Here is a 56,576-nt window from a genome sequence, read left to right as displayed (position 1 = left end):
CAGGCCAGAAAATCAGCGAAGAGCTCGGATGCTCAAGGACCGCCGTTTGGAAGCATATCGAAGATCTGAGAAAATCGGGATATGAACTTGAAGCGGTCCGAAAGCTCGGCTATAAAATGATAAAAAAACCTGACAAAATCACCGAAGATGAAATCAGGCTCGGGTTAAAAACGAAAAAAATGGGACAGACCATCCATTTTCACGATGTCGTCTCATCAACTCAAAAAATCGCCCATGAGCTAGCAAACAACGGTGCGCCGGAAGGAATGATCATCGTTGCCGACAAGCAGACTGAAGGAAGGGGAAGAATGGCGAGAACATGGCATTCCCCAGAAGGAAACGGCATTTGGATGAGCATCATTTTAAGACCTGAAATGCCCGTGCAAAAAACGCCGCAGCTGACGCTTTTAGCCGCAGTCGCGATCGTTCAGGCAGTCGAAGAGCAAACCGGCATCGCAGCTGAAATCAAATGGCCGAACGATATTTTGATCAACCGCAAAAAAGTCGTCGGGATCTTAACCGAACTGCAGGCGGAAGCCGATCAGGTCCATTCTGTCATCGTCGGAATGGGGATCAACGTCAATCAGCTTGCTGGCGACTTTCCGGAAGAATTAAAAGAAACAGCGACAAGCCTTCGTCTCGCAAGCGGTGAAAAAATCGACAGAGCCGCTTTGATTCAAACGATAATGGCGACATTTGAAAAAAGGTATGAAGACTATCTCGCCTACGGTTTCGAGCCGATCAAGCTTTTATGGGAGAGCTACGCTTTGAGCCTGAACCGTGAATTGACGGCCAGGACGCTGAACGGAACGTTTCACGGCAAAGCGCTGGGAATAGACGAAGAAGGCGTCTTGATCCTGGAAACGAGTGACGGCATCAAAAAAATATACTCCGCCGATATCGATATAAATCCGTCATAGTTGGAAGGATCCATGCGTTTTTGGTATACTTCGGATGGGCAGTATCCTGTAGGAACTGCACCTGGAAAACATGCAACTGATAAAAAACAGTCTGCCTTGATCCAAAAAGGACTGGGACAGAGGGATGATTCTTGCCGAACACGGACGATTCGAAATCCTTCTTCTTGCCGGAAGGTTTTTTTGCTGTCCGAAAAGATGCTCATGCAAGCACGGCAGCTCATCTCCTCTGAAAAAGAGGAGGAGAAAACATGAAGACAAAGATTGATTTTCTAAAAATGAAACAAGAGGGAGAGCCGATCGTCATGCTGACGGCCTACGATTACCCGGCGGCAAAGCTTGCCGAACAGGCCGGCGTCGATATGATTCTTGTCGGCGATTCGCTCGGCATGGTTGTGCTCGGCCTTGATTCGACCGTATCTGTGACGGTCGCTGATATGATCCACCATACAAAAGCCGTAAAACGCGGGGCAAAAGATACGTTTGTGGTGACGGATATGCCGTTTATGTCTTATCACTGCTCTTTGGAAAGCGCTCTGAATAATGCCGCGGCGATCGTTCAGGAAAGCGGAGCCGATGCTTTGAAGCTTGAAGGCGGCGACGGTGTATTTGAGACGATCACGGCTTTAACACGCGGCGGAATACCTGTTGTCAGCCACTTAGGCTTGACTCCTCAATCCGTCGGTGTCTTGGGAGGCTATAAAGTTCAGGGGAAAGATGAAGAAAGCGCCCGCAAGCTGATTGAAGACAGCAGGCGCTGTGAAGAAGCAGGCGCAATTGCGCTCGTTCTCGAATGCGTCCCGGCAGCGCTCGCTGAACAGATTTCAAAGGAGCTCACGATTCCTGTCATCGGCATTGGAGCAGGCCCTGGTACAGACGGACAAGTTCTCGTTTACCACGATGTTGTCGGACACGGAGTGAGCCGGACGCCTAAATTTGTAAAACAGTATGTGCAAATCGATCAGCCGCTTGAACAAGCGCTTCGAGGATATGTTGAGGATGTCAGAAGCCGCGTGTTTCCTGAAGATGCTCATTCATTCCGTATCGATCAGCAAGTTCTTGAAGGATTATACGGAGGGAAATAAGCATGATTCAGATCCATACAGCAAAAGATATACAAAATGCAACGAAAAATTATCGCAAAGAAGGCAAAACGATCGGTTTTGTGCCGACAATGGGCTTCCTTCATGAAGGCCATATGTCGCTTGTGGAAAAAGCGCGAAAAGACAATGATATTGTCGTGATGAGCATTTTTGTCAATCCTATGCAGTTCGGTCCGGGTGAAGACTATGAAGCGTACCCGAGAGATATCGAAAGGGACCGGCAGCTTGCGGCTGACGGAGGAGTGGACATCTTGTTCACTCCTGAGCCTGAAGAAATGTACGGTCAGGAGCCGACGGTTACCGCAAGCGTGAAAAAGCGGACGGACGTCCTTTGCGGCCGTTCAAGGGAAGGTCATTTCGACGGTGTCGCAACAGTGCTCACAAAGCTGTTCAATCTCACCTTTCCGACAAGGGTTTATTTTGGCATGAAAGATGCGCAGCAGGTTGCCGTTGTCGACGGGCTGATCAACGACTTTTTCATGGATATTGAGCTGATCCCGGTTGAAACAAAACGGGAAGAAGACGGGCTTGCCAAAAGCTCAAGAAATGTCAACCTGCGAGCAGAAGAACGGCAGGAAGCACCCGCTCTCTATCAAGCCCTTCAGCGCGGCGCCGAGCTGATCCGTGATGGAGAGAGGGATGCGGAAGCTGTTAAGCGAGAGGTTCGGAGCATTCTTGAAAAAACGAGCGGTGTCATCGATTATGCGGATATTTATTCATATCCCGATCTGGAGATCAGGGAGCCATTGACTGGAAAAGTCATCATAGCGGTTGCCGTTCAGTTTTCCAAAGCCCGCTTAATTGATAATATCATCGTCGATATCCCGGCAGATCAAAAGGAGGATTTATGATGTACCGTACGTTAATGAGCGCAAAACTTCACAGAGCGAGAGTGACGGAAGCCAATTTGAACTACGTCGGCAGCGTGACAATTGATGAAGATTTGCTGGATGCCGTCGGAATGATGGCAAATGAAAAAGTGCAAATTGTGAATAATAATAACGGGGCCCGGCTGGAAACGTACATCATTCCCGGTGAAAGGGGGAGCGGCGTCGTTTGTTTAAACGGAGCTGCCGCCCGCCTTGTTCAAGTGGGAGATGTCGTCATCATCGTTTCTTATGCCATGATGTCTGAAGAGGAAGCAAAGACCCATAAGCCGAAGGTTGCCGTTTTGAACGAGAGAAACGAAATCGAGGAAATGCTGGGTCAGGAGCCCGCCCGTACCATTCTGTAGCCCCCTTGCCTTTAGGGGGCTTTCATATCGTTTAGAAAGAGTAGAAGGCGAAGCTTTTTCCCCGCATCTTTCTAAAACGTGTTACACTTTTGTCGAAGGTATCGAAATTGAGGTGTCCATTGAATGAACAATCAACGATATGTGGTCATTGATGTGGAAACGACAGGGAATTCGCCGAAAAAAGGCGACAGAATCATTCAAATTGCAGCGGTTGTGATTGAAAATGGACAAATGACCGAACGTTTCTCCAAATATGTGAATCCCAATCAGCCGATTCCCGCTTTTATCGAGCAGCTGACGGGAATTTCGAATGAAATGGTTGAAAATGAAGAGCCATTTTCGGCGATTGCCGAAGATATTTTTGAGCTGCTTCAAGACAGCTGTTTTATCGCTCATAACATTCATTTTGATCTTGCTTTTGTAAAGTATGAGCTGCAGCAGGCCGGTTTTGGCGAGCTTGAATGCAGCGTTCTCGATACGGTGGAGCTTTCGAGAATCGTTTTTCCGGGTTTTGACGGCTATAAATTGACTGAGCTGAGCGAAGAGCTTCAGATTCGCCATGAAAACCCGCACAGGGCTGACAGCGATGCGGAAGTGACCGCTTTGATCTTTTTACATATGATGGACAGACTGAAAAGGCTGCCGATTTCGGTTTTGAAATCAATCAGACGTCTATCCTGGCATTTGATCAGTGACGCGCAGGAGCTTTTTGACGGCTTGATCGCTGAAAAAGGTGCCGATGCCGAACTTGATGCCGGCTTTATGAAGGTTGGTTCCTTTGTGATCAGGACCCCTGAAGACGAGGATGAAGAGGCCGGTCATAAGAGCCGGGTCCCGCAGACAGAGCCGCTTATTTGGGAAAAAGACGGCGGACTTTCTTCATTGGACGACCGGTTTGACAAGAGAGAAGGACAGACGAAAATGATGCAGGAGGTCTGGACCGCTTTTCAAAATCATGAGCATGCTCTGATCGAAGCTGCCACTGGAATCGGAAAAACGCTCGGATATCTCGTGCCGGCTGCAATCCGCGCCAAGCAAACAGGCAAGCCGGTCGTGATCAGCACATATACGACATTGCTTCAGCAACAGATGATCAACCGTGATATCCCGCTTTTGGAAAAGATTTTTCCTTTCCCGGTCAAAGCCGCGGTTTTAAAGGGCCGCTCTCATTATTTATCCATTCGCAAGTTCAAGCATATTTTACAGGAAGATGATGACAATTATGATAGCGTCCTTGCAAAAGCGCAAATTCTCGTCTGGCTGACAGATACAGAAACGGGCGATTTATCGGAAATTAATCTTCCGTCAGGCGGAAAGCTTCTGTGGGACAGACTGGCATATGATTCGCATTCATATGCAGAAAACAGCACCCTAAGGAAACTGTGTTTTTATGAGAGAGCCAAAGCGCGGGCGCAGAAGGCTGATATGATCATTACCAATCATGCGCTTCTGTTGACTGACGAAGCCAATCAGCGAATTCATACCGGTGATGCCGATACGTTTGTTATTGATGAAGCCCATCACTTTGAACGCGCAGCGGGCGAGCAGTATGGGGCAAGAGCAGACTATGTCTTTCTCCATAAAAGGTTGATGCGGCTCGGCACCCTCAAACAAAGGGGGATTTTAAAAAAAGCCGAACGCCTCTACCGGTCAGCAGGCATTTCACCAGAATCTTTTTTCCAAATGGACGAATGGCTCGCTCAGCTTCTTGAAGAAAGCGATCTGTTCTTTACGGCTGTTCATTCTTTTGTCAAGCGGAGGAAACCAAGAAACGATCTCAACCGTCTCTTATATAAGATCGGCGAAATCGGTGAAAGCAGGGCATGGAACAGGCTTGAAGAAAGCGCGAGAAGACTGTGTTCCTTGCTGTATGACATGCACCGGCTGTTTTCGGATCAAAAGAAAAGCCTCGCTGAAAAACAGGCTTCCTTCACCAGCCGCCAGGCGTTTTTGTTAGAGGAATACGATTCATGCATGGACGACCTTGAAGAATATCGAAAGACGCTCGCCCGCTTGATGTTTGACCCTGTCGAAGATGAGGTCGTCTGGATTGAAATTGACGCGAAGGGCGCAAAAAACGCCGCGGCCATTTACGCTCAGCCGCTTGATACAAGCGAAATTCTGGCCGACCGGTTTTTCACCGAGAAAAAAAGCGTTGTGCTCACATCGGGGACGCTTGTCGTCGAGAACTCATTTGACTATATGATCAAAAAGCTCGGTTTAAGCGATTTCTATCCGAGGACCTTGCAAATCGAGGCGCCTTTTTCTTATGATAAGCATATGAACATCATGATTCCGACGGATGTCAGCCCGATTCAAAACGATCCTGAAGACTATATTCAAGATGTCTCGCGTTATGTCAAGGCGCTTGCAAAACAGAAAAATGCCAAAGTGCTCGTCCTGTTTACGTCTCATGATATGCTGCGAGACGTCTACCATGCAATAAAACACGAGGAAGACTTTCCTTGTCCGCTCCTTGCGCAGGGGATTTCCGGAGGAAGCCCCGTCAAGGTCATGAAATTGTTTAGATCGTATCCCCATGCGGTTCTTCTCGGAACGAACCATTTTTGGGAGGGCGTTGACTTTCCGGGTGACGAGCTGACGACGCTTGTCATCGCAAGGCTGCCGTTCAGGCCGCCTGACCACCCTGTTGAATCAGCCAAGTGCGACCGGGCGAAGAGAAGGGGAGAAAGCCCGTTTCAAGCGGTATCTCTGCCGGAAGCTGTCCTGGCATTCAGGCAGGGGATCGGCAGGCTGCTCCGCTCGGAGAAAGACAGCGGAACGGTCGTGATTCTCGACCGCCGCATCCGAACCGCTTCCTACGGCACGGTGTTTATGAAGGCTCTGCCCCCTGCAAAAGTCATGGAGCCTGCATTCCTTGAGCTTGAAGCCTACATAGCCGGGAAAAACGGCTAAAAGCCGCATAAAGCGGCTCTTAAATGGTGTGGATTAAGGTTTTATTTTTTAGGCTGTTTATTTAAACGGTTATCCCGTTGTAACAACTAGTATGGCTTTAGGCACAAAGAGTATGAATTACAATTATTGTTTCGTTCGGAGGTATTTGAAAAATGGAAAACAAAATCGAAATTTTATCTACCGTAAGCGTCGAGCATTCAGAAGACCTGTATAAAATCGTCGACCTTTTGAACCGCACGCTCAAACGCGATGATCTCATGTTCGGCCTCGCTCTCGATGAAGAAGATCAAAAACAGGCCATTTTTACGATTTATCGTACTTAGGAGCAGAAAATGGGCAAAAAAACATTAATTTTCATACTGATATTTGGTATTATCTTTTTAACAGCACTTCTTGCGGGAGCGAATGTCTACCGTACGGCAATGGATCAGAAAGAAAGCGGCCACGAGCAGGCTGCCGAAACAGCCAAGCAGGAAGCAGGCTTAAAACAAGTTGACAGCGTGGAGACGTTTGTCGGCAAAGAAAAGCAGTACATTGTCACAGGGACGGACAAAAAAGGCGGCAAAATGTATGTTTGGGTGCCTGCTGACAAAAAGCAGAAAACGATTTACAAAAAAGCGGCAGACGGCATTACCGGCCGCCAGGCTTCAAAAGCGGTTCAGGATGAAGGCCTTGTGTCTGAGCTTAAAGAGGTGCACCTTGCAAGGGAAGGCAATGTTCTATTGTGGGAAGTTACATACTTAAATAAAGATGGGCAGTACAGTTTAAGCTATGTGGACTTTATAAACGGAAAAATTCACAAAAATATTACGCCTTAGACGAAACAGGGGGAAATCGAGTTGAATCTAGCTAAAAGAGTATCAGCGTTAACACCATCTGCAACATTGGCAATCACTGCAAAAGCAAAAGATTTAAAAGCGGCAGGGCACGACGTCATCGGTCTTGGGGCGGGTGAACCGGATTTTAATACGCCTGAGCACATCATTGAGGCTGCTGTCCGTTCGATGAATGAAGGACATACCAAATACACGCCTTCCGGAGGTCTTGCGGCGCTGAAAGACAGCATCCGCGAAAAATTCAAGCGCGATCAGGGAATCGAGTACCGCCAATCTGAAGTTATCGTGTGCACAGGTGCAAAGCATGCTCTTTACACCCTATTTCAAGTGCTCCTCGACGAAGGGGACGAAGTGATTATTCCGACTCCGTACTGGGTCAGCTATCCTGAACAAGTCAAGCTTGCAGGCGGCAAACCGGTATTTGTGGAAGGCCTTGAGGAAAACAGCTTCAAAATTTCTCCGGAGCAGCTTGAAAAAGCCGTCACGGAAAAAACGAAGGCTGTGATCATCAATTCCCCAAGCAATCCGACAGGCATGATGTATACGGAAGAAGAGCTCAAAGCGCTCGGTGAAGTATGCCTTCGCCGCAACATTCTAATCGTATCTGATGAAATATATGAAAAGCTGATTTACAGCGGAAAAAAACATGTATCCATTGCACAGCTTTCTCCAGAACTTAAAAATCAAACCGTAATCATCAACGGGGTTTCCAAGTCACACAGCATGACCGGCTGGAGAATCGGGTATGCGGCAGGCAGCGAACCGATCATTAAGGCGATGACGAACCTTGCCAGCCACAGCACGTCAAATCCGACATCTGTCGCACAATACGGAGCCATTGCCGCTTACAATGGACCAAACGAGCCTGTTGAAGAGATGAGAAAAGCTTTTGAAGACCGGCTGAACAAGGTGTATGAACTGCTTGTTGACATTCCGGGATTGACATGCCTGAAGCCTGAAGGGGCCTTCTACTTGTTCCCGAATGCAAAAAAAGCGGCAGAATCGTGCGGCTTTTCAAGCGTTGATGAATTCGCTGAAGCGCTTTTGGAAGAAGAAAAGGTTGCGATCGTTCCCGGTTCAGGGTTCGGCGCACCGGACAACATCCGTCTGTCGTATGCGACATCCCTGTCACTTTTGGAAGAAGCGGTCGAACGGATTCGCCGCTTTGTCGTGAATCGCAGCCGCTAGAAGCAGAAAGCGTCCGCAGCTGGACGCTTTTTGCATGCACGCAAGCTGCATTGACCTGATCGAATCAAAAAAGGTATAATATACGTTATGGACGTCAGAAAGAATGAGGGCTTGACCGAATTCTTTCGTGTTTTGGAGGGAAACGATAGTGAAAACAACAATAAACCAAGTGTACAAGCATGTTGGTGAAGAAGTAACAATCGGCGCTTGGATCGCCAACAAACGCTCAAGCGGCAAAATTGCGTTTTTGCAGCTTAGAGACGGGACAGGCTTTATCCAAGGAGTCGTCGTCAAAGCGGAAGTGGACGAAGAAACATTTCAAGCCGCTAAATCTGTCACACAGGAAACATCGCTATATGTAAAAGGCGTCGTCAAAGAAGACGAGCGTTCGCCACTCGGCTACGAGCTTGCTGTCACATCGCTTGAAGTCATCCATGAAGCAACAGATTATCCGATTACACCAAAAGAACACGGAACAGAATTTTTGATGGATCACAGACATTTGTGGCTCCGTTCAAAACGGCAGCACGCAACGATGAAAATCCGCAATGAAATCATTCGCGCTACATACGAATTTTTCAATAAGGAAGGCTTTGTTAAAGTCGATCCTCCGATTTTGACGGGAAGCGCACCTGAAGGAACGACAGAGCTTTTTGCGACAAAGTATTTTGACGAAGATGCCTACCTTTCGCAAAGCGGCCAGCTTTACATGGAAGCTGCTGCAATGGCTTTAGGAAAAGTCTTTTCATTCGGGCCGACTTTCAGAGCCGAGAAATCAAAAACAAAGCGCCATCTGATTGAATTCTGGATGATCGAACCGGAAATGGCGTTTGTCGAATTCAATGAAAATCTTGAAGTTCAAGAGAACTATGTCTCTTTTATCGTTCAAAGCGTGCTTGAAAACTGCAAAATTGAACTGAATACGCTCGGCAGAGACACTTCCAAACTGGAGCTTATCAAAGCGCCTTTTCCAAGAATCACGTATGATGAAGCGATTCAGTTCTTAAAAGAGAAAGGCTTTGACGATATTGAATGGGGCGATGATTTTGGCGCTCCTCACGAAACGGCGATTGCCGAAAGCTATGACAAGCCGGTATTTATTACACACTATCCGACATCATTAAAGCCGTTTTATATGCAGCCTGCCCCTGACAGGGAAGATGTCGTATTGTGCGCTGACTTGATTGCGCCTGAAGGCTACGGTGAGATTATCGGCGGATCTGAACGGATCCATGATCTTGAGCTTCTCGAAGCACGCCTGAAAGAGCACGGTTTAGAATCGGATGCTTATCAATGGTATGCAGAGCTGAGAAAATACGGATCAGTTCCGCATTCAGGATTCGGACTCGGACTCGAACGGACGGTTGCCTGGATCTGCGGCTCTCCGCACGTCCGCGAAACGATTCCGTTCCCAAGACTATTAAATCGCTTATATCCTTAAGAAAAAAGTCTCCTGATTCCAGGAGACTTTTTCACAGTCATCCATGATATACTGGAAGGTAAGAGGTGTATCGAATGAAAAAACAGCACTTTATTAAGATGCAGGAGATGGGATCTGTCACCATTCCGAATCTGCTTTTTTTAAACTATCGGGAGCTTGGCTTAAACGAGACAGAATTCATGCTGCTCTTAAACATTAAAATGCATGTTGAGAGAGGTTCATTTTTTCCGACCCCGGAGGAATTAAGCAAGACGATGTCGATTGAAACCGAACAATGTATGAACATGCTGAGAATGTTCATTCAAAAAGGCTTCATCTATATAGAAGAATGCGAAGACCAGAACGGCATTAAGTTTGAAAAGTATTCGCTCGAACCTCTCTGGGGCAAGCTGTTTGAGCATCTTGAAATGGACGAGCAGAAGCAACTCGCCGAACAGAATGAAGGCGAAGAGAAGAGCCTTTATACGATCTTTGAAGAAGAATTTGCGCGGCCGCTGTCTCCGCTGGAATGCGAGACGCTCAGCATCTGGCTTGACCAGGATCATCACGATGCACAGCTGATCAAACAAGCTCTCAAAGAAGCCGTCATATCAGGAAAACTAAATTTCCGCTACATTGACCGGATTTTGTTTGAGTGGAAGAAAAACGGCATTTCAACAGTCGAACAAGCCGCAAACTACAGCCAAAGATTCAGGCGGAAGACCGCTCCGCGGCAAAGTGAGCAAAAGGAGTATACAAGACAGGTTCCTTTTTACAATTGGCTTGAACAATAAAGTGAAAGGTGAAGACATGCTGACAAAAAAACAGATCGAGTTTTGTTTAGAAACAATCGGTGAAATGTTTCCGGATGCTGAATGCGAATTAGTCCATGACAATCCGTTTGAACTTGTCATCGCCGTCGCTTTATCGGCCCAGTGCACAGACGCGCTTGTCAATAAAGTGACGAAAACGCTTTTCAAAAAATATAAAAAGCCTGAAGATTATCTTGCCGTTCCGCTTGAAGAGCTGCAGCAAGATATCAAATCGATCGGCTTATACCGGAACAAAGCCAAAAATATTCAAAAGCTCTGCAAAATGCTGCTGGAAGAATACGGCGGTGAAGTGCCGAAAGACCGGGATGAGCTGGTGAAACTTCCGGGCGTCGGGAGAAAAACCGCCAATGTCGTCGTTTCCGTTGCATTCGGTGTTCCTGCCATTGCCGTCGACACCCATGTGGAAAGGGTTTCAAAAAGGCTCGGCATTTGCAGATGGAAGGATTCGGTAGCGGAAGTCGAAAAGACGCTGATGAAAAAAGTGCCTGAATCAGAGTGGTCCGTTACTCATCACCGACTGATCTTTTTCGGACGCTATCACTGCAAGGCGCAAAGGCCGAAATGTGAAGAATGCCCGTTGTTTTCTCTGTGCAGGGAAGGGCAAAAACGATATAAAAAAGGGCTGGTGAAGCTGCCGTGACAAGCGTTTCACTGTTGGACGAATACGAAAAAACGCTGCGGAAGAGAAGACTGGAATCCGGCGAAAGGCTTGACGTTCTTTCGGAAAATCCGCTCTGCTATGATTTTTTTCAGGACATAGAAGAGAACAAGCCGTGGGAGAATGCTGAAGAATGGGTCCCGCTTCTGTTTGCGGTTTGGGAGCGTACAAAAGAAAAGCTTCTGCCCGTCTTTAAAACGAGAAAGTCAAGGTGCAGCCAGGATGATATGCTGAACGGGGTGTGCTGCTTGATCGCAAGCCTCCACTGGACGATGGGGGAGCCCGTCAAAAGTCTCAACTGGGAGATCATCACCCGTAAGGATTTTGGAGCCAAGCCGATGAACTGGACGGAACGCCTCGAGTTTATCCTCCAGAAACCAACGCAGTATCATTGTTTTATTCAGCTTGACGAATTGTTTACGGAAATGAAAAAGCAATTTTATAAATATATTGCCATCAATCATAAAAAAGCCACTCACTAAACTGTGAGTGGCTTTTTAGATTAATGGGTGCCGGTTGATTGACCGTTGGAATTTGTTTGTTGATCATCTGTGTTGCTGTCTTGATCCGGGTTTTTGTTTTTGTCTTTATTCTGATCTTTGTTTTGATCATCGGCGTCATCATCTTTTCTGCCGTCTGTATTTCCCGGATTTTGATTGTTTTGATCCGTATTGCCTGAATTTTGATCATCCGGCTGATTTGAGTTGCCGTTATTTTGTTTGTCTTTGTCCTGATCATCATCAGCATCAGCATCCTGCTTCTTCTCGTCATCCTCGTCTTTCTTTTCATCGTCCGCTTTTGACTCATCATCTTCAGCCGCGTTGACTTTAAGCGTCACAGAAGCAGGGTCGCTTTCGCCATCTTCAGTAACGGCCGTGACTTGGAATCTGTAGACGGATCCTTCTTTTGTATTCGGTATGACGGCTTCTTTAGCGCTGCTGCTTTGAATTTCGCTGTATCCGCCTCCGTCAACAGATTGTTTGACTTTAAAGGATACATCACCGTCTCCGGAATATGACCATGAAAGCTTGATGCTCTTTGATGCTTCATCATATTCTGCGCTCAAACCTGTCGGCTTGTCGGCATCTTCTTTTTCCTCATATTTTTTCGAAACGGTCGTCGGCTGTGTGCCTTTTACAAAGTACTCAGTGACTTTTTTATCGCTAGGCGTGTTGCTGCTGGCGAGCACCGGCGGGTTCGAGCCTTTTAAAACGGTCGCTTCAACGACGCTGTCAGGCTTTTCAAATGAGCCGCTGCCGTTGTCCACCTTGGCAATCAGTTTTTTGAACAGGAGCTTAGCGACTTGCTGTTCGTTTACGCTCAGCGAATTAAAGCCTTCTTTACCGGTCCAGACCGCTGCCGTATATTGCGGCGTATAGCCGACGAACCATGAATCCCTTGCTCCGTTTCGACTTATGCCGTGTTTTCTAATGTCGTCCTCGGTAAAGTTCGTCGTACCCGTTTTACCTGCTACAGTAACGCCATTGACTTGTGCGGCTGTTCCTGTTCCTCGCTGAACAGCGCTTTTCAGCATATCCGTTATCATAAATGCGGTATAATCGCTCATGGCTGCCTTTGATTCAGGCGTCAAATCAAGCTTTGTGCCGTCATTGAATTCCACCGCTGTAACGGTATGCGGCTCATTGTAGTAGCCGTTGTTGCCGAAGGCGCTGTACGCTCCGGCCATTTGCAGAGGCGACACACCGTTTCCGAAGCCGCCGATTGCGTAAGCTTCCACTAAATCATCTGAATTTATGTTAAGACCAAGGTTGCCTGCGAATTTTACAATATTGTCTTTTCCGGCTGCCTGGAATGCTTTCAAAGCTGGAACGTTTCGAGAATCGACAAGTGCCTCTCTCATCGATATCCAGCCTCTGTGTTTTCTGTCATAGTTGTTAATCGGATCTCCGGTTGAATATGTGTATGCTTCATCTTTAATCTGTTCATACGTCGACCATTTCTTGTTCTCAATGACAGGGCCGTAGTCAAGGATCGGCTTAATCGTTGAACCAGGCTGACGTTTCGTATCTACTGCATAGTTAAAGTCGCCTGCTTTCCGGTCGCGTCCGCCGCCGAGCGCGCGGATTTCTCCGGTCTTCGTATCAAGCAGGGTGAGGCCGGCCTGCATTTTTTCAGTATACTGGATCGAATCGCCGTCCATCAGCTCATCCACATAATCCTGGGCGTCTGTATCAATCGTCGTGTAAATTTTCAGTCCGTCCGTTCCCGGAGTGACGTTCGCTTTTTCTTTCACTTCAGCGACGGCCTGCTCGATAAACGCGCTGTATTTGTTGGACGTTGATTTTGCGTACTCCTTCGGAGAGACAAGGCCTTTTGTGACGGCTACTTTTTTCGCTTTGTTGTACTCTGCGTCAGAGATAAAGCCGTGTTTATTCATCAGGCTCAGCACGACGTTGCGCCGTTTCTCGGCTTTTTCCGGATGTTTGATCGGGTTGTAGTTATTCGGGCTTTGCGGCATGCCGGCAAGCGTTGCGGCCTGCTCGACCGTTAAGTCGTTTAGATCTGTAACCCCGTAGAACTGCTCAGCCGCTTTTCCGACACCGTAGGCCTGCGGAGAGAAGTAAATCCGGTTTAAATACATTTCAAGAATTTCGTCTTTTGAGTATTTTCTTTCGAGCTGGAACGACAGCCAGACTTCCTGGACTTTCCGTTTCAGCGTTTTTTCATGTGACAGAAGGGAGTTTTTGACGACCTGCTGTGTGATCGTACTTCCGCCTTCAGAACCGAATCCGCCTTCGAAGTTTGCCAGAAGCGCTCCTCCGATCCGGATCGGATCGACGCCGTGGTGGTCATAGAAACGCGCGTCTTCCGTTGCAAGAAATGCGTTTTTGACGGAATCCGGTATATCTTTAATCGACACGTACGTCCGCTTTTCCGAACCGATTTCGGCGATTTCTTTTCCGTTTTTGTCATAGACGGTGGAAGAGTACGGTGTTTTCAGTTTTGCTTCATCAAGGGACGGGGAGTCCGCTACCATCACCGCAAAAGTGACGCCCCCGGCAATCAAGCCGATAACACCGATGATTAAAATAGATAAAAGAATTTTCTTAAACAATCCTGCTTTTTTCTTTTTCTTGGGTTTAGAATGAGTATTAGACCTGCTTTTGCCCTGCTGGGCTTTTCGCCGTTCCTGGCGGCTGTTAAATTGATCTGACATAACATCTCAACCTTTCGTAGTTAAACCTTTCCGCTCACATGACTTTAAAATCATAATTTATGATGGCGAAAAATACAACTGATCAATAATCTTAATATAATCAATTCTTGGCGAGTATCCAAGTGAAATAGGGTGAGCGGCTTCCTGAAGCTCGTCTTTTCGGATCGATTTTCTGCCGTTTTGTTTTTTCCGCTCCCAGAAATAAAATAATTTTTCTGCTTCCAAAAAATAAATTTCTTCAAAAGCGGATATGATAACAAAACAAATGCCGTCTTGCGCCACAACCTGCTTCATATGCTCGATCTGATGATCGTGGAAATTCTGAAGCGGGAAGGAGGTCCGGCTCTTCGTTTCTTTCGCTTCAAAATCGATGTAGCGGCCTTTATAAACCCCATTATAATCAGTAGTTGACGACTGCTTGAAATATGCTTCCTTGATCACCGCAGCGCTTCGCTTCGGATAATCGACCTGAACAATCTGTACAGGAGTCGGTTTTTTATGGATGACCGCAATCGAATGAGATTGATAATACATATTCGTTTCATTCAGGTCATCTTCGAGGGTCATGCCGCGATTGGAATACGACGGCTTCTTTTGCAAGGATGAGGCAGCTGTTTTCGGCTGATACGATTTGCCGTTCGGGTAACGAATCACTTTCTTCATCCTCCTTTTACAAAAAATCTGGATACTAACGGAAGTGGCTGATCTTGCACAACACTTTTTCCGCGGCGGAGCTGACGAGCCGCATTCAAGAGCTGACCGCAAAACTGAACAAGGACAATATCTCACGGACAAATGCCTACAAACGCTACTTTGACCGCCATCCTGAAATCAAGTGGTCGCTTTTGGCTTCATTTGTTTCCAGGAATGCCGGCTGGTCGATGACCGATTTAAAAGGACGTTTATTCGAGCTCGGACTTACGGCTTTTCAGCAAAAATGGCTGTTTTTAACGTATGAAAGAGCGAACTGGCTGATTTTTTCGGACGCCTATCCGCAGCTCCTGTTATACCATTGGTCCAAGCAGCTTGGCCAGCCGCTGTTTCATTTGCTCTCCTCATTTGGTGTGTCTTCATTTATGAAAACGGAGTGGGAGCGGTTCTGGCATGAGCGCGATCAAAAGCGGCTCATGTACGCTCTCATTATAAATGAACAAAACACTATCCAAACTCCTATTATACAAAATCCTTTGTTTAAAAAGAATGTTTTTCAGACGATTCCTTTTCAGCTATGTGAATGGTTTCACTTCAACACAGTGATTTTTCCGACGGTAGAAGGCGTTTTTTACGGTGTGTCTGTCAAACGCTTCACTAGTTTAAAGGAAAGGATCAAGCTCGGCAAGCAATTAAGCGAGCTGCTGTTTTCGCCTGAGCTTTTCCCCGGTTTTTTTCACTTTACATCATGTGTTCCGCATACCGGGTCGCGCTTTGATATGGAACGCTGGGCAGGGGTTAAAATCAGAACCTCGCCGTTTTTGAGAACGTGTTATCCCGTTGTTGCCCATTCATTAGACGGATTAAAATCCGATTGGTTTCGCGGAGGAAAGAGAGAGGCAATGTTCAAAGATGAAAAACTGCCGAAAACGATCGAAATCACCGATTGGTATTTTCAAAAAAGAAGGCAGCTGCAGGCATTGTTTTCGCTGGAGCATTGGCTGAATAAGAGGTAAAACAAAAAAGCAAGGGTTCTCCTTGCTTTTTAAGTGGACGGGCGGTTAGGTCCGCCTAATTTTTTATCCAGTGTGTCTGTTTGTTTAGCATCAGGTTTTGTTTTCGCAGGTGTTTTCTTTTTGTTGTTTTCCACAGCGGGCACCTCCTTACCTTTTTAGATTTTGCAAAAAAGCGCTGATCATACCATTTTTCGCAAGATCACTTGTCGAAAGCGGCGCGTTTGGCTGGAAAATGAGTTTCTTTGGCGGTTTGCTTCTAGTTTTGTCAGCTGCGGAGGAGAGGGGGCGCATAGGGGAGAATGCATAGAAGGCGATCAAAAAGGAGGGAAGCAAATGAACGGATTTGCAAGCAAAGACTCGGTCCTTCAAATGCTTTTGGAAACGGAATCAGACATGTCGTCTGCTGAGAAGGCTTTGACAGAAGCAGTACGCCGGGCGGAGTATGAAAATCGGGCTGGCTGGAACGAACGGCTCGATCTGATTGAAAAAGAACTGGCAGAGCTCTTGGCTTGTTTAAACAGCACGTTAATGGGAGTGGAGCCAAGAGGAGAGACGGCATAAGCCGGATTCGTTGTAACGGTCGTCTTCCTTTGGTACGATAAACCCGAGGTGAAAAAATTGGATACACAATCTCTTCTTGTACAGACACGGGAATTAATCCGCCTTGTAAAAGAAGCGGAAGAACGATACAGTAAGGGAAAAGAGGAAGGGACGGAATACGATTTTTTCGAGGTTGTCAAACCTTCTGTCGAGAGACTCGAACAAACAGTGAAAAGCTGGCTGGCGGAAAGCCTGCCTTATATCAAGGCCAATCGGCCAAAATACATTTATGAAGAACAGCTCAGCTCGGTGGAGGAAAATGCAAATGAAATTTTCATGCAGTCCTATTTTTGCAAAATCCATAAAAAACGCTTTAAAGATCTGACGGAATCCGTCCTCTATACGCTGAAAAACGTAGAAGACGATATATTAAAAGAAGACCGGGATTAGACCCGGTCTTCTTTTTTATGAGGGCTGTTTGTTTAGCTGGCGTCCGTATTCATATCATAAGCAGGGTGCTGTGCGCCATTCGCTTCAAGAACTTTCATACTTGTGCGAAATTCGTTTAATGTCAGATGTCCCTGGATATACAAAAACTTGGCGAAATCCATCAGTTTGTTCATGCAGTCTGTCTCATACTGTTTCATCTCGGCAAAACAATTTCTTAAGTATGATACGTTCATATGGTGCATCCCCTCTCCTTTATATTAATAATATCGTACCATAACAATTCGACTTTTTTCTGTTTTTCAAATATTAAAATTTTCGACACTTTTTGACAAACTTGTGACAGAACCTTTGGAACGGGAAATGCTTTTATATCATACACATATAAAAAAGGGCTTTAGGAGGAGAGGAAAGATGGAAGAGAGGAGAACCGCCGTATATCCTTATTCCGGCCCCGGTGCTTATGTTCAAGCGGATCAGCAAAACCATCATGCCTATCATCCCGTTCAGCCGTACTACAGCCAGGAAACCGTCCCGTACGCTCATCCAGCTCAGCGGCCGCAGGCATATCAGCCGATCGAGCAGAATGTGGACCCGTTTTCAGTCTATCATCAGCCTGTTCAGCAGCAAATGCAGCCGCCGCTTCCGCCGTTTCAGGCATTTCCTTATCAGCATCCATATCCCTCGCCGCGGCCGAATCTCCACCAGCCATCACAGTTTCAAAGCTTTCTGTCGCAATTCAAAAAAAAGAACGGGCAGTTTGATTTCAGCAAAATGATGGACACCGCGGGCCAGATGGTGAGCACGGTCAACCAGGTCGGAGCGCTGGCCAAAGGGTTTATGGGATTCTTCAAATAAAAAAAGCATGGATGAAGGTCATTCATGCTTTTTTTGCTCCGGAAATGAGACCGTGAGGATATTTCGGTTCCACGACGTCTTCATTGTTTCTTCGCGGACGGGATATGGGAGCAGAACGGTTCTGGACAGGCTTGTAAATGATGAAGAACCGCCGTTTTCTTTTTTCTCCTTCAAGGCGACATGAAGATACCTCGATTTCGCTTCAATCATGATATCTCCGTTTTGAAACGATTCAGGAACGGCGATGTCGACGTGAAGCACCTCATTCTCCTCTCTGATGTTCATGGAAATGGTGGAATTCTGAAGCTGGTCTGATATCAGTTTTTGAAATGAATTTAAAATATCGTGGAAAGGTGAATTGTAAAATAACTGTTCAACCGCTTCTTGAATTTCGTCTTTCTTGCTGAGCGAGTGATTGTCGTTTTCCTTGAAATCCATTCTTCATCACCCCGGTTTTTTATTTTCAGCTTATGCAGGGGCTCTTGGTATGGTTATTCATTGATGGGAATTTGAAAGTGTGGTTAAATAGTGGGGAATCCAAAGATTTGATATTTAACCTGTTCCTCTTTTAATAGCCATCATAAAGAGGCGTTTTGAAAGGAGTCCAACTGTATTGCTGAAAAAATTATTCGGTATTGGTCAGAAACAAAATGAAGTGAAAGAAGAAACCGTTTTTTCACCGGTTGACGGACAAGTTTTGGAACTTTCAAAAGTCCCTGACCCCGTTTTCTCCCAAAAGATGATGGGTGACGGAATGGCTGTCGAGCCTTCCGGAGGCGAGATCGTATCACCTGTCGACGGGGAAGTGATCCAGCTGTTCCACACAAAACATGCCATCGGCATCCGTTCACTGTCCGGCGTGGAACTCTTGATTCATATCGGTCTGGAAACCGTAGCGATGGAAGGCGTTGGTTTTACAGCCCATGTCAAAGAAGGAGACAAAGTAAAAGTCGGCGATCCTTTAATAACGTGCGATTTGGAACTGATCAAGGAAAAAGCGAGCAGCACCATTACGCCGATCGTTATTATGAACGGCGATGTGTTGGAGCGCGTCACAAAACATGAAGAGGCAAAGGCGAAAAAAAGCGAGACAAAGCTCATGGAGCTTAAAGTTAAGTAACAGCAAAAAAGCAGAGAGCGATTCTCTGCTTTTTCCTTTTTCATTTTCTCAGGAAATCACCTCTTTCAGAACGAACGGACATTCGCTAAAATAGAAGGGAGAGGTGACAGCGTTGTTTCAAAAACGAAATTTGACAGATATGATTCAGCTTCTGAAAGAAGACCAAGCTTTCAGTAAGCAAATTGTTCATTGGCATACAATTGAGGAAAAAGAGGCGGATTACCGCGATTTTCCTGAAGGTTTAGATAAAAAAATCGTCCATGCTTTACAGCAGAGAGGGATAGAAAAGCTGTATTCCCATCAGGCTGACGCGTTTCTGCACAGCGCCGCCGGCAAAAACGTGACGCTTGTGACGCCCACGGCATCTGGGAAGACGCTTTGCTACAATCTGCCCGTCATTCAGCGGATCACAGAAGACCAGGATGCACGCAGCTTATATCTTTTTCCGACAAAGGCATTGTCGCAGGACCAAAAAAGCGAACTGAACGAATTAATCGATGAAATCGGTGCGTCGATCAACTGTTATACATATGACGGAGATACGTCGCCTTCGATCAGACAGAAAGTCAGAAAAGCAGGACATATCGTCATTACAAACCCGGATATGCTGCATTCGGCGATCTTGCCCCATCATACAAAATGGGTGTCATTGTTTGAAAATCTGAAATATATCGTCATCGATGAGCTTCACGTATACAGGGGAGTCTTTGGCAGCCATGTAGCCAATGTCATCAGAAGGCTGATGCGGATCGCTGAATTTTATGGAAGCAAGCCGCAGTTTATCTGTACATCCGCGACGATCGCCAATCCATTGGAGCTCGCTGAAACGCTCACAGGGCAGCCGATGCATCTGATTTCAAACAATGGCGCCCCGTCGGGAAGAAAGCATTTTTTATTTTACAACCCGCCGATGGTCAACCGTTCGCTTAACATCAGGAAAAGCGCGACCCTTGAAGTGAGAAAGCTCGCATCCGAATTTTTGAAAAACGGCATTCAGACAATTGTGTTTGCAAGAAGCAGAGTCCGGGTTGAAATTATATTGACATACTTGCAGGAAGTGATGAAACCGATTGTCGGCCCTAATTCGATTCAGGGGTACAGGGGCGGCTATCTGCCGAACGAGCGGCGCGTCATTGAAAAAGGCCTTCGCAGCGGGGACATTAAGGGCGTTGTCAGCACGAATGCGCTTGAGCTGGGCGTTGATATCGGACAGCTGCAGACATGCATCATGACCGGATATCCGGGAACGATCTCGAGCGCCTGGCAGCAGGCCGGCCGCGCCGGAAGAAGGCACAACGAAGCGCTGATTGTCATGGTGGCAAGTTCCGCCCCGCTCGATCAGTACATTGTACAGAATCCGGACTATTTCTTTAAACAAAATCCCGAGACTGCCGTCATTAATCCGGACAACCTGGTCATTCTTGTCGATCATATTAAATGCGCAGCCTTTGAACTGCCTTTCAAAAGAACGGACACATTCGGAGGTGCCGAAATCGAGGATATTCTTGACTACTTGGCAGAAGAAAGAGTCCTCCACTTAACCGGGAACACGTATCACTGGATGAATGACGCTTTTCCGGCGCACGGCATCAGCTTGAGGTCGGCTTCTCAGGAAAATGTTGTCATTATTGATCAGTCAAAGCGCGAGAAGGCGAAAGTGATCGGGGAAATGGACAGGTTCAGCGCCATGACGCTTCTGCACGATGAAGCCATTTATTTGCATCAAGGCATCCAATACCAGGTGGAAAAGCTTGACTGGGAGGAGAAAAAGGCGTTTGTCCGCGAGGTTCAAGTTGATTACTATACGGATGCCAATCTTGCCGTCCTATTGAGAGTTCTCGAAGTTGACAAGGAAAAAAAGACAGAAACCGCAGCGTTCGGTTTTGGGGATGTGACCGTTCAGGCAAAAGCGACGATTTTTAAGAAAATAAAATTTGAGACGCATGAAAATATCGGTTCAGGACCGATTCATCTGCCTGAAGAGGAACTGCATACCAATGCGGCTTGGGTGCAGGTGAACGATGACGAGCGGCAAAATTGGAACGATATCAAATTGGAAGAGGCTTTGCTTGGAACTGCAAACGTCCTGGGACATGTCGCCGCCTTAAAAGTGATGTGCGATCCGTCTGACCTGCACGTTTTTCCGCAAATTAAAGCCGTTCATAACGAAAAGCCGACGATCTTTTTGTATGATCGATATCCCGGCGGAGTGGGGCTGTCTCAGAAAGTGTATGAACAAATGCCTGAGATCATCAGTGAAGCGCATCGGCTGATTTCAAGATGTCCGTGTGAGTCAGGATGCCCTTCCTGCATAGGAGTGGGCGGCAGCGGCGATCAGACAAAAAACAATGCGCTGCGCCTTTTAAAAGGCTGGAAAGGTTGAGCGGAATGTCTTTAAAACGAAAACTTAACCGCTATAAGCATCACCTGGGAAATCAAGCGAAAGAAGAAAAAACGGATTCTCCGGCAGAAAAGCGGACTTCCGTGTCCGTCGGTTTTGAGAAAGAATGGGCCGAACTCGGTGTTAAACCGTATGTGTTTGAGGAATGCTATTGCCTGATCAGGGAAGTCGTTTATCCGTTGACACATGTTCATGGCCATTACGCATTTTCTGAGCTGCATGAGACGGTTCGGCACTGGAACAACAGCGCCGTTTCCCATTCACTTTCAAGCAAAGGGTATACACCGAGCCAGCTTTTTTTCTTTGATACGGAAACGACCGGTCTCGGAGGAGGAGCCGGCAATGCGATCTTTTTGCTCGGCCATGCACGGGTGTATGACGACTGCGTAGTTGTCAAACAGCATCTGCTGCCAAAGCCGGGGCACGAAGCCGCCCTCTATCACAGCTTCCTGAGTGAAGTCGATATTCAGTCTCTTGTCACCTACAACGGGAAAGCGTTCGACTGGCCTCAGGTGAAAACAAGGCACACGCTGATCCGCGACAGGGTCCCAAAGCTGCCGGATTTCGGCCACTTTGACCTGCTCCACGGATCCCGCCGCCTTTGGAAGCATAAATTTGACCGCGTCTCTTTGGGGACGGTGGAAAAGGAAGAGCTGGGTGTTGGAAGAACTGAAGATACGCCGGGCTACCTGGCGCCGATGATGTATTTTCATTTTTTAAAGGAGGAGCGCCCGGAAATCATTGAAGGCGTTTTGCGCCACAATGAGCTTGACGTGCTTTCTTTAATCTCTCTTTACATCCATTTATCGAAGAAAATCCTCGCCCCGGAGCAGACAGCAGAAGCAAACGAAAAGTACGCGATGGCAAAGTGGCTCCTCGCCAACCGGGAGACAGAGCTTGCGACAGCGCAATTGCAGGAGCTTGAAAAAAAGCCTTTCGAGCAGTCTGAACGCGCATCATTCGATTTATCCATGCAGTATAAAAAGCAAGGCATGCTAAAAGAAGCCGCATCCCTTTGGCTGAAGCTCCTAAATGGAAAAGACGGAAAAACCGCCTGGCGCGCAGGCATCGAACTTGCCAAATACCTTGAACATCGAAAGCGGGATATCCGGGCCGCCCTCGAGGTAACGGATAACCTGATGCTGCAGCACGGTTCACAAAAGTTTGAGCTGACCGAAAAAGAAGTGGCCGATCTTTTGAAACGGCGCGAGCGGCTGGAAAGGAAATTCGGACGAAATATTCCCCGGGCAAGCGCAGAAAACGACGGTCTTCGAAAGCCAAACATTTCAAGCATGTTATGAATTGTAGAAACCGATCGCTTCTTGTAAAATAACGTTAGAATGGTTTGAAGGGAGCGTCGATATGTATAAGGGGCTGTTTTATCTGTTTTTTGTCGTCGTACTGTTTATCGTATTGATCATGACGAATTTCAAGGAAAGCTTTATGGCTTACTTTTAAAATAGGTTTTTATATTAGTACATGTTTACCCCTTGCTTCATAGTTTAATAGTGTATATAGAAGCTTAAAGAAAGGGGAATTTTCATGCACTGTAAACCGCATGTAATGGCGCCGATTGTTCATCCTACTCAATGCTGCTACAACCATACGCAAAGCAAAACCGTCGTACCGCACATTCACCCGCAGCACACAACGAATGTCAACCATCAGCATTTTCAGCATGTTCATTACTTCCCGCAAACTCAATCAGCTGTCAACCAGGCATCACACCAGCACTTCGTGAGCCCTGGCGCAGGAATGATGCCCGGGCCTGGAGCGATGCCGGGACCTGGAATGGGTATGGGTCCTTACTAAAAAGGATTTTCGGAAGTTTTGTCAGGATGAACGAGCGCCGGATTGAACGTGAGCAACAGAATATCTTTTGAAAAAATGGGGCGGAATACGGCCCCTTTTTTTAGCAGGTGATTAACATGAAAGTATTGGCCGTTACAGGGTACAAGCCGTTTGAACTCGGGATTTTCAAACAGGATGACAAGGCCCTGTTCTACATAAAAAAAGCGCTTGAAAACCGACTGACCGCCCTGCTTGAGGAAGGCCTGGAATGGATCCTTATCTCAGGCCAGCTCGGCACGGAACTATGGGCGGCGGAAGTCGCGTTTTCGCTGCAGGAAGAATATCCCGACTTGAAAGTGGCGGTTATCACTCCGTTTTTGGAACAGGAAAAGAAGTGGAACGAGAAAAACCAAGAGCAGTATGAAGCTGTGCTCGCAGCCAGCGATTTCACTGAAAGCTTGACACACAGGCCGTACGAAAGCCCGGTCCAATTTAAACAAAAAAACCGGTTTTTCATCGAAAAGGCGGATGGCTTATTGATTCTGTACGACGAAGAAAGAGAAGGCTCGCCTGTGTATATGCTGAATGAAGCAAAAAAGGCTCAGGAAAAACGCGATTTTCCGATTTACACGATTACGATGGATGACCTGAGAGTCACCGTTGAAGAATGCAGCTTTTATGAAGAGTAAAAAGTGCAAGAGAAAATTTGACATTGCACACGTTTTCTGAAAAAATATAAGATGATGATTCACGATATGAGGTGAAAAAGATGCTTGCTGATAAAGTGAAGCTTTCTGCTAAAGAAATTTTGGAAAAAGAATTCAAAACAGGAGTCAGAGGCTACAAGCAGGAAGATGTTGACAAATTCTTGGACATGGTCATTAAAGACTATGAAGCCTTCCATCAGGAAATCGAAGAATTGCAGCAGGAAAACCTGCAGTTGAAAAAACAGCTTGAAGAAGCCAACAAGAGACAGCCGGCTCAATCAAATACGACCAATTTTGATATTCTAAAACGGCTTTCCAATTTGGAAAAACATGTGTTTGGAAGCAAATTATACGATTGATGAAAACCGCTTGCCCTTTAGAACAAACTAAGCTATAATAGTTGATGTCTTAACGTTCGGGTAATCGCTGCAGATTTTACATCTGTAGAGGAAAGTCCATGCTCGCACGGTGCTGAGATGCCCGTAGTGTTCGTGCCTAGCGAAGTCATAAGCTAGGGCAGCCTTGCAGAAGGCTGACGGCAGGAAAAAAGCCTACGTCCTTTATGGATATGGCTGAGTATCCTTGAAAGTGCCACAGTGACGAAGTCTCACTAGAAATGGTGAGAGTGGAACGCGGTAAACCCCTCGAGCGAGAAACCCAAATTTTGGTAGGGGAACCTTCTGGACGGAAATGAACGGAAAGAAGGACAGAGTTGACTCTGTAGATAGATGATTACCACCCGAGTACGAGGCTTAGCAGCCGACGGCAGTACGACGGAACAAAACATGGCTTACAGAACGTTACACACTATTATGATGATGACAATGTATAAGCTCTCCGCAGGTAGGAGAGCTTTTATCATGTAAAAAACATACATAAAAACAGGTGATATGATGAAAACCTATACATTAATTGCAACAGCGCCGATGGGAATTGAAGCGATCGTCGCCAAAGAGGTGCGAGATCTTGGATATGATTGTACGGTTGACAACGGCAAAGTCTTGTTTGAAGGCGATGCCCTCGCCATCTGCAGAGCCAATCTGTGGCTGAGAACCGCTGACAGGGTGAAAGTGCAGGTTGCCGAATTTACGGCCAAGACCTTTGACGAGTTATTCGAGAAGACAAAAGCGATCGACTGGAGCGCCTATCTTCCTGAACTCGCCTCATTCCCTGTGACGGGAAAATCTGTTAAATCAGTGCTCGCAAGCGTGCCGGACTGCCAGCGTATCGTCAAAAAAGCGATCGCCGAGAAGCTGAAATCAGCGTATCAGACACAAGGCGGGTGGCTTGAGGAAACAGGCCCGGAATATAAAATCGAGGTCTCCCTTTTAAAAGACAAAGCGGTCATTACGCTTGATTCATCCGGAGCCGGTCTTCATAAACGGGGATACCGAACCGGCCAAGGGGAAGCGCCGCTGAAAGAAACCCTTGCTGCAGCATTGATTCTATTGACAAATTGGACGCCTGACAGACCTTTCGTCGATCCGTTTTGCGGTTCGGGCACGATACCGATCGAAGCGGCTTTGATCGGCCAAAATATCGCGCCGGGTTTCAACAGGGATTTTGCATCCGAAAGATGGGAATGGATCGGCAAAGAAGTGTGGGATCAAGCGAGGCTGGAAGTCGAAGACAAGGCGAATTATGATCAGCCTCTGTCAATTTCGGGGTATGACCTGGATCATCGTATGATCGAGATCGCCAAGGCGAATGCCGAGGAAGCGGGACTCGCCGATTTCATCGAATTTAAGCAAATGCAGGTAAAGGATTTTCGGACGAAAGAGGAATACGGCGTGATCGTCGGAAATCCGCCGTACGGGGAACGCCTCGGTGAAAAGAAAGCAGTCGAAGCCATGTATAAAGATATGGGCGAAGCATTTGCCGGACTTGATACGTGGTCTGTTTACATGCTGACATCAAACGAGCGTTTTGAAGAGTGCTACGGGAAAAAAGCGACAAAAAAACGGAAACTCTTTAACGGTTTTATTAAGACGGACTATTACCAGTATTGGGGGAAAAGGCCGCCAAAACCGAATAAAGAGAAGTGAAGCTAAAAGGCTGCCATGAAACGGCAGCCTTTTTTCTTTCCATAGCTGGAAAGCCGCCGAACGGCGTTTTTAAATTTGCGCGCCCGCGGGATTATCCCCTTAAAAGCGCATGGCAAAACATCGATTCACTAGTAAATCCATGAATCATTTTTCTTTTTATAAGACGAATCATAGCATTTTTTGCGCGGCTCATAGTAGCAGTCTTTCTTGCAAGGTTTGTGGTAATCGTAGTCTTTTTTACAAGGCTCATGGTAGTAATAATCCTTTTTGCAATAATCGTAATCCTTCTTGCAAGGCTTATGGTAATCGTAGTCTTTTTTGTAATCCTCATGGTAGTAATAATCCTTTTTGCAATAATCGTAATCCTTCTTGCAAGGTTTGTGGTAATCGTAGTCTTTTTTGTAATCCTCATGGTAGTAATAATCCTTTTTGCAATAATCGTAATCCTTCTTGCAAGGTTCATGGTAATAGAAGTCTTTTTTGCAAGGCTCATGGTAGTAGTAGTCCTTTTTGCAATAATCGTGATCTTTCTTGTAAGGATCATAATCATAATCCCAATAATCTTTCTTTGCCGGTTCATAATAGTACATAAACTCTCCACCTTTAGTCTATAAATTTTTAAGTCCCTACAGGATATGATAGAAAAACAGAATAGACTGGGTTTTTATTGTGGATAAAGCGCACATTGTCTAACACAGTCCTTACTATCTGATGTTAAGCTGTTGTTTGACTGGAAAAAGGGTGTTTGACCGCTGTGAAAACGGTTAAACGTAAATGTTGATATTTGATAACTTCCCCGAAATTTTGATACAATCAAAATCAGAACAAATATTCGATGGTAAGTTATCAAGGAGAGCAAAGCGTTTAGCAACTTGTTAAAGGATATCAGCAGATTACCACACACCCAAAAAGAACAAGATGGGTTAAACGCTATGTTGAACCTTCTTCCACTGTGAGTGGTCGATTGTCGCTGCGAAATATCTTGATTTTTATTTGTCGATAGTCGAAATGACAGTTTACGACTCGCAAAAATGAATGTGCAGTCCTAATTCAACCATTAAGCAGATTGTTAAAAAATGTTGAATCATTAAAAAAGAAAAATGAGGTTTGTATATGAATTCTGTCAGCCAAGAAATCCAAGATTTTTCCATTCAATCGTTGGAGTCAACTTTTAATAAACTAACAAATGCTTATAAAAGCACGAAAGAAAAAGGTTCAAACACAACTCTTGTCAAAAAGAGACTAAACGCAGTAAAAATTGGTTTAGAAAGCCTAAAAGGTATTTGGAATGGAGAAGATTTTGGCTATAACGAAGAAATCATATTGACTTCTAAAGAAGTTTTACAAGGTATCATTCCATCTATTGAAAAACAAATAGCCAAAGCAAAAGAAGGCAGTCCTCAAAAAACATTAAAAGAGCGTCGCTTGACTGCACTAAAACTGGCAATCGAATCTTTGGAGAACCGTCTTATATAAGACGGTTCTTAAAGTTTTTAATTGTTCCGGAATTGGGTGAGTTACATAACAAGATTGAAGGAAACCATTTTTCACTATGGATTCCCTTTATTTTTGCGTATTTATCAAGAGCAAAGAAAAAACATAAAATCAGCCTGTATAAAAACGATTCATCCTGCATATACTCGGGATTATTGATTTTGAAAAGGGGTGATTTCATGTTGAACAGCGATCACATTCATATGATTCAAAAAGCGCTGGAGACGTCAGAAAACCAGCTCGAGGACATTGGCGAAGAGCGCCTTACATATGCTAAGGAAGAATTGAAAAACGCGATCAGCCATATGGAATCGACGGATCATCCGTTTTTGACGCATTCGATTTACCGGAAATAGTTAAGAGAGGCTTCCTGCTCCTTTTCTCAAATCTTTCTTGTTGAATTTCCCGAATCATAGTGATAGGATAGAAGTTCTGAAAACTCGATAGTTGGGGGTTGGAGCAGGGTGACAGCATCTCGTCTGCCTTTTTCATTAACAAAAACAAAAAACTTTTATGAAGAACTGAACAATTGGATCGGTGATGTATTTTACGATATTCTTCCTGAAAAAGGCTTTGATTTGCGCGATGAGCAAATATTCATGGCTTTTCAATTAGAGAGGGCATTTAAGGAAAAGAAGGTCATGTTTGCAGAAGCCGGAGTCGGAACCGGAAAAACGCTCGTCTATCTTCTGTTTGCCTTGAGCTATGCCAGGTATACGGGCAAGCCGGCGGTCATCGCTTGTGCGGATGAGACGCTGATCGAACAGCTCGTCAAAAAAGAAGGCGATATTTACAAAATTTCCGAGCATTTAGGCTTGACGATTGACGCAAGGCTCAGCAAATCGCATGATCAATATTTATGTTTGAAAAAACTGGAGAAAACGATGCAGCGCTCTGATGATGAGAAATGGCTTGACCTCTACGAAAGTCTGCCGTCTTTCGTTCACGAATCGCATGGTATGCAGACTTTTTATCCATACGGCGACCGCAAAGAGTATTCGTCTTTATCAAATGATGAATGGTCTGAAATCGGTTACGATTCATTTCAAGACTGTCTTACGTGTGATATGAGGCACCGCTGCGGACTCACATTGTCAAGAGACCATTATCGAAAATCAACTGATTTCATCATCTGTTCCCATGATTTCTATATGGAGCACGTTTGGACAGAAGAGGCGAGAAAACGGGAAGGCCAGCTTCCGCTTTTGCCGGAACACAGCGCTGTGGTTTTCGATGAAGGGCATCTGCTCGAGTTTGCGGCGCAAAAAGCGCTGACATACAGGGTGAAGCAATCGACGCTCGAAATGTTTCTCGAGCGCCTGCTCGGCAATGACATCAGAGAAGAATTTGCAGAGCTTGTCGAAGAAGCGCTTCGCGCCAACGACGAATTTTTCGGTTTGCTTTCGGAAAACGCCGAAAAAGCAGAAGGCTCTGAGCGCATGCGCATCAAAGATCATGCCAATCTGAAAAAAGCGGCCGCCGAGCTGTATGATTTGCTTGAAAAAATCGGGGAGGCGCTCGTTTTTGAAGGCGAGCTGTACACGATCGACCAATACGCTTTAACCGTTGTCGAAGAGTATCTCGAACAGATGGCTTACTCCCTTTCGCTCTACAGGAAAAATGCGATCAGTTGGCTTGAGCAAAAAGAGCTTGAGTCGACATTCGTCGTCATGCCGAGAACCGTCTCCGAAGTTCTCGGAGAAAAAGTGTTCTCCAAGCAGATTCCATTTATTTTCTCATCGGCGACATTATCGGAAAACGGATCGTTCGATTATTTGGCGACAAGCCTTGGGATCCGCGACTACTTATCATTTACCGTTGATTCGCCGTACGATTATGAAGAGCAGATGAAAGTGTACATCCATCGAATTGAGGAAAGAGAAGCGAAAGAAAAAGCGGCAATCCGTGCAATCAAAGAATCGGGCGGGAAGACGCTGATCCTGTTTCCGTCTTTTGAGGAGCTTCTGTCCTTCAAGCGCCGGACTGCACAGGAATCATTTTCGTTTCCTGTTTACTTTGAGGGGGATGAAGAAATCAGTACAATCGTTGAAAAGTTTCAAACGGTTGAAGAATCCGTTTTGTGCTCTGTGCATCTTTGGGAAGGGCTCGATATTCCCGGAGATCCGCTGCAAAATGTCATCATCTGGTCGCTTCCTTTTCCGCCGCATGATCCTGTGTTTGAAGCGAAGCGGAGCGGTTTGGAAAACGCCTTTCGCGAAGTAGACCTCCCTTACATGCTGCTAAGGCTGCGTCAAGGCATCGGACGTCTGATCAGATCAAACAGCGACCGCGGCACGATCAGCATTTTTGCGGGCGATGAAAAAGAATGGAATGTAATAAAAGAAGTCGAATCTGTGCTTCCTGTTCAGCCGGTCTATGTATAAAGAAAAGCGGACATTCCGCTTTTCTTTTTTTTGGCTGCATAAAAGTTGACTTTCGTAAATATTTCCATTAGTCTGATTACAATTCGCATCATATAAGGGAAGAGGAGGATGAATGATGTCGATCAATACATATGAAGAAGAGTTTTTAGAAACATTAAAGAAAATCAGCCGGTATGAGCAGGCGATTAACGTGATGTATTGGGATATGAGAACGGGCGCGCCGAGAAAAGGCGAAGAAAGCCGCGCCGAAGCGATCGGCCAATTGTCGGCAGACGTCTTTCAGATGAGAACGTCCCCGCGGATGAAGGAGCTTTTGGATGCCCTTGCCGAGCAAAAACAGGATCTGCCTGCCGATACACAGAAAGCGGTTGAGGAAGCAAAAAAAGAATACGATTTAAACAGCAAGATTCCGGAAGAGGAGTTCAAAGAATATACGACGCTGACATCCAAAGCGGAATCCGTCTGGGAAAAAGCGAAAAAGGCGTCCGATTTTTCTCTCTTTGCTCCGTATTTAGAAAAAATCATCGACTATAAAAAACGGTTTATCTCGTACTGGGGATATGAAGGCCACCCTTATAACACCCTTCTGGACCAATATGAGCCAGGCGTTACAGTCGAAAAGCTCGACGGCCTTTTTGCTGAATTGCGGGAGGCGATCGTTCCGCTTGTGCAAAAGATTGCCGCCAGTGATCAAAAGCCTGATACGAGCTTTGTGCACGAACGTTTTCCAAAAGAGCGGCAGCGCGATGTATGCCACTTTTTCTTAAAAGAACTGGGCTATGATTTTGAGGCGGGGCGCCTGGACGAGACGGTTCACCCTTTCCAGGTGACAATCAGCCAAGGGGATGCCCGGGTGACCACAGCTTATAATGAAAACGATTTTCGCTCGGCTGTTTTCGGAACGATTCATGAATGCGGCCATGCCATTTATGAACAAAACATTGATGAAGCGCTGGGCGGAACCAATTTAGCAGACGGCGCATCAATGGGGATACATGAATCCCAATCCCTTTTCTATGAGAACTTTATCGGCAGGCATCAAGGCTTTTGGAAGCGGTATTTTGAGAAAATAAAAGAAGCAAGTCCTGACCAGTTTGCAGGTGTTACTGCCGAAGGGTTCTACAGGGCCGTTAATGAATCAAAGCCGTCGCTGATTCGGATTGAGGCTGATGAGCTGACATATCCGCTGCATATTATGATTCGCTACGAAATTGAAAAAGCGATTTTCAGCGGGGAAGTATCGGTCGGAGACCTTCCGAAACTATGGAATGACAAATATGAAGCATATCTGGGCATTACGCCTCCCGACGATGCTAAAGGAATTTTGCAGGATGTCCATTGGTCCGGCGGCGATTTCGGTTATTTCCCTTCATATGCGCTTGGATATATGTATGCGGCTCAACTGAAATCAAGCATGCAGAAAGATTTCCCTGAGTTTGACCGCCTGATTGAAAACGGCGAATTTCAACCGATCAGAAAGTGGCTGACAGAGCACGTTCACATCCACGGCAAAAGAAAAAAACCGCTGGACATCATCAAGTCTGCGACAGGCGAAGAATTAAACGTCCGTCATTTAATCCGCTACCTGAAAGAAAAATATACAACACTCTATTTGTAAAAAAGAAATCCCTCCCGTTGCCCGGGAGGGATTTTCAGGTCAGAATTTTCTGTTAAATACGAACATTCAACTGAAAAAAATGTGTGCAGGTTCGTCTTTTTTTGTTTTATCCCTTTTCATTCAGATCGAAAGTTGATATAATTTGATACATTATATCACTCATATAATCGCGTGGATATGGCACGCAAGTTTCTACCGGACACCGTAAATGTCCGACTATGAGTGGGCGCTAAGAAAACGAACGTCTTTTAGTGAAACAGACGGAATTCGTCTTTTTAAGCATTGCCCGCTCGCATTCAAAATCCGAGCGGACAATGCTTTTTTTTATGAAGGGCAATTGATGAACGGAGGGGTTTAATGGAAAAGCTAAAACGAAAAATTGCAGAGCATGGCACGGTGTTGTCTGACGAAGTGCTTAAAGTTGATTCATTTTTAAATCATCAAATCGATCCGGAATTAATGCTTGCTGTGGGCGAAGAGTTTGCCTCGCTTTTCCGGGAGGAAGGCGTCACGAAGATTGTGACGATTGAATCCTCAGGCATTGCACCTGCCGTGATGGCAGGCTTGAAGCTGGGCGTGCCGGTAGTATTTGCAAGAAAGCGTCAATCGCTTACCTTAACGGAAAATCTGTTGACGGCTTCTGTCTATTCCTTTACAAAGAAAACGGAAAGTACAATTGCTGTATCAGCCAGCCATCTTTCAAAGGATGACAAAGTTCTGATCATCGACGATTTTTTGGCAAACGGACAAGCGGCGAAAGGGCTCGTTTCCATCATTGAGCAGGCCGGCGCAAAGGTGTGCGGAATCGGAATTGTCATCGAAAAATCATTCCAGACGGGCAGGGAGGAGCTTGACAATCTTGGAATCAGAGTCGAATCCCTTGCGCGTATTGCATCTCTTGCCAATGGAAAAGTTACCTTTTTACAGGAGGTTGGGTCATGAAACTTACGGCCGGTAAAACCGTTTCATTAAGCATTCAGCACGTCCTGGCCATGTATGCAGGAGCCGTTGTCGTGCCGCTGATCGTCGGCGGCGCTCTCGGCTTGACGCCGGCTGAGCTGACATACCTTGTGTCTGCCGACATTTTGATGTGCGGAGTGGCGACACTGCTGCAAGTTTGGAAAAACCGCTTTTTCGGAATCGGTTTGCCTGTTGTATTGGGGTGTACGTTCACAGCCGTTTCCCCGATGATTGCGATCGCTTCGAAATACGGTATTCCAGCGATCTATGGAAGCATCATCGCAGGCGGTGTGATTGTCGTTATCGTTTCTTTTTTCTTCGGAAAGCTTGTTAAGTTTTTCCCTCCCGTGGTCACAGGATCGGTCGTCACGGTGATTGGGATCACCTTGATTCCCGTTGCGATGAACAACATGGCCGGCGGTGAAGGCAGCAGCGATTTCGGCGAGCTGTCCAATCTTGCATTAGCTTTTTCCGTTTTGCTGGTCATCGTCCTTTTATATCGTTTTACAACAGGATTTGTCAAATCAATTTCCATTTTAATCGGTTTAATCGCAGGAACAGCCGGCGCCGCTCTGATAGGGAAAGTTGATTTTACAGAAGTGGCAAACGCAGGCTGGGTGCAGATGATCCATCCATTTTACTTCGGCGCTCCCGTTTTTGAGGTCACACCGATCTTGACGATGTCTCTCGTGCTGATCGTCAGCCTTGTCGAGTCTACAGGCGTCTACTTTGCATTGGGTGATTTGACGGACCGCCGGCTGACAGAAAAAGATTTGGCAAAAGGATACCGTGCCGAAGGGATTGCCGTGCTGCTGGGCGGGGTTTTCAACGCCTTCCCTTATACGGCCTATTCGCAAAACGTCGGTCTCGTCCAGCTGACAGGAGTTAAGAAAAACAGCGTGATCGCGCTCGCTGGAGCTTTTCTTATTCTGTTGGGGCTGTTTCCGAAAGCCGCTGCTTTAACGACGATCATTCCTAAACCTGTGCTCGGCGGCGCTATGGTCGCGATGTTCGGCATGGTGATCGCCTACGGGATCAAAATGCTGAGCCGGGTTGATTTCGGAAAGCAGGAGAACTTGTTGATTGTAGCGTGTTCAGTTGGAATCGGCCTTGGCGTGACGGTCGTACCGCAAATGTTTCAAAACCTTCCTGATGCCGTCAAGCTTTTGACAGAGAACGGAATTGTCGCGGGAAGCTTTACAGCCATTCTCTTGAATGCGATCTTTCACATCCATCCGTTTTCTCGTCATGCTGAACAACCAGAAGCAGTTCCAACTGAAAAATCCGCCGTTTAAAACCTCACAGATTGTGAGGTTTTTTTGCATTGCGGATTAGCCATACTACCGGTATGAAGAGGAGGCGTAACGAATGGAAACTGTGAATGAGCTTGTCGAACGCATCAGCACGAAAGACGGCGGTGAAGCTGTCATCCGTCCCGTCAAAATGGCGGATGCTCCTGATATCATTGAAGCGGTAAAAGATGTGATTCATACCGGTGTTTACATCCAAAAAGAACGGCCGCGCACACTTGAGGAAGAGCGGGCATTCATCAGCGATATGATGGAAAAGGATAACATGTATGCGGCGGTTGAAATCGATGGTGCGGTGTACGGAATTGCCCGTGTCATTCGCGGCGACCTCAAAATGAAGCGGCACACGGGGCTGTTCAGGACCTGGCTTCACAGCAAAGCGCAAGGTCTTGGGATCGGCAGGGAATTCATGTCCTACACCCTCAACTGGTGCAGGCTGCATCGTCTGCATAAGCTCTGCCTGACCGTATTTTCCGCAAATCAAGCAGCGCTGTCGCTCTATGAGAAAAGCGGCTTTATCATTGAAGGGGTTCAAAAGGAGCAGGTTTTGGCGGACGGGAATTATGAAGATGAAGTGCTGATGGCCTATTTTTTCGAGAGGTCCACATAAGGCCGGGCGATTCGGGAGACGCTGTAAATAGAGGTGGTGTTATGGCCTATGTCATTTCGGCGGGGACAAGCCTTCCCCGCTTTCATGTCGACCAGAAGGAAGCGGCCGTTTTTGCAAGGGAGATGTTCAAAGATTCATTTAAAGACATTGACCGGCTGCTGGCAGCTTTCCAAAATGGAGAAATCGCTTCAAGACAATTTGTCATGCCTTTGGATTGGTATAAAGAAGCCAGGAGCTTCAAGGAAAAAAATCAAGCGTACATTGAAATGGCTGTCAGACACAGTGCAGAAGCCGTTTCGAATTGCCTGTCAGACGAACGGTTTTTGAAAAAAGAAATCCCTTTCGAAAAAATTGAAGCGATTTTTTTTATATCTTCTACAGGCATCTCGACTCCCGGCATTGAAGCGAAGCTCATGAACATTCTGCCCTTTTCAAAACGGATGAAGCGGATTCCGATTTGGGGGCTCGGCTGTGCAGGAGGAGCTTCAGGTATAGCGCGGGCATTCGAATACTGCAAAGCGTTTCCAAAAGCCCATGTCCTTGTGATTGCGGCGGAGCTCTGCAGCTTAACGTTTCAAAAGGATGATCAATCGAAAAGCAACCTTATCGGCACATCTTTATTTGGCGATGGAATCGCCGCGCTCTTAATGTGCGGCAAGGAAGCGGATATCTCATCAGCCGGATTGGAGGTTCTTCCGGAAGTAGTGAGCTCACAATCAGCCACCTTGGAAGATTCGGAAGATGTCATGGGCTGGGAAATCAATGACAACGGTTTCCGTGTCGTTTTTTCCAGGGACATTCCGACATTGATCAAAACACATTTAAAGAACGATGTCGAAGCATTTCTCCATAAGGAACAGATCGCTTTGGAGAACATTCAAGTATTTCTGGCCCACCCGGGCGGAAAAAAAGTTCTCGACGCTTATTTGGAAAGCCTCGGCTTTTCCGAAGCGCACATCGACTGTTCACGAAAAATTTTGGCCAGGCACGGCAATATGTCATCAGCCACTGTGATGCATGTTTTAAAAGAATATTGCCTGCATGGCAGTCCCATACCGGGAAAATACGGTCTCTTAGGGGCGCTCGGCCCGGGCTTTTCATCGGAGCTGCTGCTTTTGAAATGGACAAAAAGAGAGTGACTGACACATGTTTTGGACAATTTTAAGCATTTTTGCCGCCCAGCGCCTGTTTGAGCTGGCAGTCGCGAAGTTCAATGAAAAAAACGCTCTGAAAGAGGGAGCGGTCGAATACGGGAGACGTCATTACCCTTATATCGTCGCGATGCATGTTTTGTTTTTCATATGTTTGATTTGGGAAACGATCGCTTTTCAACGCGGACCTCTTCCGATGGCGCTTGTCGTATTAACAGGCCTCATCTTCACTCAGGCCCTCCGGTATTGGGCGCTCTTTTCTCTGGGGAGATGCTGGAACACGAAAATCCTTGTCATCCCTGGAACGAACCTTGTCCGAAAGGGGCCTTATCAATGGTTCAAACACCCTAACTATGTGGCGGTGGCTCTTGAATTTCTGCTTTTGCCCCTGCTTTTCCAGGCATACGCCACCGCACTTTTATTTACGGTGCTCAACGCTGCTGTCATGTACATCCGCATCCGCACGGAAGAACAGGCATTAGAAAAATTACACCATTGAAAATGATTATCATTTCATTTATAATGATGATAAACATTCTCATTATAGGATGGTGAGTCGCGTATGACGATGTTTTTTTTGCTGGCGGCGGTCAGTACATACAGTTTATTGATTGGTTATGTCTTAAAAGGTATCGCAGGAGCGAATCCGCAAAAATAAATAAATACACGTGCTGAAGCTGCCGAAACAGGCAGCTTTTTCTCGTTTTTTCTTTCAGATTGTGAAGAAAAATACAGCAAGGTTGTGTAAAATGGGAGAAAGGGCTAAGATGGCAAACAACAACGCATAAAAGGGGTAGGAAACATGGCACAAATAAACACGAAAGACGACTTGTTGAAAAGAGCCGGAGCGGTTTTCGGGGAGCTCAGGAAGAACGGGGATGACAAGCGGTCTGCGCAGCTTGCGGGAATCATCCGAAAATGGCTGAGAAAAGAAGTGTACATTGCGTTAACCGGACATTATTCAGCAGGAAAATCATCGCTATTGAACGCGCTGCTTCAGGAAGACGTCCTGCCGACAAGTCCGATACCGACGAGCGCCAATCTTGTGCTGGTTCGCCGGGGGGAAATGAAAACAACACTCCATACGATCGATGGAAGATACGCCCGGATGGATGGCTCTTATGATAAAGAAAAAGTGCAGGCGTACTGCAGGGACGGCAGCCAGATTGAAATGGTGGAAATCGAGGGGCCATTTTCAGGAATCGCGCCTCAGGCCGTCTTAATTGACACGCCCGGAATTGATTCGACGGACGATGCCCATTTTTTATCGGCGTCTTCGATACTTCACCAGGCGGATGCCTTGTTTTATGTCGTGCATTACAATCATGTCCATTCCGAAGAAAATGTGAAATTTCTTCGATCAATAAAAGATCAGATACCCAATATTTTTTTCATCGTGAACCAGATTGACCGTCATGACGAAGCAGAAACAGGCTTCCATGCCTATAAAAAGCAAGTGCTTGATATGCTGCAGAAAGAAGGGATCGATGAAGATCATCTCTTTTTTACATCGGTCACCGAAGCCGGTCATCCGCTGAACGAATTCACCTGGCTTCGCGCTGTGCTGGAAAGGTTGCAGCATCAATCCGAACAGCAGCTAAAGGCATATACGGAGCAAAAAATCAGCAGCCTGATTCATGAACATATCAAAATGCTGATCAGTGACGAAGACACGGCTCTGTCTGAAGAAACCGCTTCCTTAAGAGAAAAAGTCGAGTCTGTAAAAGCAAGGCTTGCCGATTTGATAGAACAGGAAAAACGGGCGGAGGAACAAATCAAAAAAGACATTCATACAATTGCCCAAAACGCAAACTTAACGCCGTTTGAGATGAGAGAACTGGCCAAATCGTATTTGGAATCTATCGAAAAAGGCTTTAAAAAAGGATTTCTTTTCAGCAAGGCCAAAACGCTTGAAGAAAAACAAAAACGAAAAGAAGTGTTTCTTGCCGACGTTCAAAAAAGGGTTCAAGCCGAAATCGACTGGCATGCCATTGAAGCAATCAAGGCTTTCATGAACCGCTTTAACGTCCAGAGTGATGAACTGCTTCGGGACGTTCTTCAATTTCGGACAGAGGTAGATGAAAATGAACTGCTTCGTTCCCAGAAAAAAGGGGCTGAGCTTACACCGGAATACGTGCTGAACTATACGAAAGAACTGGCTGAAAACATCAGAAGAAAGGCAAAAAGACAAGCGCAGCCGCTTATCGATCAGCTCAAAACATTCATCAAAGAAAGAAACGGCCTGCAGGCGGAAGCGATGAAAGTCGAATATGAAGCGGAACAGGCGAAGCTCGCCGAGCTCGAAAGCCGGTTGATCGAACAGCAGAAGTCATATGAAAAAGCAAACCGTCTCTGGGATCAATGGGAACACGGCGATCAGAGCGAGCTGCCAGCGAATTGGTATGCCGAAGAAAAAAAGCCCCTTGAAAAACCGCTTGATGCCCGACGAGCGGAACCGGTCCGTGTGCAAGGGGAAAACAGCAGCCGTAAAGACGATGTGCTCCATCCGAAAAAGGGCGTTTCTGAGTACATTGAGCACTTTTTCGACTTGGCCCGGTTTTTGGCGGATATTCCTGCTTTGGAAAAGCAGCGAAAAGCATTCTTGGACAAAACGGAACGCCTTCATACAAGGCAGTTTACCCTGGCGCTCTTCGGCGCATTCAGTTCCGGCAAATCGTCTTTTGCAAATGCGCTCTGCGGGCGGAAAGTGCTGCCGTCATCTCCGACGCCGACAACGGCAACGATTAATAAAATAACAAAACCGTCGGGAACCAAAAGGAACGGGACGGCTGAAGTCGTTTTTAAAACGGAAGAGGAAATCAGAGCGGAACTGGATCAGCTATTGGAGGGGAAAATGGCTGCGGCAAAAGGCTCCGCTTTTGGCGAAAAACTTGGAAAGCTTTTGAAAAAAGGAGACCTGGATGATGATGAACGGCTGCTGATCAAGAACTTCCTCAAAGCTTATGAGCGTTATGGTTCATATATCAACGATCGGGAAATCCTGACGATTTCCGCTGAAGATCTGCATCCGTATGTCGCTGAAGAACAAACGGCCTGCGCCGTCCGTGAAGTCACCGTTTATTTGAGCACACCGGTCACGGAGAAAGGAATTACGATCGTCGATACACCGGGTGCCAGCAGCATGAATAAGCGGCATACTGAGCTTGCGTTTCAATACATGAAAGATGCCGATGCTCTGCTTTACTTAACATACTACCAGCATGCATTTTCCAAAGCGGACCGGTCGTTTTTGCGCAAGCTCGGACTCATTAAAGACGCTTTCAGCATGGATAAAATGTTTTTTATTTTAAATGCGGCAGACCTCGCGGAAAACCCGGCCGAATTACAGACGGTTGAAGACTATGTTAGGGGAGAGCTCTTGAAAGAAGGCATTCAAAACCCGCATCTGTATCACGTATCGAGCAAACAGGAGCTCAGCAAAAAAGCTTCGCCGAATAACGATTTCAGCAGATTAAAGCGGGAGCTCGACGATTTTATCGAAAATGGTCTAGCCAGAACAGCTGTCGAAGAGCTGCTTGATGAAGGCAAAAAACTGTGTGAAACCGTCTTTCAGCTCCGCCGTTCACTGCACCGTTCCGCTGAAGAAAAGGAAGCGGAGCAAAAGCGGATCGCCAAAGCTTATCAAGCGGCTTTAGCTGTCATTGAAGAAGCAGAAAAGGGATCATCAATCCTTCAAATGACCGAAAAGGATGTGGAAGAGCAATTTTACCACATGAGGCAGCGCCTGGCCTTTTATGCACATGATTTATTTAAAGCTGCAATCCATCCAGGTCTTCAGAACGGAGATTGGCGCGCCAATCTGCAAACCGCTTTGAAAAGCTGCTTAAAGGAGTATGAATTCGAATTTTTGCAGGAACTAAAAGCGCTTGATATCAGAATGGAAAACATCATGCTCAAGTATGCCGGCGAACAGTGGGCAAATGCCGTAAAAGAGCGGCTTGCCGATAATCCTTATTTTGCGGTTCATATCACAGCTGACCGCCCTGAGACCGGCAGCTGGGAAACAGCTGCAGCGTCAGCGGATGAAGGGGAATTTGCAGATGAACTGAAAATGTTCAAAACGCCTAAAGCGTTTTTTCAGCAAAATGGCAAAGCCCGGCTTGTCGAGGCGTTTACTGCAAAGCTTTCGGCTATCACGGACGAATGGATTCAACGTGAAAAGCGGACATGTTTAAAGCGCTGCAAAACGAGCGCCGGACAATTACAGAAAGCGGCTGTTCTGTCCGCAAAAGCTCAACTCGAAGAACAAAAAGAAGCGTACTTTCATGAGCCGTTGGAAAGCGCAGAGCGTGAAAACATTGAAAAAGCGCATAACTTGGCAGGCGAATGGCTCCGCTCAAGTTGAATCAGATTGATATTGGTATGGATATCTGGCCGGCAGACATGATAGACTGAATAAAAAAAGAAGGGAATTAGATGATGACAAACGTTCATGAAGCCATTACAGCACATTCCAAAAAACAGCACCAGCACATCAAGCAGTTCGTGCGTCTCGAACAGGAGAGGGAAAAAGCGATCGATGAAGCGGTTGATAAGTGCCGGCGAAATGAAGCATTTTCAACCGGCCTCATCAACCAAATTACCATGCAAATGAACGAATTGGCCAAAAAAGGCATCGTTCCCACGAGACGGCTCGTCTCGAAAGAAATGGTCGCCGAATACGTCAGCCGAAAATATCCGCAGGCCTAGCTGGTGAATCCTTCCGCGTGTGGCGTCATGTTTTTTTGCAAAACATAAACCATGTCACGCCCGCTGGAGGTGAAGTGTAATGGGAAGAACAAAGCTTGGCAACGCGAATGCACAGCGAAACAACAACGCTAAAAAGAAGAACGGCTTTAATACTGAATTTGCGACTGAATCCTATTCGCAAATGGAAGCCGCCAAATTAATTTCTAGCAAAAAACAGCACCAAAAATAGAAACAGCGTCGATTGACGCTGTTTTCATCATTTTTGCTCCTGTGGTACAATAAGTGCATTGTATGATGAAAGGAAGTTTCCATAATGAACAAGAAGCTGCTGCTTGTAGACGGGATGGCTTTATTATTCCGGTCTTTTTTTGCGACTGCGGTGCACCGCAATTTTATGCTGAATGACAAAGGGGTGCCGACGAACGGGGTTCACGGCTTTTTAAAGCATCTGTTAACCGCGGTGTCTGCGTTTGAACCGAGTCATGTCGTCTGCTGCTGGGACATGGGAAGCAAAACGTACCGCAACGATTTATTTAAGGACTATAAAGCGAATCGCGGCGAGCCGCCTCTAGAATTGATACCGCAATTTGACATGGCAAAGGAAGCGGCGGAAGAGCTCGGGATTTTAAATATCGGCATTGCGGGCTATGAAGCCGATGACTGCATCGGCACGCTGTCAGCGATGTTCAGCGAAGAAGCGGAGATCACGATCGTCACCGGTGATAAAGATTTGCTTCAGCTTTTAACAGTCAATGTTAAAGTCGCCCTATTACAAAAGGGAATCGGCAATTATAAAGTATACACGGAAGAATCATTCAGTGAAGAGACCGGTGTCGAGCCGAAGGCTTTGATTGACATCAAAGCGCTGATGGGTGATACAAGCGATAACTACCCGGGTGTAAAAGGCATCGGCGAAAAGACGGCCTACAAACTGATTAAGGAATATTCGACTGTTGACCGGCTGCTGGAAAACATCGGACAGCTGACAAAGGGTCAGCAGACGAAAATAACCGAATGTCTTGAAGACCTGAAGCTGTCCAGAATCCTTGCAGAAATCAAATGCGATGTACCGCTTTCCTGCTCATTGGACGACGCAGACTTCACCTTGATGCATGACAGGGCGAAAGCGATGCTGAGACTTCATCAAATACGGGGAATCGAACCGCTGCTGGTGAAATTCGAAAAAAGAGAGATCGGATAACCGATCTCTCTAATGTTTTGTATTGCTTTTTTTCGCCCGGTTTTCAAGCTCGGTTTTTGGGTCTGTATGCCGGTTATCCCGGTTTAATACAATATCTCCCTGGGGCGTGACACCGCCTGTCAGGCGGCCTCTTCCTGCTGAATGCTGTTTTTCCACATGAACCACCTCACTCGTTATGATGTGCAGCGGGAATGGATTTTACTCGGGGTGATTCAGCAATATCGCCTTTTTCGCAAGCTTGTCAGCCGCCTGGTTAGACTTCGAAGGAATCCACTTGATAAAAAATAAATCAAAATCGTTTTTTAAGCGGATGATTTCATCCAGATAAGGCTTAAATGCCTGATTTTTGACAAACTCCAAATCCGCCGTGCGCTCGACGATCTGCGAATCGGTCCGAAACGAAACGATCCGGTAGTTTCGTTCGGCGCACAGCTTCATTCCTTCGATCAGCGCCTTGAATTCCGCTTCATGATTGCTCAGTAAGCCGGCGGGAAGGGAGAAGGACTCGGTCTTCTGACCGTCTTTGATGAAAATGCCAAGTCCGGACGGTCCGGGATCACCCGCGCTTGCTCCGTCGATATAGACCTCAATCGGCATTGTTTCCGCTCCTTTCATCCAAAGGGGTGATTCTTTTAGCGGCATAAGCGTACGGCGCTGCGAAAACGGCGACAACGAATTTCAAGACATATGTCGTGATGAAAATCTGAATCCAGACATTCAGCGGATAAGCGCCCATAAATGCGACGCTTGTAAAAATCAATGTATCGAGCAGCTGGCTTAGGGCTGTGCTGCCGCTGTTGCGAAGCCACAGTGCCCGATCGGAAGGAAATAACCTTCTGATTCCCGAATATACATAAACATCAAGCGTTTGGCTGATGATATAGGCGAGCAGGCTGCCGAGCGCCACACGGGGCAAGAAGCCGAATATCGTCTCCAGCGCAGGCTGTGCAATGTCTTCCGGATGCGGCTTGAACAGAAGCGCTCCCTGCATGACGAGCGTCAAAGCAATCAGAATGAAAAAACCGATTGAAACGGCTTTTTTCGCTTCTTCCTTTCCGTATCTTTCATTGATGACGTCAGTCGCAAAAAATACGCTTCCGTACAGGATGTTGCCGAGTGTCGCGGTCAACCCGAACAGCTCGACCGTTTTGACCACCTCGATATTGGCGGCGGCTGTCGCAAAACCGATCCAGACAAATAAACCGGTTTTGCCAAATCGTTTAAAAAAGAAGAGAACAATGATAAAATTAATGATCGCAAAACTAATCCATAATATTTCGTTAAACAAGAACGGGTACTTCCTTTCTGAATAAACTGTTTTGATTATAGCATAACAAGCCATAATTTGAATAAAGGTGATTTTGTGAAACTGAGAGCAGGTATGAAAATCAAGATTAAAGGGTCTTCACCCATTCCTTTTACAGCTGATGAATGGATCGAGATGAAAGAGGCAATGGCGGCTGGGCGTCAGCTTTCTCAAAGTCCGTATGTCACTGAACTTGAGTTTGAAGATGAGAAGGGCAGCTTTTGGACTCTGAAAGAGCTGGAAAAGCTGAAAGAAGAACTTGCGGCTGAACCGGATGAGATCACCGTCTATTTTGACGGCAGCTATGATAAAGAAAGTCAGCTCGCTGGTTTAGGCATTGTGATATATTACTCCCTCGGCGGGGACCGGTACCGATTGAGAAAGAATAAGAGCTTTCGGCTGACAACGAATAACGAGGCGGAATATGCGGCTCTCTCCGAAGCCGTTAAAGAGCTTAGAGACCTTGGGGCAAGCAGGAACTCTGTCGTCATAAAAGGGGATTCGCTCGTCGTGCTGAACCAGCTTGAAGGTAACTGGCCATGCTATGACCCCGTTCATTCGAAATGGCTGGACAGAATCGAGAGCCAGCTTCAAAAATTAAAGCTAACGCCCACCTATATTCAAATCAGCCGCAAAGACAACAAGGAAGCGGATCAGCTCGCAAAAAAAATGCTTGAGCATACCATTGTGGAAAGCCAAATCAAACTAGATGAATAACGGAGATGAACGTTTTGGATAAGAAAGAGATCTTTAAGGAACTCACACATTTGCAGGACACCTACTGTGAAGGGTGCTTCATTAAAAAACACTTCAGAAAAGAATACGGAAAAACGTATGCCCACGCATTTTGCATTTCAAAATGCACGGTCGGAGAAAAGCTCCGAACCTATGGAGACGTGCTGACAAACAAAAATTGATCCCCCCAATAAACCATCATCCTTGGGCCGCGCTAAAAAAACCGCTGAACGCGGTTTTTTTAATGCTGTGATTCGTCAAGCTGGTGCTGGCAATCATTTAAGATGTTGAGCTGTTCGTTTAAGAAGTCTTCATCCAGGGCGGATAGTTCCTCAGCCTGTGACAGCTGTCTGGCGTCTTCGATGGATTGATACGCCGATTTCAGCAAAGTGGAGCTCTTTTGCCTCGTCGCCATTCCCGTCGTCTTTTGGGCGGTTTCTACGGCTATTTCAAGCTGCTTGCGCTGATTAAATCCCGTTACAAGATCATCGCGATGTTCTGAGTTCATGATCATACACCTCCGACAAGTATTTTTTCTAAAAAAGGCATTTTTATGTGTGAAATAGAAAAAATAAAGTAAAATTAATCCGATATAACTATTGAACCTAAAAAATATAAGTCTTTATTACTAATTTAGGTAATCATGAAAAAAAGGAGTCTGAGGAACAGTGGAAAGCAATGAACTGCAAACCGTTCTTCACAAGACATTTGTGGAGGTATATAAAGATCTTGAACAGCTCGTTGATATCGCGAAAAAGGGGCGTCCATCTCTCGAGAAGAACATTGAGGAAATCGAGCAAAGGTTGAAGCAAAATATACTGGCAATCGAAATTCAGCTGAAAATTAAATAGGAGAGGCAAAAAATGCCTCTCCTCTTATTTGAAGTCTCAATTGTCTTGATTTTGTTAAAGCTTTACAACGTTAGATGCTTGAGGTCCACGATTACCTTCAACAATCTCGAAAGAAACTTCTTGTCCTTCTTCTAGAGATTTGTATCCGTCACCTTCGATTGCAGTGAAATGAACGAATACATCGTCTCCGCCTTCAACTTCGATGAAGCCGAAGCCTTTTTCATTGTTAAACCATTTTACTTTACCGTTTTGCATATTGCTTAATCCTCCTAGTACTGTAGCACAATGTGCTAAAAAAAATTTTCATCATCTAACGGTGTTCTGCTAAATGATGGTTTCACTATACACTATCTATGGAGGCTTCGTCAAGCTGTCAAGAGAAAAAAATGAACTTTAATGCTTTTTTAAGGAATTTCTTTGAAATCGTTTTCAGTTTCTGGTTATTGATCATTATTTTTCGCAAAGTGGACGAAACATTTTAAGCGTCAGCCCGTATATAATAAAACCAATATCAGGAATGCGAAGAGGAGTGTTTATAGATGAACCGTTATTCGGTTGATGAGTTTGTATCCAAAACCCAGCAGGAAGACAAAGGGGAGGGGCTGTTTGAAATGGAAACACCCCGTCTCTTGGAAGTTAATCTCGATGGAAAAGTGTGGGCAAAGGCCGGTTCGATGGTTTCCTACAGGGGAAGAGTCAAATTTAAGCGTGAAGGGGTATTTGAACACGGAATTGGACGGATGGTGAAAAAAGTGTTCAGCGGAGAAGGGGCTGCACTGATGAAAGCGGAAGGAAACGGAAAGGTGTACCTTGCTGATCAAGGAAAGAAGATCTCCATCTTAAACTTGAAGGGGGACTCCATATTTGTGAACGGGCACGATCTGCTCGCATTTGAGCCATCAATCCATTGGGACATCAAACTGATGAAAAGAATTTCCGGCATGCTGGCCGGCGGATTGTTTAACATTAAGCTTGAGGGAACTGGAATGGCTGCAATCACAAGCCATTACGAACCGCTCACTTTGATCGTAACCCCGGAAAGCCCAGTCTATACCGATCCAAACGCAACGGTTGCCTGGTCTGGAAGCCTTCAGCCTGAATTTGTGACAGATGTATCTTTTAAGACGTTCATCGGCAGGGGAAGCGGGGAATCGATCCAAATGAAGTTTTCAGGGAACGGGTTTGTCGTTGTGCAGCCGTTTGAAGAAGTTTATTACTCGGAATCTTAATATTAAACGAAAAAAACACTTGCAGGGCAAGTGTTTTTTTGACTCGGGCTTTTTTAGGACAGCGCCCGGACAGTCTGTTTTTTGTTCATGATGATTTCAGACTGCTCGATAATGTCCGTCAGGATGACTTCTGATGAATTGGATAAATGCAAGTTTTTAATGTTTTTCTTCATTTCGTTTAACTTTTTCTCATCAGCCAAAAGGGAGGAGACTGATTCAAGAATTTCCTCATGCCTGTTGACGACGATGGCAGCTCCTCTGTCTTCGAAGAACAGGGCATTTTCCTTTTCCTGCCCGGGAACAGGCTTGTAAAGGATGACGGGAACGCCGATTGCCGTGGCCTCCGTCAAGGTAATTCCGCCCGGCTTTGTGATCATGCAGTCAGCCACCCTGAACAGCTCGTCAATTCTTTCGATATAACCGAGTGATTTCAGCTTGTTTGGATAAAGGGCTTCAATGTCTTCCAGTGAAGATTTCAGCATCGTATTTTTTCCGCACACGACGACGACTTGAACATCCTCTTTCGTTACCAGAGATTCACACAGTTCCTTTACGTTTTTAAGAACCCCGTGTGCGCCTGCCATGATCAGCAATATCTTCTTGTCGGGAGACAGCTGATACTTCTCGTAGATTTTATCTTTGTCCATTTCTTCTTCAAACTGCCTGCGGATCGGAATACCCGTGATCTTGACATTGCTCGGGTGAGTGCCGATTTCGAGCAGTTTTTCCTTCACATAATCAGTGGCTACGTAATATTTGTCAATGTGTTCGTGGACCCAAATTTTGTGAAGGCAGAAATCCGTCATGACGTTAAAGGTCGGAATGACTTTTCCCATTCTCCGTCTGTATTCGGGTACGACAATCATTGGAAACGTATTGATGATGATGTCTGGCTGATGTTTTTTAACCAGTTGGTCCAGCCGTTTATTTCCCATTTTGAAATAAATATTAAACTTTCTTTTATTGTAAATTTTATCGACCCCATAGTAGAAAAGGCGATAAAACTGTTTACCGATTGAAAAGCTTTTCAGGTAGAGATACTGTGTGATCTCTGACACAATCGGGTTTGATTCTTGATACAAATTCGAAACAGTTACATTCTTAAAACCGAGCCGTTCGCACTCTTGGTAGAGCGTTTTGGCTACTTGAACATGGCCATTTCCGTAATTTGCAGTCAAAATTAATATATTTTTATTGGTATTCAAGCATATTCACCTCAATTAATTCAAACAGCAAGAGCTAAAATGGTAAAAAAACAGGAGTCAATGTCCACACATACCATACCATAAATATTATTTTAATTATAAATGAAGAACAAAAATTAAGGTATTTTTAAAGTATGGATCGGCAGGAAAGCACTGGGTTCCTTATTATTCCTGCTTTCGCGGCCAAGCCGAACCCCCTTATGGAAGACTAACCCAACAGTATTTTAACACATTTTGAATGTCTTGCATCAGACCAGGGCATGAGAATTTCATTTCCACTCGTACGGTGTTTCCTGGTAAACGTAATAATTCAGCCAGTTCATGAACAAAAGAGTCGCGTGGGCTTTCCAGCGGTTTACAGGCGAAGCGCCGTCCGGCCCGTCTTTAAAATAATTCACCGGCGGATCAATGTCCATGTTTCTGGCCAAATCCCTTTCATACTCTTCTTTAAGAGTATCTGTATCATACTCAGGATGTCCAGTTAAAAAAACTTGTTTTTCATCTTTTGAAGCAATTAAACAGACGCCCGCTTCATCGGATACGCTGAGCACTTTTAAATGAGAAACGGCTTTTAGGTCATCCATATTTATATCTGTATGCCTTGAATGCGGGACATAGTAGAACTCTTCAAAGCCTCTGACCAGTCTTTCATTTTTCTCCATTATTCTGTGTTCGAAAACGCCAAATGTTTTTTTCGGCAGTTTGACTTTGCGAATTCCGTAATGATGATAAAGCCCCGCCTGCGCTCCCCAGCAGATGTGAAGCGTTGACGTGACATGCGTTTTGCTCCACTCTAAAATCTCCTGAAGTTCTTTCCAATAGGACACTTCCTCATACTCCAGGTGCTCGATCGGCGCGCCGGTAATGATCATGCCGTCAAATTTTTTGTCCCTGATCGAAGAAAAAGTTGTATAAAACTGTTCCAAATGCTGCCTTGGTGTATGTTTTGGCGTGTGTGTAGACGGTATTAAAAAAGTGAAATATACCTGTAAAGGAGAATTTCCGAGCATTCTGAGCAGCTGTGTCTCGGTCCTGATTTTCTGCGGCATCAGATTAAGAATCACAATATTTAAAGGTCTGATGTCCTGATGAAAAGCCCGTTTTTCATCCATGACAAAAATATTTTCACTTTCAAGAATCTGCTTCGCTGGCAAATTGATAGGTATGTTGATAGGCAACACGCCACCTCCGGTTTTCTCCGCTGATTTTTCTTCATTATAGGAACTTTTTGGCGATATTTCAATGTGTGAATTGTGTTACAATGAAAGAAGTGTGTGAAAAATATGGAAAATCATCGTGTGATGAACCAAAAGGAGGATCCTCTTGCAAATGAAATCCCATCTATCAGACATAGAAATCGCCCAAAGCACGGAATTAAAACCGATTGCCGAAATTGCACGGAAGCTCAATATAAATGACGATGAAATAGAGTGTTTTGGTTGCACAAAAGCGAAAATTTCTTTAAAAATTTTTGAGCGTTTAAAAGAAAAAAACGATGGACAGGTGATTTTGGTAACCTCCATCAACCCGACCCCGGCCGGCGAAGGGAAGTCGACTGTCACCGTCGGATTGAGCCAGGCGCTCTGGCAGATTGGCAAAAAATCGATCGTTGCACTGAGGGAACCTTCACTCGGTCCGACAATGGGACTGAAAGGCGGGGCTGCCGGAGGAGGATATTCCCAGGTTCTGCCGATGGAGGATATCAATCTTCACTTTACAGGAGATATGCATGCGATCACAGCTGCGAACAACGCTTTGGCGGCTTTTATAGACAATCATATTCATCAGGGAAACGAATTAAACATCGATATTAGAAAAATCGTCTGGAAAAGGACGCTTGACCTCAATGACAGGGCGCTGCGCGAAACCGTTGTCGGCTTAGGCGGAAAAGCGAACGGATTTCCCCGGGAAGACGGCTTTGACATTACTGTCGCATCGGAAATCATGGCCGTTTTATGCCTGGCCAGAGACTTGGCCGATTTAAAAAGACGTCTGGCAGCAATGATCGTTGCCTACACTGTTGACGGACAGCCGGTGACGGCCGGCATGCTCGGTGTTCAAGGAGCGCTCGCTCTCCTGTTAAAAGATGCCATCAAACCAAACCTTGTTCAGACTGTTGAAGGAACACCGGCGCTCGTCCACGGAGGCCCGTTTGCAAACATCGCACACGGGGCGAACAGTTTGATCGCGACTAAAACGGCGGCGAAACTGGCTGATTATGTCGTGACTGAAGCGGGATTTGGCGCGGATTTGGGTGCGGAAAAATTCATGCACATCAAAACGAGAGCCGGCGGGTTCACCCCGGGAGCGGTCGTGATCGTCGCCACCGTAAGAGCGCTGAAAATGCACGGCGGAATGCCTCTCGCCGATTTGAAGCAAAAAGACGTAAACGCATTAAAAAGCGGAATCGCAAACCTTGCCAAGCATATCGAAACGATAGACGCCTTCGGTCTTCCGTACGTTGTGGCCGTCAACAGGTTCGTCCACGATGCGGAGGATGAGCTTGAGACGGTTCTTGGCTGGTGCAGGGACAACGGGCATCCGGCTGCACTGTGCAATGTTTGGGAAGAAGGCGGAAAAGGCGGGATTGACCTGGCAAGGGAAGTCATTCATGTCATGGAGCAAAAGGACAATCATTTTTCCTATTTATACGAATTAACCGACTCGATCGAAGACAAATTAGCCAAAATTTCCCGCACCGTTTATGGAGCCGAGGGGGTAGAGTTTACCGAAAAGGCGAAAAAGCAGCTGCTGGAATTGAAAAAGAACGGATTGGACGGGCTGCCAGTATGCGTGGCCAAAACTCAGTATTCTTTATCAGATGATCCGGAGAAAATTGGCAGGCCGAAAGGTTTCAGCATCACCGTCCGTGAATTAAAACCATCGAGGGGCGCGGGATTTATCGTCGCTTTAACTGGCAGCATTTTAACAATGCCCGGGCTGCCGAAACATCCTGCTGCACTTAAAATGGATGTCGGTGAAGACGGCAGGGCCAAAGGTTTATTCTAAAAAGGAGGGACCGTCATGTCCATTTACGATATCAGCGTCAAGACGATTAAAGGCGAGGACACGACACTGCGGCCGTATAAAGGCAAAGTGCTTCTCATCGTCAACACGGCCTCAAAGTGCGGATTTACACCCCAATATCAACAGCTTCAAGACTTGTATGAAACATATAAAGACCGGGGGCTTGAGATTCTGGGCTTTCCCAGCAACCAATTCATGAATCAGGAGCCTGGCGATGAAAAGAGCATAGAAGAATTTTGCAGCGTAAACTACGGGGTCACGTTTCCGATGTTTTCGAAGGTGAATGTAAAAGGAGATCAAATCCACCCGCTGTTCCGCCACTTGACGAACAAGGCGAAGGGCATGCTTGGAACAAAAGCGGTCAAATGGAATTTCACAAAATTTCTCGTTGATCAAACCGGGGAGAACGTTGAGCGTTTTTCACCGCAAACCAATCCAAAGGAGATGGAGGAGGCCATTCAGAAATGGCTGGGCTGAATCAGGAACAAACAGAACAGATCTGCTTGATGTCCGAATGGGTAAGAAAAAAGCTCGCAGCCGAAGGGACAGGACATGACTGGCTGCATATCGAAAGGGTTCGGAACATAAGCCTTCAGATTGCAAAAGAAGAGGGTGCAGACCTGTTTGTGACCGAAGCTTCCGCCCTTCTCCACGATATGATTGATGTAAAGCTGGACGATGAACACCGGGTTCCGCTTGATGAGTTGAAAAGGCGCCTCTCAGAAGACTGGAAGGTCGATCCTGGAACGGTTGACGGGATTCTTGCCATCATCACAAGAATGTCATTCAGAGACAGGGAAAATATAAAGACGAACGCCTTTCAAAAGAAGGTATGGCAGTTCAGGATGCCGATCGGCTTGATGCGATCGGCGCCGTCGGGATCGCCAGGGCTTTGATGTATGCAGGGGCAAAGGGTCATCTCCTCTACGGGAGCGCCAATGCGCCTACTGCTGTCGGCCACTTTTACGAGAAGCTTCTCCTTTTAAAAGATTTGATGAATACAAAGACGGGAAGGATGCTCGCAGAAAAAAGGCATCAGCTGATGCTCGAATTTCTCGGCGAACTGGAAAATGAATGCGCCTTCTCCGGAGAAAGCCGCCTTGATAGATCAGGGCCGGGGGTTATGGTAGAATAAGACCGGATCTTTTAACAGAGGGGGACAATGATGAAAATTAAATCGATAGAACCGACACCGAGCCCGAATACAATGAAGGTGATTTTGACCGAAGAACTGCCGGGCGGAAAAAGCAATAATTATAAAAAGGACCATGCGGAAGGCGCGCCTCCCGTCATCCAAGAGGTTTTAAACATAGAGGGAGTAAAAGGCGTCTACCATGTGGCCGATTTTATCGCTGTCGAGCGCAATGCGAGATTTGACTGGAAAGACATCCTCCCTGCGGTGCGTGCTGCTTTCGGAATGGACGAAGCCGAAGAGGCGGGGGGCCGTTCCGAAGAAAAAGAATCGTTTGGCGAAGTTAAAGTCTTCGTGCAAATGTTCAGCGGGATACCGATGCAGGTGAAATTGACCGACGGCGAGCGCGAGGAGCGCTTCGGCCTTCCGGAACGTTTCCAAGAAGCGATCTTGAAGCTTAAAACCGCGTCTTCCAACGTCGTGCTCGAACGGTCTTGGAAAGAGCAAGGCGTCAGATTCGGCGATTTTTCAGAAATCGGCCGTGAAGTAACGGAAGAGCTTGAGGCGGCTTACGATGAGGAGCGCCTGCGGAAGCTGACGGAATCAGCCGCATCAAGCGATGCTGAGGATAAACGCGCGGCTGTGCAGCGAAAGTCTTACCGGGTAACGCTTGAAATGATGGATGAGGAAGATTGGCAAAAACGCTATGCCCATCTTGAACAAATGGATCCGGATGAAAAGGACATTCCAGTACTCGAAAAAGCGCTCAATGACCCGAAAACATCGATCAGAAGACTTGCTGTCGTTTATTTGGGCATGATCGAAACGCCTGCGGTGCTTCCTCTTTTATATCAAGCACTCGAAGACAAAACGATCACGGTCAGAAGAACAGCCGGTGATTGTCTGTCAGACATCGGAAACCCGGAAGCGATTCCGGCAATGATCAAAGCGCTCAAGGACCCGAGCAAGCTTGTGCGCTGGAGAGCCGCCATGTTTCTGTACGAAGTCGGCGATGAGAGCGCGCTTCCCGCTTTAAAAGAAGCTGAAAACGATCCCGAATTTGAAGTCAGCCTTCAAGTCAAAATGGCGGTCGAACGGATCGAATACGGTGAAGAAGCGAAAGGCTCCGTATGGAAGCAAATGACGGAAAGCCGCAAAAAAGACGGCTGACAAGGACGCTGGAAACAGCGTCTTTTTTTATGCCTTAAGCTCTTCGCTCTGCAGCGGCGATCCATCCGGGAATTTTGAAAAAAGTCACGCGTCTTGTTATAAAATATCACTTTTTCTATAAAAATATTTCGAATATTGTTGAAAAACACGCTGAAAATATATATAGTAGTTAGCAATCATATGGAATGTGGAGGTTCTGATTCATGGGGAATGATTTACAGATGAAGATCAAAACAGCCGTCATCTTGCGGATCAGTCCGGCAAGCGGTTAGCAGACAGTTTTTTAAAACTGAATATTCAGAAAATATAGAATGTAAATACGAAGATGTTTAGGAGGATCACGATGACAGGTTTACGCAGTGACATGATTACAAAAGGGATCGACAGAGCGCCGCACCGCAGTTTGCTGCGCGCGGCTGGGGTAAAAGAAGAGGACTTCGGCAAACCGTTTATTGCCGTTTGCAACTCATATATCGATATCGTACCGGGTCATGTCCATTTGCAGGAGTTTGGAAAAATCGTCAAAGAGGCGATCAGAGAGGCCGGCGGTGTTCCGTTTGAATTTAATACAATCGGGGTCGACGACGGAATTGCGATGGGGCACATCGGAATGAGATATTCTCTTCCGAGTCGCGAAATCATCGCCGATTCAGTGGAAACGGTTGTATCAGCGCACTGGTTTGACGGAATGGTATGTATTCCAAACTGCGATAAAATCACGCCGGGTATGATCATGGCAGCAATGCGGATCAATATTCCGACCGTGTTTGTCAGCGGGGGGCCGATGGAAGCGGGAAGAACGAGCGACGGACGGAAAATCTCGCTTTCCTCTGTATTTGAAGGCGTTGGCGCTTATCAATCAGGCAAAATCGATGAGAAAGGGCTTGAGGAGCTTGAACAGTTCGGCTGTCCGACATGCGGATCATGCTCGGGTATGTTCACGGCCAACTCGATGAACTGCCTTTCTGAAGCTCTTGGCATCGCCATGCCGGGCAACGGCACCATTTTGGCGACATCGCCCGACCGCAGGGAATTTGCCAAACAGTCGGCCCGCCAGCTGATGGAGTTGATCAAGTCGGATATTAAACCGCGCGACATCGTGACCGAAAAAGCGATCGACAACGCGTTCGCTTTAGACATGGCGCTCGGCGGATCAACGAATACGATCCTTCATACGCTTGCGATCGCCAATGAAGCGGGGGTCGACTACTCGCTTGAACGGATCAATGAGGTAGCGGCAAGGGTTCCGCATTTATCAAAGCTTGCGCCGGCTTCCGATGTGTTTATTGAAGATTTGCATGAAGCTGGAGGTGTATCAGCAGTCTTAAACGAGCTGTCGAAAAAAGAAGGCGCGCTTCACTTGGATACGCTGACCGTAACGGGAAAAACGCTTGGCGAAAATATTGCCGGGCGCGAAGTGAAAGATTACGAGGTCATTCATCCGATCGATCAGCCGTTTTCAGAGCAAGGCGGACTCGCCGTCCTGTTCGGCAACCTGGCGCCTGACGGTGCGATCATTAAAACCGGCGGCGTCCAAGACGGGATTACCCGCCATGAAGGACCTGCGGTTGTCTTTGACTCACAGGAAGAAGCGCTTGACGGCATCATCAACCGTAAAGTAAAAGCGGGAGATGTCGTCATCATCCGCTATGAAGGTCCTAAAGGCGGACCGGGAATGCCTGAAATGCTTGCACCGACTTCGCAGATCGTCGGAATGGGCCTCGGTCCGAAAGTTGCTTTAATTACCGACGGCCGCTTTTCCGGAGCCTCCCGCGGTCTTTCGATCGGCCACGTTTCGCCGGAAGCAGCCGAAGGCGGCCCGCTTGCTTTCGTAGAAAACGGCGACCATATCATTGTCGATATCGAAAAGCGGATTTTAAACATCGAAATCTCCGATGAAGAATGGGAAAAAAGAAAAGCAAACTGGCCCGGATTTGAACCGAAAGTGAAAACGGGCTATCTCGCCCGGTATTCAAAGCTGGTGACATCTGCCAATACCGGCGGCATTATGAAAATCTAGCGGTTTTTTCGCCCGGTGTTTGAAATTCAGCCCCCGCTGTAGTATCCTTGACATCAGTAGTCAAGGTTTATAGAGGGGGCTTTTTAATATGTCAACAGCTTATGAAGAATACATGCGCCAGCTCGTTCTTCCGATGCGTCAGGAATTGGTGCAGGCCGGCTTTAAAGAGTTATCGACCGCGGAAGAAGTTGAGACATTCATGGAAGGTGCAGAAGGCACGACTTTCGTCGTCGTCAATTCAGTCTGCGGATGTGCCGCAGGGCTGGCGAGACCGGCAGCCGTTCAGGCCGTCTCCGGAAGCGAAAACGGGCCTGATGAGACCGTTACAGTCTTTGCCGGACAGGACCGCGAAGCAACGGCGAAAATGAGGGAATACTTCGAAGGATATGAACCGTCTTCACCTTCAATGGCACTGCTGAAAGGCAAAGAAGTCGTTCATTTCATTCCTCGTGAACAGATTGAAGGCCGTGAAATGACGGAGATTATGAAAAATATTACGGACGCTTTTGAAAAACATTGCTAAAATGCCCTTTGAAGGGCATTTTTTACGGAGAAAAACATGATTGTCACAACAAGCTACAGACCGACTGAAAACACGGTTTTAACGGCGGAAAAAATCAGCCGGACGCTCGGCGCCCGCTTTTCCGAACGGAGAAAACGGCCGATTCGCCAAATCCGGGAGACAGAGCAGGAAGATGTTCTCGTGGTTGGAAAAGAGCGCTTCGAGCTGTATCATTCAGAAGGCGAAAAGTTCTTTTTCCACCCGAACTCTGCGATGTTCCGGGCGAAGCGCATGTTAAGAGGCGAACCGGATCCTTTTGTCGAAGCTGCACAAGTTGAACCGGGAGACAAGCTGCTCGATTGTACGCTCGGCCTTGGATCAGACGCCATCATTGCAAGCCTTGCCGCTGGCGAACAAGGTGAGGTGTGCGGAATTGAAAAAAGCCCGCTCCTCGCTTTTCTTGTCGAGGCGGGGCTTCAATCGTGGGAGACAGGCCTTGACGCTTTGGATCAGGCGATGAAAAGGATTCGGGTTCATTCTGGCGACAGCTTTGAATATCTGCTGGAGGTTGATGATGATTCAGCAGATATCGTCTACTTTGACCCGATGTTTGATGATGGAATCGAAGAATCAAACGGCATCGCCCCTTTAAGAAAGTGGGCGCATTCCGAGTTTACGCTTGACGGTGCTTTAAATGAAGCACTTCGGGTCGCCAGAAAAAGAGTGGTCCTGAAAGACCACTGGAAAAGTCCGCGCTTCGAAAAATACGGATTTCGCGTAAAAAAACGCAAAACGGCCCTGTTTCATTACGGTGTTCTCGAAAAATGAAATCCCAAGGTATATACCTTGGGATTTTTTAATCTGCGATTTCCATGACGATAAAATAAGCGAGGGTAATCAATGAAGCGGTTATAAAAAGACCTTCAATCATGAACGATCACTCCCAATTTTGGAATTTTCATCTTTGATTGTAAACGTTTTATCGCCAAAAGAAAAGGCGTTTTGTTTATTTGCACCGTCACTTTATGAATGACTGAAAATTCAACCTATGATAGAATAAGAGAAAACGAGAAAGCGATCCAAAAGGGGACTAACCAGTCATGAAGATGTGGATGAGAAAAGCGCTTGTCACATTATTTACAATTGCAACGTTCGGCCTTGTATCTCCTCCTGCGGCATTAATGGCGGACAAGCCGCAGGAGCATCAGAGCATGAAAGAATCCGGGTATACAGCTGTTTATCAAAAGCAGGAAGAGCCCGAACTTGAAGAAGACGGCGAATCCAAATCTTCATTTGACAGCTACAAGGATGAACTGCTCAATGAAGCAGAAGATCTGTCATTCGTAAAATTCGGCAGCAGGATATCGCCGGTCATCGAAGACGAGTACAGGGAAGAAGTGCTTCCAAAGGTCGAGGAGATCATCGTCAGCCATCTCATGACAATGCAGGACAATGACGCTTACCAGGATCTTGTCATTTCCAAAACGCCGACGGCGGGGAAGTCGGAGAGAATCTTCCACGTTTACAACCGGAAAACGGGGGAGGATGTGCTGAGGTTCCATGTGCGCAGGGACAAGCCGCCGCATAAAGGGTACTGGTTTAACTTTCATTATCATACTGCCGAAGACGGCTTTCAAAAACATCACGATCTCGGAAGCATATACTGGGACCGCAATACACCGCCTAACTGGATGAGCCACTAAAGGAGATTGATGCAGATGAAGAAGTATACGATGAATGAAATGGTGCACTTAACGAAAAATATGCTGAATGAGCGCGGGGTTACGATTGAGGATATTGCACTGATCGTACAAAAGCTGCAGGAAAAATACCATCCTGATCTGTCGCTTGCTGTATGCGTTGAGAATGTCGAAAAGGTCTTAAACAAAAGGGAAATCGTTCATGCCGTGTTAACGGGGATAGCGCTTGACCAGCTTGCCGAGAAAAAGCTATTGCCTGAACCGCTTCAATATTTGGTCGAAACGGATGAACCCCTTTACGGGATCGACGAGATTATTCCGCTTTCCATCGTAAACGTCTACGGTTCGATCGGCTTGACGAACTTCGGCTATCTGGATAAAGAAAAGTTCGGCATCATTAAA

At 46.4% G+C, this 56,576-nt stretch carries 62 protein-coding genes, 1 other RNA gene, 2 pseudogenes and 1 riboswitch (2 of these 66 cut by a window edge); of the genes and pseudogenes, 52 read left to right on the top strand and 13 right to left on the bottom strand.

From position 1 onward, the window contains the following. From ACH97_RS19805 to ACH97_RS19750, 12 genes are all read left to right on the top strand, one after another. On the top strand, positions 1-920 hold the 3' portion of the coding sequence (locus ACH97_RS19805; RefSeq protein WP_035338526.1) for a bifunctional biotin--[acetyl-CoA-carboxylase] synthetase/biotin operon repressor. Its footprint begins 64 nt before the window's first position; only the last 920 of its 984 coding nucleotides appear in the window; its start codon lies off the left edge, out of view; its stop codon occupies positions 918-920. A gap of 248 nt (positions 921-1,168) precedes the next feature. After that, a complete protein-coding gene (gene panB, locus ACH97_RS19795) occupies positions 1,169-2,002 on the top strand; it encodes a 3-methyl-2-oxobutanoate hydroxymethyltransferase (RefSeq protein WP_020451930.1) in 834 nt (277 codons plus the stop codon). Between the two features lie 2 nt (positions 2,003-2,004). After that, positions 2,005-2,871 carry a pantoate--beta-alanine ligase gene (panC, locus tag ACH97_RS19790; RefSeq protein WP_026579393.1) on the top strand — a complete coding sequence of 289 codons (867 nt, stop codon included), beginning with the start codon at positions 2,005-2,007 and terminating at the stop codon, positions 2,869-2,871. Next, entirely contained in the window at positions 2,871-3,254 is a 384-nt protein-coding gene (panD, locus tag ACH97_RS19785; RefSeq protein ID WP_003182918.1) for an aspartate 1-decarboxylase, read from the top strand. Before panC ends, panD begins: the two co-directional genes overlap by 1 nt. Positions 3,255-3,377: 123 nt before the next feature. Beyond that, on the top strand, positions 3,378-6,170 hold the full coding sequence (dinG, locus tag ACH97_RS19780) for an ATP-dependent DNA helicase DinG (protein ID WP_048350230.1): 2,793 nt from the start codon (positions 3,378-3,380) through the stop codon (positions 6,168-6,170). Between the two features lie 152 nt (positions 6,171-6,322). Next, complete coding sequence (locus tag ACH97_RS23210; RefSeq protein WP_003182913.1) at positions 6,323-6,493, top strand: YpmA family protein; 171 nt, start codon at positions 6,323-6,325, stop codon at positions 6,491-6,493. Positions 6,494-6,502: 9 nt separating this feature from the next. Next, entirely contained in the window at positions 6,503-6,988 is a 486-nt protein-coding gene (gene tseB, locus ACH97_RS19775) for a cell wall elongation/penicillin-binding protein regulator TseB (protein ID WP_020451926.1), read from the top strand. Between the two features lie 21 nt (positions 6,989-7,009). Then, a complete protein-coding gene (locus ACH97_RS19770) occupies positions 7,010-8,194 on the top strand; it encodes a pyridoxal phosphate-dependent aminotransferase (RefSeq protein ID WP_020451925.1) in 1,185 nt (394 codons plus the stop codon). Between the two features lie 148 nt (positions 8,195-8,342). Next, positions 8,343-9,635: an asparagine--tRNA ligase gene (gene asnS / locus ACH97_RS19765; RefSeq protein ID WP_020451924.1), complete on the top strand. Its 1,293-nt coding sequence runs from the start codon at positions 8,343-8,345 to the stop codon at positions 9,633-9,635. 74 nt (positions 9,636-9,709) lie between these two features. Further along, positions 9,710-10,408, top strand: a complete 699-nt coding sequence (locus tag ACH97_RS19760) for a DnaD domain-containing protein (RefSeq protein ID WP_020451923.1) — start codon at positions 9,710-9,712, stop codon at positions 10,406-10,408. Positions 10,409-10,424: 16 nt separating this feature from the next. Then, positions 10,425-11,087: an endonuclease III gene (gene nth / locus ACH97_RS19755; protein WP_020451922.1), complete on the top strand. Its 663-nt coding sequence runs from the start codon at positions 10,425-10,427 to the stop codon at positions 11,085-11,087. Beyond that, positions 11,084-11,587 carry a YpoC family protein gene (locus tag ACH97_RS19750; RefSeq protein WP_048350635.1) on the top strand — a complete coding sequence of 168 codons (504 nt, stop codon included), beginning with the start codon at positions 11,084-11,086 and terminating at the stop codon, positions 11,585-11,587. The genes nth and ACH97_RS19750 overlap by 4 nt, the downstream gene beginning before the upstream one ends. Positions 11,588-11,607: 20 nt before the next feature. On the opposite strand, the gene ACH97_RS19745 is transcribed toward ACH97_RS19750, so the two are convergent. Beyond that, complete coding sequence (locus ACH97_RS19745; protein WP_048350636.1) at positions 11,608-14,283, bottom strand: PBP1A family penicillin-binding protein; 2,676 nt, start codon at positions 14,281-14,283, stop codon at positions 11,608-11,610. Positions 14,284-14,340: 57 nt separating this feature from the next. After that, positions 14,341-14,937 carry a Holliday junction resolvase RecU gene (gene recU, locus ACH97_RS19740; protein WP_003182896.1) on the bottom strand — a complete coding sequence of 199 codons (597 nt, stop codon included), beginning with the start codon at positions 14,935-14,937 and terminating at the stop codon, positions 14,341-14,343. Between the two features lie 53 nt (positions 14,938-14,990). Here recU and ACH97_RS19735 point away from each other — a divergent pair, with 53 nt between their 5' ends. Continuing rightward, positions 14,991-15,950: a DUF2515 domain-containing protein gene (locus tag ACH97_RS19735; RefSeq protein WP_020451919.1), complete on the top strand. Its 960-nt coding sequence runs from the start codon at positions 14,991-14,993 to the stop codon at positions 15,948-15,950. A 29-nt stretch (positions 15,951-15,979) separates the two neighbouring features. On the opposite strand, the gene sspM is transcribed toward ACH97_RS19735, so the two are convergent. Beyond that, positions 15,980-16,084, bottom strand: a complete 105-nt coding sequence (sspM, locus tag ACH97_RS19730; protein ID WP_025811234.1) for an acid-soluble spore protein SspM — start codon at positions 16,082-16,084, stop codon at positions 15,980-15,982. Between the two features lie 199 nt (positions 16,085-16,283). Here sspM and ACH97_RS19725 point away from each other — a divergent pair, with 199 nt between their 5' ends. Then, positions 16,284-16,511 carry a YppD family protein gene (locus ACH97_RS19725; protein WP_025811235.1) on the top strand — a complete coding sequence of 76 codons (228 nt, stop codon included), beginning with the start codon at positions 16,284-16,286 and terminating at the stop codon, positions 16,509-16,511. 57 nt (positions 16,512-16,568) lie between these two features. Beyond that, complete coding sequence (locus ACH97_RS19720; protein WP_050820869.1) at positions 16,569-16,940, top strand: YppE family protein; 372 nt, start codon at positions 16,569-16,571, stop codon at positions 16,938-16,940. Positions 16,941-16,972: 32 nt separating this feature from the next. Here ACH97_RS19720 and ACH97_RS19715 read toward each other — a convergent pair whose 3' ends face one another. After that, entirely contained in the window at positions 16,973-17,173 is a 201-nt protein-coding gene (locus tag ACH97_RS19715; protein ID WP_011198064.1) for a YppF family protein, read from the bottom strand. 178 nt (positions 17,174-17,351) lie between these two features. On the opposite strand from ACH97_RS19715, the gene ACH97_RS19710 reads away from it, so the two are divergent. Further along, positions 17,352-17,795, top strand: coding sequence for a YppG family protein (locus ACH97_RS19710; protein WP_025811236.1), 444 nt, complete (start codon positions 17,352-17,354; stop codon positions 17,793-17,795). 18 nt (positions 17,796-17,813) lie between these two features. On the opposite strand, the gene ACH97_RS19705 is transcribed toward ACH97_RS19710, so the two are convergent. Beyond that, positions 17,814-18,233: an Hsp20/alpha crystallin family protein gene (locus ACH97_RS19705; RefSeq protein WP_025811237.1), complete on the bottom strand. Its 420-nt coding sequence runs from the start codon at positions 18,231-18,233 to the stop codon at positions 17,814-17,816. A 175-nt stretch (positions 18,234-18,408) separates the two neighbouring features. Between ACH97_RS19705 and ACH97_RS19700 the strand changes: the two genes are divergently transcribed. From ACH97_RS19700 to ACH97_RS19670, 8 genes are all read left to right on the top strand, one after another. Continuing rightward, positions 18,409-18,915, top strand: coding sequence for a PTS sugar transporter subunit IIA (locus ACH97_RS19700; protein ID WP_025811238.1), 507 nt, complete (start codon positions 18,409-18,411; stop codon positions 18,913-18,915). 139 nt (positions 18,916-19,054) lie between these two features. Then, entirely contained in the window at positions 19,055-21,298 is a 2,244-nt protein-coding gene (locus ACH97_RS19695) for a DEAD/DEAH box helicase (RefSeq protein WP_048350638.1), read from the top strand. Between the two features lie 5 nt (positions 21,299-21,303). Then, complete coding sequence (locus ACH97_RS19690) at positions 21,304-22,617, top strand: ribonuclease H-like domain-containing protein (protein WP_020451912.1); 1,314 nt, start codon at positions 21,304-21,306, stop codon at positions 22,615-22,617. Between the two features lie 241 nt (positions 22,618-22,858). Continuing rightward, positions 22,859-23,128: a CotD family spore coat protein gene (locus tag ACH97_RS19685; RefSeq protein WP_020451911.1), complete on the top strand. Its 270-nt coding sequence runs from the start codon at positions 22,859-22,861 to the stop codon at positions 23,126-23,128. A 116-nt stretch (positions 23,129-23,244) separates the two neighbouring features. Further along, positions 23,245-23,796 (top strand): SLOG family protein, encoded by a 552-nt coding sequence (locus ACH97_RS19680; RefSeq protein WP_025811241.1) that lies wholly within the window; start codon positions 23,245-23,247, stop codon positions 23,794-23,796. Positions 23,797-23,876: 80 nt separating this feature from the next. After that, a complete protein-coding gene (gene gpsB, locus ACH97_RS19675; RefSeq protein ID WP_003182873.1) occupies positions 23,877-24,173 on the top strand; it encodes a cell division regulator GpsB in 297 nt (98 codons plus the stop codon). Positions 24,174-24,225: 52 nt separating this feature from the next. Beyond that, positions 24,226-24,612, top strand: an RNA gene (gene rnpB / locus ACH97_RS24160) — RNase P RNA component class B. Positions 24,613-24,707: 95 nt separating this feature from the next. Then, positions 24,708-25,859, top strand: coding sequence for a THUMP domain-containing class I SAM-dependent RNA methyltransferase (locus tag ACH97_RS19670; protein WP_048350637.1), 1,152 nt, complete (start codon positions 24,708-24,710; stop codon positions 25,857-25,859). Between the two features lie 128 nt (positions 25,860-25,987). On the opposite strand, the gene ACH97_RS19665 is transcribed toward ACH97_RS19670, so the two are convergent. After that, complete coding sequence (locus ACH97_RS19665) at positions 25,988-26,449, bottom strand: hypothetical protein (protein WP_020451908.1); 462 nt, start codon at positions 26,447-26,449, stop codon at positions 25,988-25,990. A 255-nt stretch (positions 26,450-26,704) separates the two neighbouring features. On the opposite strand from ACH97_RS19665, the pseudogene ACH97_RS23545 reads away from it, so the two are divergent. The 15 genes and pseudogenes from ACH97_RS23545 to ACH97_RS19600 form a co-directional block, all read left to right on the top strand. Then, positions 26,705-26,826 (top strand): annotated as a pseudogene (locus tag ACH97_RS23545) (IS1595 family transposase); the annotation flags it as partial. 146 nt (positions 26,827-26,972) lie between these two features. Then, positions 26,973-27,335 carry a hypothetical protein gene (locus tag ACH97_RS19660; protein ID WP_026579404.1) on the top strand — a complete coding sequence of 121 codons (363 nt, stop codon included), beginning with the start codon at positions 26,973-26,975 and terminating at the stop codon, positions 27,333-27,335. A 197-nt stretch (positions 27,336-27,532) separates the two neighbouring features. Further along, a complete protein-coding gene (locus tag ACH97_RS23860; protein ID WP_020451906.1) occupies positions 27,533-27,709 on the top strand; it encodes a hypothetical protein in 177 nt (58 codons plus the stop codon). Positions 27,710-27,817: 108 nt separating this feature from the next. Continuing rightward, a complete protein-coding gene (locus tag ACH97_RS19650; protein WP_050820871.1) occupies positions 27,818-29,737 on the top strand; it encodes an ATP-dependent DNA helicase in 1,920 nt (639 codons plus the stop codon). Positions 29,738-29,852: 115 nt separating this feature from the next. Beyond that, on the top strand, positions 29,853-31,355 hold the full coding sequence (locus ACH97_RS19645) for a carboxypeptidase M32 (protein ID WP_048350163.1): 1,503 nt from the start codon (positions 29,853-29,855) through the stop codon (positions 31,353-31,355). Positions 31,356-31,494: 139 nt separating this feature from the next. Beyond that, positions 31,495-31,594: riboswitch (purine riboswitch) on the top strand. A 118-nt stretch (positions 31,595-31,712) separates the two neighbouring features. Then, positions 31,713-32,297 (top strand): xanthine phosphoribosyltransferase, encoded by a 585-nt coding sequence (gene xpt, locus ACH97_RS19640; RefSeq protein ID WP_048350162.1) that lies wholly within the window; start codon positions 31,713-31,715, stop codon positions 32,295-32,297. Continuing rightward, positions 32,294-33,610 (top strand): nucleobase:cation symporter-2 family protein, encoded by a 1,317-nt coding sequence (locus tag ACH97_RS19635; protein ID WP_048350161.1) that lies wholly within the window; start codon positions 32,294-32,296, stop codon positions 33,608-33,610. The genes xpt and ACH97_RS19635 overlap by 4 nt, the downstream gene beginning before the upstream one ends. Positions 33,611-33,683: 73 nt before the next feature. After that, on the top strand, positions 33,684-34,235 hold the full coding sequence (locus tag ACH97_RS19630) for a GNAT family N-acetyltransferase (RefSeq protein WP_048350160.1): 552 nt from the start codon (positions 33,684-33,686) through the stop codon (positions 34,233-34,235). 41 nt (positions 34,236-34,276) lie between these two features. After that, entirely contained in the window at positions 34,277-35,374 is a 1,098-nt protein-coding gene (locus tag ACH97_RS19625; protein WP_048350159.1) for a type III polyketide synthase, read from the top strand. Between the two features lie 7 nt (positions 35,375-35,381). Continuing rightward, a complete protein-coding gene (locus ACH97_RS19620; protein ID WP_035338546.1) occupies positions 35,382-35,885 on the top strand; it encodes an isoprenylcysteine carboxyl methyltransferase family protein in 504 nt (167 codons plus the stop codon). Positions 35,886-35,948: 63 nt separating this feature from the next. Further along, positions 35,949-36,044, top strand: coding sequence for a Fur-regulated basic protein FbpC (gene fbpC, locus ACH97_RS19615; RefSeq protein ID WP_003182857.1), 96 nt, complete (start codon positions 35,949-35,951; stop codon positions 36,042-36,044). A gap of 144 nt (positions 36,045-36,188) precedes the next feature. Beyond that, positions 36,189-39,752, top strand: a complete 3,564-nt coding sequence (gene dynA / locus ACH97_RS19610; protein WP_035338547.1) for a dynamin GTPase — start codon at positions 36,189-36,191, stop codon at positions 39,750-39,752. A 74-nt stretch (positions 39,753-39,826) separates the two neighbouring features. Then, on the top strand, positions 39,827-40,096 hold the full coding sequence (locus tag ACH97_RS19605; RefSeq protein ID WP_023857403.1) for a YpbS family protein: 270 nt from the start codon (positions 39,827-39,829) through the stop codon (positions 40,094-40,096). A gap of 79 nt (positions 40,097-40,175) precedes the next feature. Next, positions 40,176-40,325 (top strand): hypothetical protein, encoded by a 150-nt coding sequence (locus ACH97_RS23855; RefSeq protein ID WP_003182852.1) that lies wholly within the window; start codon positions 40,176-40,178, stop codon positions 40,323-40,325. A gap of 84 nt (positions 40,326-40,409) precedes the next feature. Next, positions 40,410-41,297, top strand: a complete 888-nt coding sequence (locus ACH97_RS19600; protein WP_020451896.1) for a 5'-3' exonuclease — start codon at positions 40,410-40,412, stop codon at positions 41,295-41,297. 9 nt (positions 41,298-41,306) lie between these two features. Here the strand turns inward: ACH97_RS19600 and sspL are convergent, their stop codons facing one another. The 3 genes from sspL to ACH97_RS19585 are packed head-to-tail and all read right to left on the bottom strand — an operon-like array spanning position 41,307 to position 42,585. Next, positions 41,307-41,453, bottom strand: coding sequence for a small, acid-soluble spore protein L (gene sspL, locus ACH97_RS19595; RefSeq protein WP_003182847.1), 147 nt, complete (start codon positions 41,451-41,453; stop codon positions 41,307-41,309). Positions 41,454-41,495: 42 nt separating this feature from the next. Continuing rightward, positions 41,496-41,894 carry a reverse transcriptase-like protein gene (locus ACH97_RS19590; RefSeq protein WP_020451895.1) on the bottom strand — a complete coding sequence of 133 codons (399 nt, stop codon included), beginning with the start codon at positions 41,892-41,894 and terminating at the stop codon, positions 41,496-41,498. Next, positions 41,884-42,585: a queuosine precursor transporter gene (locus ACH97_RS19585; protein ID WP_023857402.1), complete on the bottom strand. Its 702-nt coding sequence runs from the start codon at positions 42,583-42,585 to the stop codon at positions 41,884-41,886. Before ACH97_RS19585 ends, ACH97_RS19590 begins: the two co-directional genes overlap by 11 nt. 93 nt (positions 42,586-42,678) lie before the next feature. On the opposite strand from ACH97_RS19585, the gene ACH97_RS19580 reads away from it, so the two are divergent. Continuing rightward, positions 42,679-43,320 (top strand): reverse transcriptase-like protein, encoded by a 642-nt coding sequence (locus tag ACH97_RS19580; RefSeq protein ID WP_229030001.1) that lies wholly within the window; start codon positions 42,679-42,681, stop codon positions 43,318-43,320. A 14-nt stretch (positions 43,321-43,334) separates the two neighbouring features. Beyond that, positions 43,335-43,520: a zinc-finger domain-containing protein gene (locus ACH97_RS19575; RefSeq protein ID WP_003182841.1), complete on the top strand. Its 186-nt coding sequence runs from the start codon at positions 43,335-43,337 to the stop codon at positions 43,518-43,520. A 59-nt stretch (positions 43,521-43,579) separates the two neighbouring features. On the opposite strand, the gene ACH97_RS19570 is transcribed toward ACH97_RS19575, so the two are convergent. Further along, positions 43,580-43,846, bottom strand: a complete 267-nt coding sequence (locus tag ACH97_RS19570; RefSeq protein WP_020451892.1) for a DUF2564 family protein — start codon at positions 43,844-43,846, stop codon at positions 43,580-43,582. Between the two features lie 160 nt (positions 43,847-44,006). On the opposite strand from ACH97_RS19570, the gene ACH97_RS19565 reads away from it, so the two are divergent. After that, a complete protein-coding gene (locus ACH97_RS19565; RefSeq protein WP_003182837.1) occupies positions 44,007-44,189 on the top strand; it encodes a hypothetical protein in 183 nt (60 codons plus the stop codon). 54 nt (positions 44,190-44,243) lie between these two features. On the opposite strand, the gene cspD is transcribed toward ACH97_RS19565, so the two are convergent. Beyond that, the gene (cspD, locus tag ACH97_RS19560; protein ID WP_003230776.1) at positions 44,244-44,444 is read right to left on the bottom strand and encodes a cold-shock protein CspD; all 201 of its coding nucleotides are present in this window, start codon (positions 44,442-44,444) and stop codon (positions 44,244-44,246) included. Positions 44,445-44,728: 284 nt separating this feature from the next. Between cspD and ACH97_RS19555 the strand changes: the two genes are divergently transcribed. Next, on the top strand, positions 44,729-45,418 hold the full coding sequence (locus tag ACH97_RS19555) for an AIM24 family protein (protein WP_020451891.1): 690 nt from the start codon (positions 44,729-44,731) through the stop codon (positions 45,416-45,418). A 53-nt stretch (positions 45,419-45,471) separates the two neighbouring features. Here ACH97_RS19555 and ACH97_RS19550 read toward each other — a convergent pair whose 3' ends face one another. Beyond that, positions 45,472-46,623 carry a diglucosyl diacylglycerol synthase gene (locus ACH97_RS19550; RefSeq protein ID WP_020451890.1) on the bottom strand — a complete coding sequence of 384 codons (1,152 nt, stop codon included), beginning with the start codon at positions 46,621-46,623 and terminating at the stop codon, positions 45,472-45,474. Positions 46,624-46,892: 269 nt separating this feature from the next. After that, positions 46,893-47,801, bottom strand: coding sequence for a homoserine O-acetyltransferase MetA (gene metA / locus ACH97_RS19545; RefSeq protein ID WP_048350158.1), 909 nt, complete (start codon positions 47,799-47,801; stop codon positions 46,893-46,895). Between the two features lie 151 nt (positions 47,802-47,952). Between metA and ACH97_RS19540 the strand changes: the two genes are divergently transcribed. The 9 genes and pseudogenes from ACH97_RS19540 to ACH97_RS19500 all read left to right on the top strand — a co-directional run. Beyond that, entirely contained in the window at positions 47,953-49,632 is a 1,680-nt protein-coding gene (locus ACH97_RS19540) for a formate--tetrahydrofolate ligase (protein WP_048350165.1), read from the top strand. A 15-nt stretch (positions 49,633-49,647) separates the two neighbouring features. Then, positions 49,648-50,127: a glutathione peroxidase gene (locus ACH97_RS19535; RefSeq protein ID WP_020451887.1), complete on the top strand. Its 480-nt coding sequence runs from the start codon at positions 49,648-49,650 to the stop codon at positions 50,125-50,127. Then, positions 50,115-50,785 (top strand): annotated as a pseudogene (locus ACH97_RS19530) (HD domain-containing protein). The gene ACH97_RS19535 and the pseudogene ACH97_RS19530 overlap by 13 nt, the downstream one beginning before the upstream one ends. Positions 50,786-50,815: 30 nt before the next feature. Further along, complete coding sequence (locus ACH97_RS19525; RefSeq protein WP_026579412.1) at positions 50,816-51,952, top strand: conserved virulence factor C family protein; 1,137 nt, start codon at positions 50,816-50,818, stop codon at positions 51,950-51,952. Positions 51,953-52,295: 343 nt separating this feature from the next. Beyond that, entirely contained in the window at positions 52,296-53,972 is a 1,677-nt protein-coding gene (gene ilvD, locus ACH97_RS19520; RefSeq protein ID WP_020451884.1) for a dihydroxy-acid dehydratase, read from the top strand. 88 nt (positions 53,973-54,060) lie between these two features. After that, positions 54,061-54,495, top strand: coding sequence for a BrxA/BrxB family bacilliredoxin (locus ACH97_RS19515; protein WP_025811259.1), 435 nt, complete (start codon positions 54,061-54,063; stop codon positions 54,493-54,495). Between the two features lie 36 nt (positions 54,496-54,531). Beyond that, complete coding sequence (locus tag ACH97_RS19510; RefSeq protein ID WP_048350157.1) at positions 54,532-55,302, top strand: class I SAM-dependent methyltransferase; 771 nt, start codon at positions 54,532-54,534, stop codon at positions 55,300-55,302. A 272-nt stretch (positions 55,303-55,574) separates the two neighbouring features. After that, on the top strand, positions 55,575-56,177 hold the full coding sequence (locus ACH97_RS19505) for a YpjP family protein (RefSeq protein ID WP_023857393.1): 603 nt from the start codon (positions 55,575-55,577) through the stop codon (positions 56,175-56,177). Positions 56,178-56,192: 15 nt separating this feature from the next. Continuing rightward, positions 56,193-56,576, top strand: partial view of a phosphatidylglycerophosphatase A family protein gene (locus ACH97_RS19500; protein WP_025811261.1) — the 5' portion only. 156 nt of this gene lie beyond the right edge of the window; 384 of the gene's 540 nt are visible here — the first part of the coding sequence; it begins with the start codon at positions 56,193-56,195; the stop codon falls past the right edge of the window.

It is taken from the genome of Bacillus paralicheniformis (assembly GCF_001042485.2).
In the GTDB taxonomy this organism is placed as follows: Bacteria; Bacillota; Bacilli; order Bacillales; family Bacillaceae; genus Bacillus; species Bacillus paralicheniformis.
The sequence above is the reverse complement of the archived record's forward strand: the minus strand, read 5'-3'. Positions and strand labels throughout refer to the sequence as shown.

Excerpts from the sequence above, each read along its gene's own strand:
- ACH97_RS23855 (WP_003182852.1), top strand. The coding sequence starts at position 40,176 with ATGGGAAGAACAAAGCTTGGCAACGCGAATGCACAGCGAAACAACAAC.
- ACH97_RS19645 (WP_048350163.1), top strand. The coding sequence starts at position 29,853 with ATGTCGATCAATACATATGAAGAAGAGTTTTTAGAAACATTAAAGAAA.
- ACH97_RS19525 (WP_026579412.1), top strand. The coding sequence starts at position 50,816 with ATGAAAATTAAATCGATAGAACCGACACCGAGCCCGAATACAATGAAG.
- ACH97_RS19580 (WP_229030001.1), top strand. The coding sequence starts at position 42,679 with ATGAAAATCAAGATTAAAGGGTCTTCACCCATTCCTTTTACAGCTGAT.
- ACH97_RS19630 (WP_048350160.1), top strand. The coding sequence starts at position 33,684 with ATGGAAACTGTGAATGAGCTTGTCGAACGCATCAGCACGAAAGACGGC.
- cspD (WP_003230776.1), bottom strand. The coding sequence starts at position 44,444 with ATGCAAAACGGTAAAGTAAAATGGTTTAACAATGAAAAAGGCTTCGGC.
- ACH97_RS19745 (WP_048350636.1), bottom strand. The coding sequence starts at position 14,283 with ATGTCAGATCAATTTAACAGCCGCCAGGAACGGCGAAAAGCCCAGCAG.
- ACH97_RS19725 (WP_025811235.1), top strand. The coding sequence starts at position 16,284 with ATGAACGGATTTGCAAGCAAAGACTCGGTCCTTCAAATGCTTTTGGAA.
- ACH97_RS19685 (WP_020451911.1), top strand. The coding sequence starts at position 22,859 with ATGCACTGTAAACCGCATGTAATGGCGCCGATTGTTCATCCTACTCAA.
- ACH97_RS19540 (WP_048350165.1), top strand. The coding sequence starts at position 47,953 with ATGAAATCCCATCTATCAGACATAGAAATCGCCCAAAGCACGGAATTA.
- ACH97_RS19665 (WP_020451908.1), bottom strand. The coding sequence starts at position 26,449 with ATGTACTATTATGAACCGGCAAAGAAAGATTATTGGGATTATGATTAT.
- ACH97_RS19590 (WP_020451895.1), bottom strand. The coding sequence starts at position 41,894 with ATGCCGATTGAGGTCTATATCGACGGAGCAAGCGCGGGTGATCCCGGA.
- ACH97_RS19670 (WP_048350637.1), top strand. The coding sequence starts at position 24,708 with ATGAAAACCTATACATTAATTGCAACAGCGCCGATGGGAATTGAAGCG.
- ACH97_RS19515 (WP_025811259.1), top strand. The coding sequence starts at position 54,061 with ATGTCAACAGCTTATGAAGAATACATGCGCCAGCTCGTTCTTCCGATG.
- dinG (WP_048350230.1), top strand. The coding sequence starts at position 3,378 with ATGAACAATCAACGATATGTGGTCATTGATGTGGAAACGACAGGGAAT.
- ACH97_RS19680 (WP_025811241.1), top strand. The coding sequence starts at position 23,245 with ATGAAAGTATTGGCCGTTACAGGGTACAAGCCGTTTGAACTCGGGATT.
- ACH97_RS19535 (WP_020451887.1), top strand. The coding sequence starts at position 49,648 with ATGTCCATTTACGATATCAGCGTCAAGACGATTAAAGGCGAGGACACG.
- nth (WP_020451922.1), top strand. The coding sequence starts at position 10,425 with ATGCTGACAAAAAAACAGATCGAGTTTTGTTTAGAAACAATCGGTGAA.
- ACH97_RS19695 (WP_048350638.1), top strand. The coding sequence starts at position 19,055 with ATGATTCAGCTTCTGAAAGAAGACCAAGCTTTCAGTAAGCAAATTGTT.
- ACH97_RS19715 (WP_011198064.1), bottom strand. The coding sequence starts at position 17,173 with ATGAACGTATCATACTTAAGAAATTGTTTTGCCGAGATGAAACAGTAT.
- panC (WP_026579393.1), top strand. The coding sequence starts at position 2,005 with ATGATTCAGATCCATACAGCAAAAGATATACAAAATGCAACGAAAAAT.
- panB (WP_020451930.1), top strand. The coding sequence starts at position 1,169 with ATGAAGACAAAGATTGATTTTCTAAAAATGAAACAAGAGGGAGAGCCG.
- dynA (WP_035338547.1), top strand. The coding sequence starts at position 36,189 with ATGGCACAAATAAACACGAAAGACGACTTGTTGAAAAGAGCCGGAGCG.
- ACH97_RS19570 (WP_020451892.1), bottom strand. The coding sequence starts at position 43,846 with ATGAACTCAGAACATCGCGATGATCTTGTAACGGGATTTAATCAGCGC.
- ACH97_RS19625 (WP_048350159.1), top strand. The coding sequence starts at position 34,277 with ATGGCCTATGTCATTTCGGCGGGGACAAGCCTTCCCCGCTTTCATGTC.
- ACH97_RS19635 (WP_048350161.1), top strand. The coding sequence starts at position 32,294 with ATGAAACTTACGGCCGGTAAAACCGTTTCATTAAGCATTCAGCACGTC.
- ACH97_RS19705 (WP_025811237.1), bottom strand. The coding sequence starts at position 18,233 with ATGGATTTCAAGGAAAACGACAATCACTCGCTCAGCAAGAAAGACGAA.
- panD (WP_003182918.1), top strand. The coding sequence starts at position 2,871 with ATGTACCGTACGTTAATGAGCGCAAAACTTCACAGAGCGAGAGTGACG.
- ACH97_RS19505 (WP_023857393.1), top strand. The coding sequence starts at position 55,575 with ATGAAGATGTGGATGAGAAAAGCGCTTGTCACATTATTTACAATTGCA.
- xpt (WP_048350162.1), top strand. The coding sequence starts at position 31,713 with ATGGAAAAGCTAAAACGAAAAATTGCAGAGCATGGCACGGTGTTGTCT.
- fbpC (WP_003182857.1), top strand. The coding sequence starts at position 35,949 with ATGACGATGTTTTTTTTGCTGGCGGCGGTCAGTACATACAGTTTATTG.
- ACH97_RS19620 (WP_035338546.1), top strand. The coding sequence starts at position 35,382 with ATGTTTTGGACAATTTTAAGCATTTTTGCCGCCCAGCGCCTGTTTGAG.
- gpsB (WP_003182873.1), top strand. The coding sequence starts at position 23,877 with ATGCTTGCTGATAAAGTGAAGCTTTCTGCTAAAGAAATTTTGGAAAAA.
- tseB (WP_020451926.1), top strand. The coding sequence starts at position 6,503 with ATGGGCAAAAAAACATTAATTTTCATACTGATATTTGGTATTATCTTT.
- ACH97_RS19600 (WP_020451896.1), top strand. The coding sequence starts at position 40,410 with ATGAACAAGAAGCTGCTGCTTGTAGACGGGATGGCTTTATTATTCCGG.
- ACH97_RS19605 (WP_023857403.1), top strand. The coding sequence starts at position 39,827 with ATGACAAACGTTCATGAAGCCATTACAGCACATTCCAAAAAACAGCAC.
- ACH97_RS19760 (WP_020451923.1), top strand. The coding sequence starts at position 9,710 with ATGAAAAAACAGCACTTTATTAAGATGCAGGAGATGGGATCTGTCACC.
- ACH97_RS19690 (WP_020451912.1), top strand. The coding sequence starts at position 21,304 with ATGTCTTTAAAACGAAAACTTAACCGCTATAAGCATCACCTGGGAAAT.
- ACH97_RS19555 (WP_020451891.1), top strand. The coding sequence starts at position 44,729 with ATGAACCGTTATTCGGTTGATGAGTTTGTATCCAAAACCCAGCAGGAA.
- ACH97_RS19710 (WP_025811236.1), top strand. The coding sequence starts at position 17,352 with ATGGAAGAGAGGAGAACCGCCGTATATCCTTATTCCGGCCCCGGTGCT.
- ACH97_RS23860 (WP_020451906.1), top strand. The coding sequence starts at position 27,533 with ATGTTGAACAGCGATCACATTCATATGATTCAAAAAGCGCTGGAGACG.
- ACH97_RS23210 (WP_003182913.1), top strand. The coding sequence starts at position 6,323 with ATGGAAAACAAAATCGAAATTTTATCTACCGTAAGCGTCGAGCATTCA.
- ACH97_RS19660 (WP_026579404.1), top strand. The coding sequence starts at position 26,973 with ATGAATTCTGTCAGCCAAGAAATCCAAGATTTTTCCATTCAATCGTTG.
- ACH97_RS19510 (WP_048350157.1), top strand. The coding sequence starts at position 54,532 with ATGATTGTCACAACAAGCTACAGACCGACTGAAAACACGGTTTTAACG.
- ilvD (WP_020451884.1), top strand. The coding sequence starts at position 52,296 with ATGACAGGTTTACGCAGTGACATGATTACAAAAGGGATCGACAGAGCG.